The sequence below is a fragment of the Arthrobacter sp. 179 genome (assembly GCF_052379645.1).
Lineage (GTDB): Bacteria > Actinomycetota > Actinomycetes > Actinomycetales > Micrococcaceae > Arthrobacter_H.
Genome location: NZ_JBQSYU010000027.1, coordinates 1 through 42,484, shown reverse-complemented (window position 1 = coordinate 42,484; position 42,484 = coordinate 1). Strand labels below are relative to the sequence as shown.

At 67.3% G+C, this 42,484-nt stretch carries 38 protein-coding genes, 2 tRNA genes and 1 pseudogene; 30 read left to right on the top strand and 11 right to left on the bottom strand.

Annotation, left to right across the window (positions count from 1 at the left end; genetic code table 11):
• Positions 1 to 464 (bottom strand): OsmC family protein (locus tag ACT3UE_RS14045; protein ID WP_444553692.1); only part of this gene is annotated, 464 nt, incomplete at its 3' end.
• 101 nt (positions 465 to 565) lie between these two features.
• Positions 566 to 3,112, bottom strand: a complete 2,547-nt coding sequence (pepN, locus tag ACT3UE_RS14040; protein WP_444566911.1) for an aminopeptidase N — start codon at positions 3,110 to 3,112, stop codon at positions 566 to 568.
• Positions 3,113 to 3,350: 238 nt separating this feature from the next.
• Here pepN and ACT3UE_RS14035 point away from each other — a divergent pair, with 238 nt between their 5' ends.
• From ACT3UE_RS14035 to ACT3UE_RS14025, 3 genes are read left to right on the top strand one after another with little or no spacing between them, the layout of a single operon-like run.
• Positions 3,351 to 4,403 carry a lactonase family protein gene (locus ACT3UE_RS14035; RefSeq protein ID WP_444566910.1) on the top strand — a complete coding sequence of 351 codons (1,053 nt, stop codon included), beginning with the start codon at positions 3,351 to 3,353 and terminating at the stop codon, positions 4,401 to 4,403.
• Positions 4,404 to 4,445: 42 nt separating this feature from the next.
• Positions 4,446 to 4,919 (top strand): ribose-5-phosphate isomerase, encoded by a 474-nt coding sequence (locus ACT3UE_RS14030; protein WP_444566909.1) that lies wholly within the window; start codon positions 4,446 to 4,448, stop codon positions 4,917 to 4,919.
• Positions 4,920 to 4,921: 2 nt separating this feature from the next.
• Positions 4,922 to 5,830 carry an Fpg/Nei family DNA glycosylase gene (locus ACT3UE_RS14025; protein ID WP_444553688.1) on the top strand — a complete coding sequence of 303 codons (909 nt, stop codon included), beginning with the start codon at positions 4,922 to 4,924 and terminating at the stop codon, positions 5,828 to 5,830.
• A 21-nt stretch (positions 5,831 to 5,851) separates the two neighbouring features.
• Here ACT3UE_RS14025 and ACT3UE_RS14020 read toward each other — a convergent pair whose 3' ends face one another.
• Both ACT3UE_RS14020 and ACT3UE_RS14015 read right to left on the bottom strand, forming a co-directional pair.
• Positions 5,852 to 6,511: an alpha/beta hydrolase gene (locus tag ACT3UE_RS14020; protein WP_444553687.1), complete on the bottom strand. Its 660-nt coding sequence runs from the start codon at positions 6,509 to 6,511 to the stop codon at positions 5,852 to 5,854.
• A 73-nt stretch (positions 6,512 to 6,584) separates the two neighbouring features.
• Positions 6,585 to 6,655: transfer RNA gene (locus tag ACT3UE_RS14015), tRNA-Gly, on the bottom strand.
• Between the two features lie 172 nt (positions 6,656 to 6,827).
• On the opposite strand from ACT3UE_RS14015, the gene ACT3UE_RS14010 reads away from it, so the two are divergent.
• From ACT3UE_RS14010 to ACT3UE_RS13980, 7 genes are all read left to right on the top strand, one after another.
• Entirely contained in the window at positions 6,828 to 7,259 is a 432-nt protein-coding gene (locus ACT3UE_RS14010) for a hypothetical protein (RefSeq protein ID WP_444553686.1), read from the top strand.
• Between the two features lie 88 nt (positions 7,260 to 7,347).
• Positions 7,348 to 7,421: transfer RNA gene (locus tag ACT3UE_RS14005), tRNA-Pro, on the top strand.
• Between the two features lie 85 nt (positions 7,422 to 7,506).
• On the top strand, positions 7,507 to 8,868 hold the full coding sequence (gene tig, locus ACT3UE_RS14000) for a trigger factor (protein WP_444553685.1): 1,362 nt from the start codon (positions 7,507 to 7,509) through the stop codon (positions 8,866 to 8,868).
• Positions 8,869 to 9,159: 291 nt separating this feature from the next.
• Positions 9,160 to 9,753 carry an ATP-dependent Clp protease proteolytic subunit gene (locus ACT3UE_RS13995; protein ID WP_444553766.1) on the top strand — a complete coding sequence of 198 codons (594 nt, stop codon included), beginning with the start codon at positions 9,160 to 9,162 and terminating at the stop codon, positions 9,751 to 9,753.
• Positions 9,754 to 9,800: 47 nt separating this feature from the next.
• Entirely contained in the window at positions 9,801 to 10,463 is a 663-nt protein-coding gene (locus ACT3UE_RS13990; RefSeq protein WP_444553684.1) for an ATP-dependent Clp protease proteolytic subunit, read from the top strand.
• 157 nt (positions 10,464 to 10,620) lie between these two features.
• Positions 10,621 to 11,913 carry an ATP-dependent Clp protease ATP-binding subunit ClpX gene (clpX, locus tag ACT3UE_RS13985; RefSeq protein ID WP_444553683.1) on the top strand — a complete coding sequence of 431 codons (1,293 nt, stop codon included), beginning with the start codon at positions 10,621 to 10,623 and terminating at the stop codon, positions 11,911 to 11,913.
• A gap of 79 nt (positions 11,914 to 11,992) precedes the next feature.
• Positions 11,993 to 12,637, top strand: coding sequence for a mycothiol-dependent nitroreductase Rv2466c family protein (locus ACT3UE_RS13980; protein ID WP_444553682.1), 645 nt, complete (start codon positions 11,993 to 11,995; stop codon positions 12,635 to 12,637).
• Here the strand turns inward: ACT3UE_RS13980 and valS are convergent.
• Positions 12,624 to 15,290, bottom strand: a complete 2,667-nt coding sequence (gene valS / locus ACT3UE_RS13975; RefSeq protein ID WP_444553681.1) for a valine--tRNA ligase — start codon at positions 15,288 to 15,290, stop codon at positions 12,624 to 12,626. The two genes, ACT3UE_RS13980 and valS, sit on opposite strands and share 14 nt — an antisense overlap.
• Before the next feature lie 114 nt (positions 15,291 to 15,404).
• Between valS and ACT3UE_RS13970 the strand changes: the two genes are divergently transcribed.
• On the top strand, positions 15,405 to 15,761 hold the full coding sequence (locus ACT3UE_RS13970) for a DUF488 domain-containing protein (RefSeq protein ID WP_444553680.1): 357 nt from the start codon (positions 15,405 to 15,407) through the stop codon (positions 15,759 to 15,761).
• 69 nt (positions 15,762 to 15,830) lie between these two features.
• Here the strand turns inward: ACT3UE_RS13970 and ACT3UE_RS13965 are convergent, their stop codons facing one another.
• A complete protein-coding gene (locus ACT3UE_RS13965) occupies positions 15,831 to 17,444 on the bottom strand; it encodes a carboxylesterase/lipase family protein (protein WP_444566908.1) in 1,614 nt (537 codons plus the stop codon).
• Between the two features lie 148 nt (positions 17,445 to 17,592).
• Between ACT3UE_RS13965 and ACT3UE_RS13960 the strand changes: the two genes are divergently transcribed.
• The 11 genes and pseudogenes from ACT3UE_RS13960 (at position 17,593) to ACT3UE_RS13910 (ending at position 29,537) form a co-directional block, all read left to right on the top strand.
• Positions 17,593 to 18,360: an SDR family oxidoreductase gene (locus ACT3UE_RS13960; protein WP_444553678.1), complete on the top strand. Its 768-nt coding sequence runs from the start codon at positions 17,593 to 17,595 to the stop codon at positions 18,358 to 18,360.
• On the top strand, positions 18,360 to 19,091 hold the full coding sequence (locus ACT3UE_RS13955; RefSeq protein WP_444553765.1) for a sirohydrochlorin chelatase: 732 nt from the start codon (positions 18,360 to 18,362) through the stop codon (positions 19,089 to 19,091). Before ACT3UE_RS13960 ends, ACT3UE_RS13955 begins: the two co-directional genes overlap by 1 nt.
• Before the next feature lie 76 nt (positions 19,092 to 19,167).
• A pseudogene (locus ACT3UE_RS13950) lies at positions 19,168 to 20,887 on the top strand (nitrite/sulfite reductase).
• Positions 20,884 to 21,594, top strand: a complete 711-nt coding sequence (locus ACT3UE_RS13945) for a phosphoadenylyl-sulfate reductase (RefSeq protein ID WP_444553676.1) — start codon at positions 20,884 to 20,886, stop codon at positions 21,592 to 21,594. The pseudogene ACT3UE_RS13950 and the gene ACT3UE_RS13945 overlap by 4 nt, the downstream one beginning before the upstream one ends.
• Before the next feature lie 60 nt (positions 21,595 to 21,654).
• Positions 21,655 to 22,617: a sulfate adenylyltransferase subunit CysD gene (gene cysD / locus ACT3UE_RS13940; RefSeq protein ID WP_444561672.1), complete on the top strand. Its 963-nt coding sequence runs from the start codon at positions 21,655 to 21,657 to the stop codon at positions 22,615 to 22,617.
• Positions 22,617 to 23,957: a sulfate adenylyltransferase subunit 1 gene (locus ACT3UE_RS13935; protein WP_444561673.1), complete on the top strand. Its 1,341-nt coding sequence runs from the start codon at positions 22,617 to 22,619 to the stop codon at positions 23,955 to 23,957. Before cysD ends, ACT3UE_RS13935 begins: the two co-directional genes overlap by 1 nt.
• Positions 23,954 to 25,072 (top strand): ABC transporter substrate-binding protein, encoded by a 1,119-nt coding sequence (locus ACT3UE_RS13930; protein ID WP_444566907.1) that lies wholly within the window; start codon positions 23,954 to 23,956, stop codon positions 25,070 to 25,072. Before ACT3UE_RS13935 ends, ACT3UE_RS13930 begins: the two co-directional genes overlap by 4 nt.
• Entirely contained in the window at positions 25,069 to 25,866 is a 798-nt protein-coding gene (locus ACT3UE_RS13925) for an ABC transporter ATP-binding protein (RefSeq protein ID WP_444561674.1), read from the top strand. Before ACT3UE_RS13930 ends, ACT3UE_RS13925 begins: the two co-directional genes overlap by 4 nt.
• Positions 25,853 to 26,749, top strand: coding sequence for an ABC transporter permease (locus ACT3UE_RS13920; RefSeq protein WP_444566906.1), 897 nt, complete (start codon positions 25,853 to 25,855; stop codon positions 26,747 to 26,749). Before ACT3UE_RS13925 ends, ACT3UE_RS13920 begins: the two co-directional genes overlap by 14 nt.
• Entirely contained in the window at positions 26,746 to 28,002 is a 1,257-nt protein-coding gene (cobA, locus tag ACT3UE_RS13915; protein ID WP_444566905.1) for a uroporphyrinogen-III C-methyltransferase, read from the top strand. The genes ACT3UE_RS13920 and cobA overlap by 4 nt, the downstream gene beginning before the upstream one ends.
• A 17-nt stretch (positions 28,003 to 28,019) precedes the next feature.
• Positions 28,020 to 29,537, top strand: coding sequence for an FAD-dependent oxidoreductase (locus ACT3UE_RS13910; protein WP_444566904.1), 1,518 nt, complete (start codon positions 28,020 to 28,022; stop codon positions 29,535 to 29,537).
• A 10-nt stretch (positions 29,538 to 29,547) separates the two neighbouring features.
• On the opposite strand, the gene ACT3UE_RS13905 is transcribed toward ACT3UE_RS13910, so the two are convergent.
• On the bottom strand, positions 29,548 to 29,901 hold the full coding sequence (locus ACT3UE_RS13905) for a serine/threonine protein phosphatase (protein WP_444566903.1): 354 nt from the start codon (positions 29,899 to 29,901) through the stop codon (positions 29,548 to 29,550).
• Positions 29,902 to 30,009: 108 nt separating this feature from the next.
• Between ACT3UE_RS13905 and ACT3UE_RS13900 the strand changes: the two genes are divergently transcribed.
• Positions 30,010 to 30,693: a hypothetical protein gene (locus ACT3UE_RS13900; protein WP_444553667.1), complete on the top strand. Its 684-nt coding sequence runs from the start codon at positions 30,010 to 30,012 to the stop codon at positions 30,691 to 30,693.
• A gap of 30 nt (positions 30,694 to 30,723) precedes the next feature.
• Here the strand turns inward: ACT3UE_RS13900 and ACT3UE_RS13895 are convergent, their stop codons facing one another.
• A complete protein-coding gene (locus ACT3UE_RS13895) occupies positions 30,724 to 31,551 on the bottom strand; it encodes a hydrolase (RefSeq protein WP_444566902.1) in 828 nt (275 codons plus the stop codon).
• 79 nt (positions 31,552 to 31,630) lie between these two features.
• Between ACT3UE_RS13895 and ACT3UE_RS13890 the strand changes: the two genes are divergently transcribed.
• From ACT3UE_RS13890 to ACT3UE_RS13880, 3 genes are read left to right on the top strand one after another with little or no spacing between them, the layout of a single operon-like run.
• On the top strand, positions 31,631 to 33,256 hold the full coding sequence (locus tag ACT3UE_RS13890; protein ID WP_444561676.1) for an amidohydrolase: 1,626 nt from the start codon (positions 31,631 to 31,633) through the stop codon (positions 33,254 to 33,256).
• Between the two features lie 51 nt (positions 33,257 to 33,307).
• On the top strand, positions 33,308 to 33,820 hold the full coding sequence (locus ACT3UE_RS13885) for a hypothetical protein (RefSeq protein WP_444566901.1): 513 nt from the start codon (positions 33,308 to 33,310) through the stop codon (positions 33,818 to 33,820).
• Between the two features lie 29 nt (positions 33,821 to 33,849).
• Entirely contained in the window at positions 33,850 to 34,752 is a 903-nt protein-coding gene (locus tag ACT3UE_RS13880; RefSeq protein ID WP_444566900.1) for an aminoglycoside phosphotransferase family protein, read from the top strand.
• A 13-nt stretch (positions 34,753 to 34,765) separates the two neighbouring features.
• Here the strand turns inward: ACT3UE_RS13880 and ACT3UE_RS13875 are convergent, their stop codons facing one another.
• From ACT3UE_RS13875 to ACT3UE_RS13865, 3 genes are all read right to left on the bottom strand, one after another.
• Positions 34,766 to 35,506, bottom strand: a complete 741-nt coding sequence (locus ACT3UE_RS13875; RefSeq protein WP_444566899.1) for an SDR family NAD(P)-dependent oxidoreductase — start codon at positions 35,504 to 35,506, stop codon at positions 34,766 to 34,768.
• Between the two features lie 171 nt (positions 35,507 to 35,677).
• The gene (locus ACT3UE_RS13870; RefSeq protein ID WP_444566898.1) at positions 35,678 to 36,223 is read right to left on the bottom strand and encodes a hypothetical protein; all 546 of its coding nucleotides are present in this window, start codon (positions 36,221 to 36,223) and stop codon (positions 35,678 to 35,680) included.
• Complete coding sequence (locus ACT3UE_RS13865; protein ID WP_444553661.1) at positions 36,220 to 36,567, bottom strand: PadR family transcriptional regulator; 348 nt, start codon at positions 36,565 to 36,567, stop codon at positions 36,220 to 36,222. The genes ACT3UE_RS13870 and ACT3UE_RS13865 overlap by 4 nt, the downstream gene beginning before the upstream one ends.
• Positions 36,568 to 36,924: 357 nt before the next feature.
• On the opposite strand from ACT3UE_RS13865, the gene ileS reads away from it, so the two are divergent.
• Genes ileS through ndk form a run of 4 tightly spaced genes read left to right on the top strand, consistent with a single transcriptional unit; the run spans position 36,925 to position 42,455 of the window.
• Entirely contained in the window at positions 36,925 to 40,182 is a 3,258-nt protein-coding gene (ileS, locus tag ACT3UE_RS13860) for an isoleucine--tRNA ligase (RefSeq protein WP_444566897.1), read from the top strand.
• Complete coding sequence (locus ACT3UE_RS13855; protein ID WP_444566896.1) at positions 40,183 to 41,544, top strand: bifunctional folylpolyglutamate synthase/dihydrofolate synthase; 1,362 nt, start codon at positions 40,183 to 40,185, stop codon at positions 41,542 to 41,544.
• A gap of 7 nt (positions 41,545 to 41,551) precedes the next feature.
• Entirely contained in the window at positions 41,552 to 41,998 is a 447-nt protein-coding gene (locus tag ACT3UE_RS13850) for a DUF4233 domain-containing protein (protein WP_444566895.1), read from the top strand.
• Positions 41,999 to 42,038: 40 nt separating this feature from the next.
• Positions 42,039 to 42,455, top strand: a complete 417-nt coding sequence (gene ndk / locus ACT3UE_RS13845) for a nucleoside-diphosphate kinase (protein WP_444553657.1) — start codon at positions 42,039 to 42,041, stop codon at positions 42,453 to 42,455.
• Positions 42,456 to 42,484: the final 29 nt, after the last annotated feature.

The window sequence follows — 42,484 nt, the reverse complement described above, 5'->3', positions numbered from 1 at the left end:
GGTGCTTCGGGCCGGTTGAGGACCGGGAAGTTCACCGACCGGGCGATGAAGCACAACCGGTGGGCCTTCTCATGCAGCGTGTCGGCCAGGTCCCGCTGGGACTCATCGGCCAGAACGATGCGCGGCCGGAGCAGGACCTGGGTGAATTCGCCGCTGCCGTCACGGTTCAGGCGCAGCGTCCCGGTGGCGGCGTCCGTGTATCCGGTCACCGCCACCGAATGTTTCACCGCCACATGGAAGTAGGACAACATATGGCATTGGGCCAGGGCGCCGAGCAGCAGTTGTTCGGGGTTCCACCGATCGGGGTCACCGTGGAAGGTGGGATCGGCGGTGCCGGGAAGATCCGGCAGACCGTCCACCCGCAGGAGATGTTCCCTGCCGTAATCGCGATGGCCGGTGGTCCCGGTCCCGCGATTTCCCGTCCACTGGACATCGACCTGGTACTGATGCAGATACGGATCCATGGCACCACTGTAGGCCCGAATTCCCGGGCGATTAACGTCCCGGGTCCCGGCTCCGTGGGGAGCCGGGACCCGGGGGATCAGTGCATCAACCAGTCAGGGCCCTAGCCATCCACGGCCTGGGCGGCCAGGGCCCGGACCATCGCATCGCGGCTTTCCACCAGCATCCGGCGCAGTGCAGGGCTGCCGGTGCCCAGCTGCTCCAGGAAGGCATCGGTGGCTTCCAGCGTGGCCTCGCTGGTCTGGGCCATCGGGAACAACCCGACGATGATCTGTTGGGCGATCTCCCAGCTCTTGGACTCCCAGACCCCCTGGATGGTCTGGAAGTACTTCTCCACGAACGGTTCCAGCAGGGCGGGATCATGGGCCCGCTTGAAACCGGTGATCGCCGAGCGCTGATGGGTGTTGGACAGCTCTCCGCCATCGATGATGGCCTCCCAGGTGGCCAGCTTCGAGGCGGCCGTCGGGATGGCGGCCCGGGCCACTTCGGCGGCCAACCGCCCGTTGGCCGTGTCGTCGGCGGCGAGTTCTGCCGCGATGTCCGCGGCGGCGGCCCGCCCACCGGCGACCAGCGCGGTCAGCAGGTGCCAGCGCAGATCGGCGTCGACCTGCAGTCCGTCGAGCTTCTGTTCGCCGGTGAACAAGGCCGCGACCGTGTCCAGCTGGTCGGCGGTGTGCGACCGGGAGGCGAAGGCCTTCACGAACTGCAGCTGCTTATCCGAACCGGATTCGGCCTCGCGGGCCAGCACCCACAGCCGGTCGGCAGCCTGGTCGCCGATCCGCTCGCGGTCCTCCTCGCGTACGTAGTAGTCCAGGACCGTGTTCAGCTGGCCCAGGATGACCAGGACCACCGAGGAATCGGACTCGTGGCCGATGTTGCGCAGCACCAGCTCGACGAATTCACGCGCCGGGGTCTCGGCGTCGCGGGCGGCGTCCCAGGCCGAACCCCAGACCAGGGTCCTGGGCAGGGAATCCTCGAAGTCCTTCAGGTGCTTCATCGCGACCTGCAGCGAGGCGGGGTCCAGACGGATCTTGGCATAGGCCAGATCGTCGTCGTTGACCAGCACCAGGTCCGGGCGCTTCCTGCCCACGAGGGCCTCGACGTCGGTGCGTTCCCCGGCCACATCGAGTTCCTGGCGGTGGGTGCGCACCAGCTGGCCGGCGTCGTTCAGGTCGTAGAATCCCACCGCGGCCCGGTGGGGGCGGATGGTGGGGTGGGACTCGGTGGCCGATTGCACGACGGCGAAGGACGTGATGGTGCCGTCGTCGTCGGTGGCGATCTCGGCTTCAAGCTTGTTGACCCCTGCCGTTTCGAGCCATAGGCGGGTCCATTCGGAGAGGTCGCGGCCGCTGGAGGCCTCGAGTTCGCGCATCAGGTCGGCCAGCTCGGTGTTGGAGTAGGCGTGCTTGGCGAAGTATTCGCGCACCCCCGCCATGAACTCCTGCTGGCCGACCCAGGCCACCAGCTGGCGCAGTACGGAGGCGCCCTTGGCGTAGGTGATCCCGTCGAAGTTGACCTGCACGTCCTGCAGGTCGTTGATGTCGGCCTTGATCGGGTGGGTGGAGGGCAACTGGTCCTGTCGGTAGGCCCAGGACTTCTCCATCGAGGAGAAGGTGGTCCAGGCCTGGCTGAACTCGGTGTTCTCCGCAGCGGCCAGGGCCGACATGAATTCCGCGAAGGACTCGTTGAGCCACAAGTCGTTCCACCAGCGCATGGTCACCAGGTCCCCGAACCACATATGGGCCAGTTCGTGCAGGATGGTGATCGCCCGGCGTTCGACCATGGCATCGGTGGGACGGGACCTGAAGACGTAGGACTCCAGGAACGTGACGGCCCCGGCGTTTTCCATGGCCCCGGCGTTGAACTCCGGGACGAAGAGCTGATCGTACTTCTCGAACGGGTACGGGGTGCCGAACTGCTCCTCGTAGAACTCGAAGCCCTGGCGGGTCAGGGTGAAGATGTTCTCCGCATCCAGGTGTTCCATGATCGACTTGCGGGCGAAGACGCCCAACGGGATGGTCCGCCCGTCGGAACTGGTCAATTCGCTGCGCACCGCCTCATAGGGCCCGGCGATCAGCGCGGTGATGTAGGACGAGATCCGTGCGGTGCGGGAGAAGGCCCAGGTGGCTTTCCCGTCCCCGGCGGGCGAGGGCGTGGGGGTGGGGGAGTTGGAGATGAGGTCCCAGTAGTCGGGGGCGGTGACGGTGAAGGAGAACGCCGCCTTCAGGTCGGGCTGCTCGAAGACGGCGAACATGCGCCGGGCGTCGGGTACCTCGAACTGCGAGTACAGGTAGACCTCGTCGTCGACCGGGTCCACGAAACGGTGCAGGCCCTCACCGGTGTTCATGTACAGGGCATCGGCGACGATGCGCAGCTCATTGCGTGCGGCCAGACCGGGCAACTGGATGCGGACGCCGTCGCTGACCGTCCCCGGATCCAGCTCCACCCCGTTGAGCGTGACCGAGTGGACGATGTCGGTGACCGCATCGATGAACGTGTCGGCCCCGGCGGTCGCCTCGAAGTTCACGGTCGTGGTGGACCCGAACACCTTCTCGCCCCGGGTGAGATCCAGTTCGATGTCGTAGCTCTCGACGGTGACCAATCCGGCGCGTTCGCGCGCTTCGTCGCGGGTGAGATTCAATCCTGGCACGGTGATGCCTCCCTGTTTGTCTTTCGCGGTTGATGGCGGTCCAGAGAGCGCGGATATCTGAAGCGATTCCTGAACATTACGGTTATTGTCTCACTTAATGGGCGGGATGGCGCTACCTGGGGCCATCCGACCCGGCCAGGGGCGCCGGGGCCCATGTCCGCGCCGGGGACAGGCCGGATAGGATCGGTGGACGGGATCCGTCCCGCATCCCCCCGCGTCGATGACCAGGAGAAGCACCGTGAACCAGACCCATGTCTACGTTGGCTGCGCCAAGGCCGGAACCGTCGAGACCTTCGCCTTCGATCCCGGGGCAGGAACCTTCGGCCCCGCCGGTGGGCCGGTGCCCGTGGACGGGGTGCGGTCACTGGCCTCCAATCGGGAACTCGGGCTGCTCTACGCCGGGGCCTCCAGCAAGCCCCCCAGGCTCACCGCGCTGCGCATCGATTCCTCCACCGGCCGGCTCGGCGAGACCGCGAGCGTGCAGTTGGCGGACAACACGGCCTACATCAGCCTCGATGCCGACGGACGGACGGTCCGCAGTGCCTCCTACCACCAGGACGCGGTGAACTCCGTGGCGCTGGACGACCAGGGGCTTCCGGTCGGTGACGCGGTCCAGGCACCCAGCCCGGGGGAGAAGGCCCATAGCGTGCGGGCATCCCCCGACGGCCGCTACGTCTACGCGGCCTCCCTGGGCAGCGACCGGGTCGTCTGGTATGCGGTGGCGCCGGGGGAACTGACACTGGTCGGTTCCGTCGAGGCCCCCACCGGCTCCGGCCCACGCCACCTGCTCTTCAACGCGGATGCCTCGCGGGTCTATGTCATCCACGAGATGTCCGGGGAGGTCGCCGTCCATGAGCGGGACGCTGTCTCCGGGGCCCTGACCGAGATCCAACGCATCGACTCCGTCCCGGCCTCCCTGGGCCTGATCCCGGGCTTCGCCCGCCACCCCGGTGGCCCGGTGCCCGGCCCCGACGCCATCTGGTGCGCCGATATCCGCATCGGGGGACGGGGCAGGTTCCTGTTCACCACCGAGCGGTCGACCTCGACGATCTCCACCTTCTCCATCGACCCGGACACCGGCATGTTGGACTACCTGCGCACCACCGACACCGAGCAGCAGCCCCGCGGGGCCGGCGTGGATGCCGGCGGGGACCACCTGCTGGTCTGCGGGGAACTCTCGGGCCACCTCAGTGCCTATGGGATTTCCGCCCAGGACGGCACGCTCACCGCGACCGACCGGGTGGCCACGGGAGCAGGCCCGCTGTGGATCGAGGTCGTCGCCCCCTTGTAAGGTGGGAAATGTTCCCCTGCCACGGATGACCCGAAGGACACCATGCGCGTTCATATTGCCACCGACCATGCCGGACTCGATCTCAGTGCCCACCTCGTGGCGCATCTGCGCAGTGCCGGCCACGACGTCGTGGACCACGGCCCGACCTCCTACGACGCCGAGGACGACTACCCGGGATTCTGCATCAACGCCGCCGAAGCGGTCGCCGCCGAACGGGCCCGCGGGCTGGATTCGTTGGGGATCGTGCTGGGCGGTTCGGGCAACGGCGAACAGATCGCCGCCAACAAGGTCAAGGGCATCCGGGCCGCATTGGCCTGGAACCTGGACACCGCCCGGTTGGCCCGCCAGCACAACGACGCCAATATCGTCGCCGTCGGCGGCCGCCAGCACAGCCTGGAGGAGGCCACCGGACTGATCGATGCGTTCCTGGCCGAACCATTCAGCGAGGACGAACGCCATATCCGGCGGATCCAGCAGATCGGTGCCTACGAAACCACCGGCCAGCTGGAGCACTAGGGGTGCCCGAGGGGCACTCCGTCCACCGGCTGGCCCGCCAGCTGGACGACGTCTTCGCCGGACAGGTGCTACAGGTCTCCAGCCCGCAGGGACGGTTCGCCGCCGGGGCTGCACTGTTGGACGGCCATGAACTCCTGGAGGCCACGGCCCACGGCAAGCAGCTCTTCGCCCGGTTCTCCGGCGAACGGATCCTGCGGGTGCACCTGGGCCTCTACGGGGCCTTCGGCTTCGGAGGGGACCAGACGTTCCGGGGTGCCTCAAGCATCGGGGCACCCCGGAGGATCGGCGAAAAGGAAGCGTACGACGACGAGGCTCCCGCCGCCTACGACGGCCCTCCCGCCCCGGTGGGCCAGGTCAGGATGCGCCTGGTCTCCGCCCACGGCTGGGCCGACCTGCGGGGGCCCTCGGTCTGCGAGGTCCTGACCATCCCGGAGGCCGAAGCGGTTCGGTGGCGCCTGGGACCTGACCCGTTGGGGGCTGATACCGCTGCGGGGGAAGAGGAATTCGTTGGCCGGATCGGGGCCACGGGCACCGTCATCGCCGCGGCCTTGATGAACCAGTCGCTGATCGCCGGGGTCGGGAACATCTACCGGGCCGAAGCACTGTTCAGGGCCGGACTGGATCCATGGATGCGCGGCCGCGATGTCCCGGTTCCGGCCCTGCGTGCGCTGTGGGCCGATATCTGCGCGATGATGGCCGATGGGGTCAGGGATGGCCGCATCATCACCACCCGGGTCCGGGACCGCAGCGATCCCGAGGCCCCGGTCTGGCCCGATCATGCCTATTACACCTACCAGCGCCAGGGTCGGCCATGCCTGATCTGCGGCACCCCGATCGGGCTGGCCGAACTGGCGGCACGCAAGCTCTACTGGTGCCCCGGCTGCCAAGCCCCGACCCGTCGGGTGCCCTGATCCGGCCGGAGGATCGCGGCTTCAGCCGGCCGTGAGCTGTTCAAAGGAGGCGATCAGTGCCTCGAATCCCGGATCGTCCTGGGCCCGGTGCCCGCTGCCGGGCAGGATCCGGTGCCCGGCCCCCTGCCGGGCCAGGACCTCGGCGACGGCCTCGTAATGCTCGTTCCACCCACCGCTGAGCACCAGGGTGGGTAGCGCCTCGATCAGGTCCGGGCTGATGTCGTGTCCCCACGGTGGTGGAAGGGTGCTGAACCGACGGGCGTGGGGCTCGTCCTGCGGCCAATCCGCTGCCAGTGCGGGCCCGCCGAACAGCCGGGGCTTCACTAGCGCCCAATAGCCGAAGAGATCGCCCTCGGCGGCCTTTTTCCGGGCCCGGGTCATGACCGCGATGTGCTCTTCCACGGATGCGGTGCCACGGATGAGGTCGAAGAGCGCCGGTTCGACCAGGACCAGCCGCGCCGGACGCAGTGTCCCGGCGGCGATGGCCAGCAAGGTCGGAGCGGCCCCCAACGAATGGGCGATGACCGTGCCGGGCTCCGTTGTCCTCAGCTGTCCCAGAAGGGTGGCCCGCTGCTCCACGGGTGAGTCCGGGGCGAAGGAGACGTACAGTCCCTCGTCATCGGTGGACTTCGGCCAGGCGGCCCTGCCGGTGCGGTTGGCCCCGGGAACGTAGATGCGCATGGCCGGACACTAGCACCCCGTTCCGCGCCCCTTAACGACGAAGGGCCGCCCTGGGGCGGCCCGACGCATGCGGAGGGGATGACGGGAATCGAACCCGCGTCATCAGTTTGGAAGACTGAGGCTTTACCATTAAGCTACATCCCCGCAAAGACGGGCCTTGCGGCCCGTTGCTTGGACCACATTAGCAGTGGGTCCGGAGCACGGCAAAATTGACGCCGGTCCCCGGGCGGCGCATGCTCGAAAGGTCGGGATCCGACGTCGTGACGAGGCCCCGGACGGCGGGGCATGGGGGTGGAAATTGGGCGGACCCAGGAAAGTGCCGGATCTTCGGATCCTGCGGGGACTCAGCGAGCTGGGAGTGACCATCGAGCAGATCGCCGAGCGCTACGGGGTCACTGCGGCCGGCGTCCAGCGGGCCCTGGACCGGGGCCAGGCCCCCGCGGGACGGCCTTCCTACCGCGACATCCTGCCCTGGACCGTGGAGTCCGAGCATCATCGCAGCGCCGTGATGGCCCATATCCGGGTCCTGCTGCGCCAGCGGGCAGGCCGGGACGTTCCCGATGAGCAGGTCCACGCCCTGCACGCCTGGCTGGATTGGTTGCAGCGTCGGGGACTGGTGCTGAACTACCATCCGGAGGCCCCACCGAATCGTGCATCCGCGGTGGGCGGGTTCTACTACATGGACCGTTTGCCCAGTGACGAATGGATCATTCGGCAACCGGTCTCGCAGATCGCCGACGACCAGTAGGGACGGGCCCGCGCCATGGTGGGCCCCGGAGCTTGTCAGCAATTAGTTGTTCCGCGTCGATTCTGCGTAAACTAGCCTCTGCACCAATCGGGGTGTAGCTCAGCTTGGTAGAGCGCGCGCTTTGGGAGCGTGAGGTCGCAGGTTCAACTCCTGTCACCCCGACTCTGAACCTTCAGCCCCGTCAGCTCCACATCGGGGACGAGTGTGCAGTGTCTTTATAGCCCAGATCATTCAGGAGAGCTACGTAGTGAAGAGCGCCGTCGAAAACCTCACGCCCACCCGGGTCAAGCTCAATGTCGAGGTTCCCCTCACCGAATTGCAGCCGAACATCGACGCGGCCTACAAGTCCATCGCGGAGCAGATCAATGTTCCCGGCTTCCGCAAGGGCAAGGTCCCGAACCGCCTGATCGACCAGCGTGTCGGCCGCGGCTATGTGCTGGAGACGGCCATCAATGAAGGGCTCAACGAGTTCTACCAGGAAGCGGTCCGCGAGACGGAGATCGTCCCGCTGTCCCGCCCCGAGGTCGAGATCACCGAGGTCCCGGAGCCGACGGCCACCGAGGGCAACCTGGTCTTCGATGTCCAGGTGGACATCCGCCCGAAGATCGAGCTGCCGGAGTACACCGGCCTGGAGGTCCAGGTCGACGCCGTCGAGGCCACCGACGCCGACGTCGAGACCGCCATGGACGAACTGCGCGGCCGCTTCGGCACGCTAAAGAACGTCGAGCGCCCCGCCGCCGACCAGGACTTCATCACCTTGGACCTCACCGCCACGGTGGAGGACACGGAGGTCGACGCCGCCACCGATCTGTCCTACCAGGTGGGTTCCGGCACCATGCTTGAAGGCCTCGACGAGGCCGTCACCGGCCTGTCCGCCGACGAGGATGCCACGTTCGAGACCAAGCTCGCCGGCGGCGAGCATGCCGGGGAGACCGCCCAGGTCAAGGTCATCGTCAAGGCCGTCAAGGAGCGCGAACTCCCGACCGCCGATGACGAGTTCGCCCAGCTGGCCTCCGAGTTCGACACCATCGGCGAACTCCGCGAGGACCTGACCCAGAAGGCCGCCGAGTCCAAGCTCGTCGACCAGGGGGTCCAGGCCCGCGACAAGGTCATGGACAAGCTGACCGAGCTGGTCAGCGTGCCGGTTCCCGAGTCGGTCATCGACGAGCAGGTCGAGCAGCACTTCGCCCAGGGCAACGAGAACCCCGGCGAAGAGCACGACACCGCCGAGCACCGCGCCGAGGTCAAGACCAACACCGAGCGGGCGTTCCAGAACGAGGTCATCCTCGACGAGATCGCCGAAAAGGAAGAGGTCGGTGTCGAGCAGTCCGAGCTCATCGACTACATCGTCCAGAGCTCCAGCCAGTACGGCATGGACCCGAACCAGTTCGCCCAGATGCTCGACAGTGCCGGCCAGGTGCCGATGATGATCGGTGAGGTCCGCCGCCGCAAGGCACTGGCCAAGGTCCTGGAACTGGCCAAGGTCACCGATACCGACGGCAAGGACGTTGACCTGACCGACTTCGTCCGCCCGGCCGGCGAAGAGGACGAGTCCTCGGCGTCCTCCGGATCCTCGGCCTCCTCCGCTTCGGCGGAATCGGCCGAGTAGCCACACGAAACCACGGCAACCCTTCCCGGTTGCACCGGCGGGACCGTCTCATGCAGGCGGCCCCGCCGTCGTTTTTTAAGCCGAAGGCACCTGCAGTTAAGCCACGGGCGATGGGCCCCCGCCGGGGGTATGCGCCATCAGCGAACAGCGAATGATCGCGGGCGCGGCGCGTGTTGTGACTGCAGTAGTGTCAAGGAAAGCAAGCGCTACCGTACGTGGCCGGAAGAGCCACGTCGCATGGCACCCATGGAGAGGTATTCGAAAATGACGACGGAATCCCACACCCCGAAGATGGCCTCGGTCGATGCAGCCAGTCGCGAGGACTACATCTACAACCGACTCCTGAAGGAGCGCATCATCTGGCTCGGCACGGAGGTGAGCGACGAGTCGGCCAATGCCATCTCCTCCCAGTTGCTGCTGCTCTCCGCGGAGGACCCGGATAAGGACATCTTTCTGTACATCAACTCACCGGGTGGTTCCATCACCGCCGGCATGGCGATCTTCGACACGATGAACTACATCCCGAACGACGTCGTGACCGTGGCCACCGGGCTGGCCGCCTCGATGGGGCAGTTCCTGCTCTCCTCGGGCACCAAGGGCAAGCGTTACGCGACCCCGAACGCACGGATCCTGATGCACCAGCCCTCCGGCGGCATCGGCGGCACGGCCTCCGATATCCGGATCCAGGCCGAACTGATCCTGCACATGAAGAAGGTCATGTCCGAGCTCACCGCCGAACAGACCGGACAGACGCTGGAAACGATCCTCAAGGACAACGACCGCGATAAGTGGTTCACGGCCCCCGAGGCCCTGGAGTACGGCTTCTTCGACCACATCGCCGTGAACTCCGTGACGGTCTCCGGCGGCGGCGGAGTCAAGAACTAGCCACCCAGCCGACGAGCATCCCCACAGACCCCCCCCAGGAGAAGAACATGAATTACACCGGCAACGAAGGCACCGCTGGCGAAATGCCGTCCGCCCGCTACATCCTCCCTTCATTCGAAGAGCGCACCCCCTACGGCTTCAAGCGCCAGGACCCCTACGCCAAGCTGTTCGAAGACCGCATCGTCTTCCTCGGCACCCAGGTCGATGACGCATCGGCCGACGACGTGATGGCCCAGCTGCTGGTCCTGGAGTCCATGGACCCCGAGCGTGACATCACCTTGTACATCAACTCACCGGGCGGGTCCTTCACCGCCATGACGGCGATCTACGACACGATGATGTTCATCCGTCCCGAGATCCAGACCGTCTGCCTCGGCCAGGCGGCCAGCGCCGCTGCGGTCCTGCTGGCCGCCGGTGCCCCCGGCAAGCGCCTGGCACTGCCCAACGCGCGCGTGCTGATCCACCAGCCGGCCATGGGCGGCGGGGAACGCGGCACGGCCACCGATCTGCAGATCCAGGCCGAAGAGGTCATGCGCATGCGGACCTGGTTGGAGACCACGCTGTCCGAGCAGAGCCACAAGAGCCCCGAGCAGGTCGGCAACGACATCGAACGCGATCTGTTCATGACCGCCTACGAGGCCAAGGAATACGGTTTGATCGACGAGGTGCTCAGCCCCCGCAAGATCAAGCAGCAGGCCATCAACAAGTAGTCGATGATGGCTGCCGTGACCGGGCGTCCCGTAGGTTTTTCGCACCACGGGCCGTCCGGTCACCTATTCTGTCGGGCAACTCACCTAGAGTTGTAGCTAGACATCATCATGCGGCGTCCGCCGTGTGGTTTCTGTAACACGTTAGGGGAAGAACACCATGGCTCGTATGGGTGAAAGCTCCGACCTGCTGAAGTGTTCGTTCTGCGGCAAAAGCCAGAAGCAGGTCCGCAAGCTCATCGCCGGTCCAGGCGTCTACATCTGTACCGAGTGCATCGAGCTGTGCAACGAGTTGATGGAGGAGGAGCTGGCCGAGATCGAGGCCGGTCCCGACTTCGAACTGCCGCGTCCCCGCGAGATCTTCGACTCCCTGCAGGAATATGTCATCGGCCAGGAGGGCGCCAAGCGTTCGCTGTCGGTCGCGGTGTACAACCACTATAAGCGCATCCAATCGGGGACCGGCTCCACGGCAGCGGCCCAGCTGGGCGACGTGGATGCCCTGGATGACGTCGAGGTCTCCAAGTCCAACATCCTGCTCATCGGGCCCACCGGTTGCGGCAAGACCTACCTCGCCCAGACGATGGCGCGCCGGCTGAATGTGCCCTTCGCCGCCGCCGACGCCACCGCCCTGACCGAAGCCGGCTACGTCGGTGAGGATGTCGAGAACATCCTGCTCAAGCTCCTGCAGGCCGCGGACTTCGATGTGAAGAAGGCCGAGCAGGGCATCATCTACATCGACGAGATCGACAAGATCTCGCGTAAATCGGAGAACCCCTCCATCACCCGTGACGTGTCCGGGGAGGGGGTGCAGCAGGCACTGTTGAAGATCCTCGAAGGAACCGTGGCCTCGGTCCCGCCCCAGGGTGGGCGCAAGCATCCACACCAGGAGTTCATCCAGATCGACACGTCGAACGTGCTGTTCATCGTGGCCGGGGCCTTCGGCGGTCTCGAGGAGATCATCGGCTCCCGGGCCGGGCAGAAGGGGATCGGATTCGGGGCGCCGCTGACCGCACTGAACTCCGAGGATGCCAAGTATTCCGATGTCCGCCCCGAGGACCTGCTCAAATTCGGTCTGATCCCCGAGTTCATCGGGCGCCTGCCGGTCATCGCCACCGTGGAGAACCTGGACCGCGAGGCCCTGATCAAGATCCTGACCGAGCCGAAGAACGCCCTGGTGAAGCAGTACCAGAAGATGTTCCGCCTCGATGGTGTGGAACTGACCTTCGAACTCGATGCCCTCGAAGCCATCGCCGATCTGGCGTTGGAGCGCGGCACCGGGGCCCGTGGGCTGCGGGCCATCCTCGAGGAGACCCTGGGATCGATCATGTTCGATCTGCCCGGCCGCGAGGACATCGCCGAGGTCGTCATCAACGCCGAAGTGGTGGCCCGGGTGAGTGAACCGACGCTCATTTCTGCCGAAGTAGTGAATAAACGACGGAATAAGTCCGCCTGATCCGGTCGTTGTACCGAATGCGGGGCAGGCTCGTCATGGGTCGGCACCGAGTTCATGCACCGATTTCAGGAGGAACACCTTGTCCGAGACCACGGCCGTAGATTTCTGGTTCGACCCGCTTTGCCCCTTCGCCTGGGCCACCTCGCGATGGATCCTCGAAGTGGAGAAGGTCCGTGACATCGAAGTCCAATGGCATGTCATGAGCCTGGCCGTCCTGAACGAGGACAAAGATGTCGAACGCGAATTCCCTAAGGGACTGAGCAGCGCGTGGGCCCCGGTACGGGTCGTCATCGCCGCCGCGGAAGCCCACGGACAGGAAGTCGTCGGCGAGCTCTACACGGCCATGGGTGAACTCATCCACTATGCCGGAATCCAGGACTTCGCCGAGGTCATCACCCGCGCGCTGGAGCGTGTCGGGCTGCCCGCCGAGCTGGCCCAGGCCGGCGCCAACGACGAGCATGATGCGGCCCTGCGGGCCAGCCACGAGCAGGGTATCTCCCTGGTGGGCCAGGAGGTCGGTACCCCGGTCGTCGCGCTGAACGGCACCGCCTTCTTCGGACCGGTCATCACCGAGATCCCCTCGGGGGAGGAAGCCGGACGCCTCTTCGACGCCTCCGTGACCCTGGCCTCGTTCCCGTACTTCTTCGAACTGAAGCGCACCCGCACCGGGGCACCGCAGTTCACCAAGGAACGTCAGCAGTTCTCCCAGGTCAATGCGTCCTAAGCGCCTCCGGGCCCGGTAGGGTCCCGACAGTGGTGGCCGGCTCCTCGGCGGGGGCCAACACCACATCGGAGACCACGAGTTCCTCGCCGCCTTCCTGCAGGTCCAACTCCACTGCGTTGCCCGCGGCGAGCAGATCGCCCAGTCCGGCCCTGACCTGGTCCAGGATCACTGCGGGGCCGCGGACGACCCCTGAAAGCACCTGGGTGCGCTGTTTGACCTTGGCCTCGGATTTGGACTTGCGGATCCCGCCCAAGGCGTCACCGACCGTGGGCAGCACGGCGGTGTCCGCGCCTTCCACCGCGCCGGTCAGGTGGGTGTTCGTCGGCCAGGCCGACTGGTGGACCGAGCCGGTCCGCCACCAGCTCCAGACCTCTTCGGTAGCGAAGGGCAGGAACGGTGCGAACAGGCGCAACACGGCATCCAAGGTGGTGGCCAGGGCCGCCAGCACCGAGGCCTGTTCGGCCTCGCCGCGGGCCCCGTAGGCCCGGTCCTTGATCAGTTCGACGTAGTCGTCGGTGAACGACCAGAAGAACGTCTCCACGATGTCCAGGGCCCGGGCGTAGTCGTAGATCCCGAAGGCGCGTTCGGCCTCCTCGATGACCTCCGAGAGGCGGGCCAGCAGCGACCGGTCCAGACCATTGATGATCAGGTGGGCATCACCGTCCAAGACGTTGGCCTGGGTGGCCCCGAGGTTCAACACGAACTTGGAGGCGTTGAGGATCTTGATCGACAGCCTGCGGCCGATCTTCATCTGTGCGACCTCGTAGGCGGTATCGGCGCCCAGTTTCGCCGATGCAGCCCAATAGCGCACGGCGTCGGCCCCGAAGTCGTTCAGGACATCGGTGGGGACCACGACGTTGCCCTTGGACTTGGACATCTTCTTGCGGTCCGGGTCCAGGATCCACCCGGAGATCGCCGCATGCTTCCACGGGGCGCAATCGTGCAGGGCATCGCCGCGCACCGCGGTGGAGAAGAGCCAGGTACGGATGATGTCGTGGGCCTGGGGACGCAGGTCGAAGGGGAAGACCTTGGCGAAGAATTCATCGTCGCGGCTCCACCGGCCCACGATCTGCGGGGTCAGCGAAGAGGTCGCCCAGGTGTCGAGGACATCCGCATCCCCGGTGAAGCCGCCGGGGACGTCCCGCTGGTCCGCCGTATAGCCCGGAGCCGTTTCGGCCACCGGGTCCACCGGCAACTGGGCATCGTCGGGGACGAGCGGATGCTCGTAGTCCGGGTTGCCCTGGGCATCCAACGGGTACCAGACGGGGATCGGCACACCGAAGAAGCGCTGCCGGGAGACCAGCCAGTCGCCGTTGAGCCCATTGACCCAGTTCGTGTAGCGCGAGCGCATGAATTCCGGGTGGAACTCGATCTCCTGGCCGCGGGCGATCATGCGTTCGCGACGCTCCGCATCCCGTCCGCCATTGCGGATGTACCACTGGCGCGAGCTGACGACCTCGAGGGGCTTATCGCCCTTTTCGAAGAAGTTCACCGGATGGGTGATCTTGCGGGGTTCGCCGTCGAGCAGATCTGCATCGACCAGCATCGACGCCACGGCTTCCTTCGCGGAGAACACGGTCTTGCCGGCCAGCAGGGAGAAGGCCTCGCGCCCGGCCTCGGAGGTGATCCACTCGGGGGCCTGGCCCTGGATGCGGCCATCCCGGCCGATGATGGCGCGGGTGGGCAACTGCAGTTCGCGCCACCAGGTGACGTCGGTCAGGTCGCCGAAGGTGCAGACCATGGCAATGCCCGAGCCCTTGTCGGCCTTGGCCAAATGGTGCGGATGCACCTCGACTTCGACGCCGAAGAGCGGGGAGGTGACCTTCTTGCCGAACAGTGGCTGGTAGCGCTCGTCATCGGGGTTGGCCACTAGCGCGGCACAGGCGGCCAGCAATTCGGGACGGGTCGTCTCGATGTGGATCTCGGTGCCGTCCTCGGCGAAGAACGGGAACCGGTAGTAGGCTCCGTCGACTTCGCGGTCCTCGAGTTCGGCCTGGGCCACGGCGGTGCGGAAGGTGACGTCCCATAGCGTCGGTGCCTCGGCCATGTAGGCGTCGCCATCGGTCAGGTTGCGCAGGAAGGCCCGCTGGGACACGGCACGGGAGGTGTCGTCGATGGTGCGGTAGGTCAGGTTCCAGTCCACCGACAGGCCGAGGGTGCTGAAGAGGTGCTCGAAGACCTTCTCGTCCTGGACGGCCAGCTCCTCGCACAGCTCGATGAACGTCCGTCGGGAGACGACGTCCCAATCACGCTGGTTCTTCGCCGGCTTTTCCGGGGGACGGTAGGCCGGGTCGTAGGCGGTCTTGGGATCGCAGCGCACCCCGTAGAAGTTCTGCACGCGGCGTTCGGTCGGCAAGCCGTTGTCGTCCCACCCCATGGGGTAGAAGACGTTCTTGCCTCGCATGCGCTGGTACCGGGCCAACACGTCGGTCTGCGTGTAGGAGAACATGTGTCCCACGTGCAGGGAGCCCGACGCCGTGGGCGGGGGAGTGTCGATGGAGTAGACCTGATCGCGGGTGGTCTCGGGGTTGAAGGCGTAGGTTCCCTCGTCACGCCAGCGCTGTCCGAGCCTGGCTTCCAGGCCCTCCAGTGCCGGTTTGTCGGGGACGCTTACGGTCGCGGGCGTGTCTGTGCCCAAGTTCTGTTCAGCCATGGGACCAGTATTCCATGTCGGCAGGTCAGCCCCGATTCCATCCCCTGCCTCCTGGTCATCCACACGCTCCGGAGGCGACGAGCAGCACGGAAGGATTCGGCCTACCATCGAGTCATGGGCAAGATCAGAATGCAGCGGGCCTACTCGGCCCCGGACGGCGGCTACAGGATCCTGATTGATCGGCTGTGGCCCCGAGGCATCGCCAAGGAGGACGCCGAGCTCGACGAATGGGCCAAGGAAGTCGCCCCCTCGGCGGAACTGCGGGCCTGGTTCAACCACCGCGAGCACCGGTTCGAGGAATTCCGTGAGCAGTACATCGCCGAACTCGAGGACGGTCCGGCCACCGAGGAGGCCGAACGCCTGCTGGAGCTGGTCAAGGACAAGGACGACGTCGTCCTCGTCTATGCCACCAAGGACGAGGAACATAATAATGCCGTGGTCCTGTTGGAGTTCCTGGACGAAAACCTCTGAGCAGCCGCAGCCCCCAGGGGGTACTCACGCCCCGGGTGGCGGCTCATCCTCCGGGGCCCGGGCCGGGCTCTACGGCTGGTCGGGTCGGGGCATGAACGCGCTCCAGGCCATTCGGCGCCGGCGGCGCGGATCATTCTCCACGTGGTCGGTGCTTTCGATGATCAGGGTCGACCTCGTCGCCTCGTCGTAGGGCGGCCACGTCGCAGAGGTGGTGCCCGATTCGGCGAACCTGAGCCACCGCCCGCGCATCCGCTGCCCGGCGCGGGCATAGGCCTCCCGGCCTCCCAGTGAGGTGATCATCCGCGCCAAGGGCACGTCGGTGCGGTCGAAGAGGGCGAACATCTCCACCCCGTGGGTGGCGTCCAGACCGACGATCTTCAGCAGCCGCGGGGCGAAGTCGAAGCGGTAGACGTGGACCGGTGCGAAGCGCGAGTGCAGGTCGGCCACCCGGGTGGAGGGATACCAGAACCCGTAATCCCCACCGAAGTCCGCCGCCGTCCTGGATTCGGGAAGTCCGGGATAGGCGGCGTGCATCTGGGACCAGGTCTCCCGGGGGGAGCGGGAAAAGACCCCCGCGATGCGCGAGGGGGAACCGGGCAGGATATCCCAGCGGCCACGAAAGACCGATCCCTCTCGATCGTTGGTCCCGATGATCAGCGGCACCCGGGCCGCCCGGCCACTGCCGATCGCGTCGATCGGGTGTTCGGGGACGTAGCGTCCGTCGATGACCGGGGCGAAACAAAAACCTCCCGGATAGGCCTCCGGGGTGTGCACCTGCAGGATCCTGGCGGCGGCGAGCAGATCGGGGACCGAACCGTTGAGCAGCAGATCCCGCACCGGGTCCGTAGCAGGCCCCGGCCGGGAGCTGGCAGGGTGTTGTTCCCCGAGGATCGACAGGAATTCTTCCGCCCACCGTGCGGTGAGCCCCGGAGGGTAGACGGCGTCGGCCGGAGCGCTTTGGGCGATGGCGCGGGCGAACAACCCCCGGGCCTGCGGTGTGGCCATGAGGGTGGTCACCGCATTCCCTCCCGCCGATTCCCCGAACACCGTCACCCGGTCCGGGTCGCCCCCGAACGCCCTGATGTTCTGCTGGACCCATTCCAGGGCGGCCACCTGGTCGCGCAGACCCAGGTTGGACTCGATGGGACGCTCGGCGGTGGAGTACCTGCTGAAATCCAGATATCCCAAGGGGCCCAGACGGTAGTTGAAATTGACGTAGACGGCCCGCCCCGTCCCGACGAAGCCTTCCCCCTGCCCCGAGAAGTCGCGCGAAGAGCCCTGGAAGTATCCTCCGCCGTGGATGAAGACCATGACGGGCAGGGAATCCGCATCCGCCAGGGCCGGCACCGGGGCCTGGACGTTCAGGCTCAAGCAGTCCTCGCTGGACCAGTCCGGGGCCCCGGCCCGGCTGTGATGGGCCCTGGTGGGTTGCGGAGCCGTCGGCCCGAACCGGGAGCCGTCCCTGACCCCGGTCCAGCCGGACGGCGGGGCCGGGGCCCGGAACCTCAGTGGCCCCACCGGCGGCGCCGCATACGGGATGCCGCGCCAGGAAAGCACGTTGCCTTCCCGCACGCCGCGGACCACTCCGCCGAACACCTGGACATCCGGCAGGCCGGTTGCTCCCGGGGCCGGGGAACGTCGGGCCCCGTCATGCCGGGGAATCAGATGCCGGTGGTGCCTCACGGTCGCCCGCTTTCGTCGGGGTGGCAACGCCCTCCGGCGTCGGCAGTCCTCCAACTGGAGGTTTGTCCCTCCAGAGTTGCACCGTTGAAGCGGGAGGTCCACAGCTGCCGGGGCAGGGTTCCGGCCCGGGCCTCGCTAGGCTGGAGGCATGACCTCAATGACCCAGCAGTCCATGAAAAGAGCAGTTGTCACCGGTGCCAGCAGCGGGATCGGCGAGGCCACGGCCCGTCGGCTCGCGGCCGAGGGCTGGACGGTCTATGCGGTGGCCCGCCGGGCGGAACGGCTCGAGGCCCTGGCCCGGGACACGGGGATCACCCCGGTCGTCGCCGATGTCACCGACGCGGACGACGTCGCGGCCCTGCTGGCCGTGGTCGCCGGATCCGGAGGGATCGACACCCTGATCAACATCGCCGGCGGCGCCCGGGGGGTCGACCGGATCGGTACGGCTAAGAGCGCCGACTGGGACTGGATGTACCGGGTCAACGTGGTGGGCACCATGAACATGATCCGGGCGTTCCTGCCCATGCTCCGGGCCGACGGCGAGGGGACGATCCTGAACCTGACCTCCACGGCGGCTCTGGGCGGCTACGAGGGTGGGGGCGGATACAACGCCGCGAAGTTCGCCCAACAGGGGCTGACCCAGGCGCTGCGGCTCGAGGAGGCCGAAAACAACATCCGGGTGATCGAGGTCGTGCCCGGTCTGGTGCACACCGAGGAATTCGCGCTCAACCGGCTGGGAGGGGACCAGCAGGCGGCCGACCAGGTCTATGCCGGGGTGGAGAAACCGCTGACCGGAGAGGATGTCGCCGACGTCGTGCTGTATTCGGTGGCCCTGCCGCATCACATCAACCTCGACCAGATCGTTGTCCGTCCCGTGGCCCAGGCCGCCAACCACAAGATGATCCGCACCACGTGATGCGCCGCCCACTGCACGTGATCGCCTGCGCCCACGGCACCGATGATCCCCGCGGGCGCCAGCTCATCGACCAGCTCCGGGCCCAGGTCGCAGGACTGGTGGACGACCAGCACGCCGAGGATGGCTGGTCGGTGCAGGTCCATGAGGCCTACGTCGACGTCCAGGACCCGGACCTGCCCAGGGTCCTGGGACAGCTCCCCGACGGGGAGGCGGCGGTGGTGCTGCCGCTGCTGCTCTCGCTGGGAATCCACACCGGCGTCGACGTGGCCGAGGCCGTCGCCTCCAGGACGAACACCATCGCAGCGGAGCCCATCGGGGCCGATCCCCGGCTGGCCGGGGTGATGGCCCGCCGCCTGGCCGAGGCCGGATGGGGCCCCGACGACGCCGTGGTGCTCGCCTCGGCAGGGACCCGCGTGCCTTCGGGCCAACAGCAGGCCCGGGACAGCGCCGGGACCCTGGCAGCGGCCCTGGGGGCCCCGGTCCAGGCCGCGTTCTGCTCGGCGGCCGACCCCCGGGTGGAGGATGCGGTGGAGCAGGCGGGACGGCAAACCCCCGGAGTCCGGGTCGGCGTCGTGTCCTATCTGTTGGCGCCGGGATTCTTCCAGGAACGCCTCGGCGGCGCCGGGGCAAATTATGTGACCGCACCATTGCTCCCGGACGTCACGATCGCCGAATGTGTCGCCGCAAGACTTCACAGTGCCCTGTCGGAGGCTGATTTCGAGGCCGGCTGAGGTCACGAAAAGCAACGTGTCGGCTGATGACCGGCGGGCGCGACAGCGGTGAAAACCCCGCCCTAGGCTCGCAGCCATGACTCAGGCAACCGATACCCAGCCAACCCCCGGGCCCTCCAGGTCCCGCCCACCGACCAGGCCCCAGGGCCAATGGAAAGTCGACGGGACCACCCCGCTGAACCCCAACGAGGAATGGAAGCAGCACGACGACGGGCTCAACGTCCGCGAACGGATCGAGACCATCTACGCCCGGGAGGGTTTCGACTCGATCGACCCCGAGGACCTGCACGGCCGATTCCGCTGGTGGGGTCTCTACACCCAACGCAAACCCGGGATCGACGGCGGGAAGACCGCCACCCTTGAACCGCACGAACTCGAGGACCGCTACTTCATGATGCGGGTACGCATCGACGGCGGCGCCCTGAGCACCGAACAACTGCGCGTCATCGGTTCCATCTCCACCGAATTCGCCCGCGACACCGCCGATGTCACCGACCGGCAGAACATCCAACTGCACTGGGTCGATGTTCGTGACGTCCCCGAAATCTGGAGGCGACTGGAATCCGTCGGCCTGCACACCACCGAAGCCTGCGGCGACGTCCCCCGTGTCATCCTCGGCTCCCCGGTGGCCGGGATCGCCGCCGACGAGATCCTGGACCCCACCCCGGCCATCGAGGAGATCGCCGAACGCTACATCGGCAACCCGCTGTATTCGAACCTGCCACGGAAGTTCAAGACCGCGATCACCGGACACCCTTCCCTGGACGTCGTCCACGAGATCAACGACATCTCCCTGGTCGGGGTCCGCCACCCCGGACTCGGGGCCGGCTACGACCTGTGGGTCGGCGGCGGACTGTCCACCAACGGACGGCTGGCCGAACGACTCGGGGCCTTCGTCGCCCCCGACCAGGCCGCCGCCGTCTGGGAAGGCGTCGTGGGGATCTTCCGTGACTACGGATACCGCCGGCTCCGGAACAAGGCGAGGCTGAAATACCTCATGGCCGATTGGGGCCCTGCGAAGTTCCGCGAGGTGCTCGAACGCGAGTACCTCGGCCATGCGCTGCCCGACGGTCCGGCCCCCGAACCCACCAACGTGCCCGGGGACCACAGCGGGGTGCACCGGCAGAAGGACGGACTCTTCTACCTCGGGGCCACCACCAGCATGGGCCGGCTCTCCGGAACCCGGCTGACCGGGCTGGCCGGACTGCTGGAACGCCACGGATCCGCCCGTCTGCGCACCACCCCCCCACCAGAAGATCGTCGTCCTGGACATCCAGGAGGACGACGTCGAAGCGGTGATCACCGGGCTGCGGGAGCTCGGACTCGAAACCCGGCCCTCCGTGGTGCGCCGGTCCGCGATCGCCTGCACCGGCATCGAATTCTGCAAGCTGGCCATCGTGGACACCAAGGACACGGCGGCGGCCGCCGTGGACAGCCTGGAGGAACGACTGGCGGATCTTGAAGGGAAGATGCCGCGCAAACTCAGCCTCCACGTCAACGGCTGCCCCAACTCCTGCGCCCGCGTCCAGACCGCCGACATCGGGCTCAAGGGCCAGCTCCTGCCCGACGGGGAGGGCGGCCAGAAGGCTGGTTTCCAGGTCCACCTGGGCGGCGGCCTGGCGGATGAGACCCGGGAGGAAGCCGGTCTGGGCCGCACCGTTCGCGGGCTCAAGGTCGCCGCCGACGACCTGCCCGGGTATGTCGAACGGCTCGTGCGCACCTATGCCGACGAATCCGCCACGGGGGAGACCTTCGCGGCCTGGGCCCATCGGGCCGACGACGGGAGCCTGCGATGAGCGGGCCGTCCACGGGCACCGCAGCGTTGCGCGAGCTGGCCAGCAGCGGAGCGGCCGAACTCGGCTTCGACGCCGCCAGCGAGGACGTCCTGGCCTGGGTGGCCCGGCACTTCTCCACCGCCGAAGCCGCCGTCGCCTGTTCCATGGCCGACGCCGTGCTGCCGCATCTGGTCTCCGGAACGCTTCCCGGGATCGACGTCCTGTTCCTGGACACCGGCTACCACTTCGCCCAGACGCTGGACACCCGGGACGAGGTCGCCCGCTCACTCGAGGTGAACGTCGTGGACGTCAGGCCCGAACAGGGCGTCGCCGACCAGGACGCCACCGAAGGACGGGACCTCTTCGCCACCGATCCGGGCCGATGCTGCGCCCTGCGCAAGGTGGACCCGTTGAACCGTGCCCTGGCCGGCTACCGGCTCTGGTTCACCGGGGTGCGGCGCGATGAGGCCCCCACCCGCACGAACACCCCGTTGGTCGACTTCGATGAAGCCCACTCGTTGGTGAAGGTGAACCCCCTGGCCGGATGGAGCGCCAAGGAACTGAACGACTACTCCACCCGAAACCGGCTCCCACGCAATGTGCTGTTGGACCAGGGGTACCCCTCGATCGGATGCCGGCCCTGCACCGGCAAGGTCGCCCCCGGCGAGGACCCGCGGGCGGGCCGCTGGTCGGGACAAACCAAAACCGAATGCGGCATCCATGTCTGACCCCGGCCCCCACCCGGCCAGCCCCCACGAACCCTTCGACTCCCCAGGGAGGAACACCCCATGACCATCACCCAGGACGTGGCCCATCCGCGGGACGCCGGCGCCTCGGTCCCCGCGGACGGCCCGGCAGGCCCCCGACAGGTCCTCGACGCCCTCGAGGCCGAATCCATCCACATCATCCGCGAGGTCGTCGCCGAATTCGACCGCCCGGCCATGCTCTTCTCCGGCGGCAAGGACTCCGTGGTCATGCTCCACCTCGCGGCGAAGGCCTTCTGGCCCGGCCGGGTGCCCTTCCCGCTGCTGCACGTGGACACCGGCCACAACTTCGCGGAGGTCCTGGCGTTCCGGGACCGCACCGTCATCCAGCGGGGACTGAGGCTGGAGGTCGCCAGCGTGCAGGAGTACATCGACTCCGGTGAGCTGGTCGAACGCGCCGACGGCACCCGCAATCCGCTGCAGACCACCCCGCTGCTGGACGCCATTGCCGGGCACCGGTTCGACGCCGTCTTCGGCGGCGGACGCCGTGACGAGGACAAGGCCCGCGCCAAGGAACGCATCCTGTCCCTGCGGGACGAGTTCGGCCAGTGGGACCCCCGCAACCAGCGGCCCGAACTGTGGAACCTGTACAACGGCCGGCACCGCCCCGGACACCATGTGCGGGCCTTCCCGATCAGCAACTGGACCGAACTGGACATCTGGCGCTACATCGAACGTGAAGGCATCGAACTGCCGGGCATCTACTACGCCCACGAACGCGAGGTGTACCACCGCGAGGGCATGTGGCGGGCCGTCGGCGAATTCTCCCCGGCCCGCCAGGGCGAGGACATCGTCCGCCGCACGGTCAGGTACCGGACGGTGGGGGACATGTCCTGCACCGGGGCGGTGCTCTCCGACGCCGCCACCGTCGCCGCGGTGGTGGCCGAAGTGGCCGCCTCCACGCTCACCGAACGCGGGGCCACCCGCGCCGACGACAGGATCTCCGAAGCGGCCATGGAAGACCGCAAGAAGGACGGGTATTTCTAATGAGCACCACCCTGATCGAAGAAGGCCCCGGCGAGTCCGCAGCGACCGGGACCCTGTTCCGTTTCGCCACCGCCGGCTCCGTCGACGACGGCAAATCAACCCTGGTGGGCCGGCTGCTCCATGACGCGAAGGCCATCCTGGCCGACCAGCTCGAGGCGGTGGCCCGCACCTCCACCGAACGCGGTTTCGGCGGCGCCGACGGCGGACTGGACCTGGCCCTGCTGACCGACGGGCTCCGTGCCGAACGCGAGCAGGGGATCACCATCGATGTCGCCTACCGCTACTTCGCCACCGACCGGCGCAGCTTCATCCTTGCCGACTGCCCCGGACACGTGCAGTACACCCGCAACACGGTCACCGGGGCCTCCACCGCGGACGCCGTCGTCGTCCTCATCGACGCCCGCAAGGGGGTGCTGGAACAAACCCGACGGCATCTGAGCGTGCTGGCGCTGCTGCGCACGGCGCACGTGATCGTGGCGGTGAACAAGATCGACCTGGTCGACTACTCCCGGGAGGTCTTCGAGGACATCGAACGCGAGGTTCTGGCCGTCTCCGAACGGCTGGGGATCACCGGGGCACGGGCCGTTCCGGTGTCTGCCCTGCTCGGCGACAACATCGCGGTGCCCTCCGAACTCACCGACTGGTACACCGGTCCGACCCTGCTCGGACTGCTGGAAACCCTCCCCACCCAGGACGAAGTCACCGAGCTCGGCCTGCCCTTCAGGTTCCCCGTGCAAACCGTGCTGCGACCGCAGGGAGCCTTGGCCCCCGGGCTCGCCGCGGAGGACTACCGCGACTACCGGGCCTATGCCGGACAAGTGAGTTCCGGCAGCATCGGCCTCGGGGACAGCGTGAGCGTCCTGTCCTCCGGCCAACCACCGCGCAACACCACGATCGAAGGCATCGACACCGCCGACGGCCCCCGTCAGGCGGCGGCCGCCCCGGCATCGGTGGCGCTGCGACTGGGTGACGACGTGGACATCAGCCGCGGGGACACCATCGTCTCCGGCCCCGTGGCCACGCCCCGCCGGGAGTTCGCGGCCCGGCTGTGCTGGCTCGGCCAGGAACCGCTTGCCCCCGGGGCCAAGGTGCTGATCAAGCACGGCACCGCCACCGTCCGCGGCCTGGTCACCAGCGTCGAGGGGCTCCTGGATCTGGAAACCTCCGCCCTCGTTCCCGCCGACACGCTCGAACTCAACGACATCGGCAGCGTGGGCCTCAGTGTCGCCGCCGAACTGCCGGTGGAGGACTACGCGGCCAATCGTCGGGCCGGGTCCCTGCTGGTCATCGATCCGCAGACCGGCAACACCGTGGCCGCCGGACTGGTGATCTCCTCGTGAACGCCGGTGGCCCCGGGCCTCGCCGTGCCCGACGGCGGATGATCGGCTCCACCGTGGCCCTGGCCCTGCTGGTCGGCGCCGCCCTGGCCACACTCTGGGTTCCCGCCCCCTTCGGTCCGGCGGCCGCCGCCGAGCCGGCCGGGGGAGGCCCGGGCGGGGAGGGAAACCCCGCCTCGCAGCTGCGGCTGGGATATTTCGGCAACGTCACCCACGCCCCGGCCTTGGTGGGCATCCAGCGCGGATTCCTGGCCCGGGAACTGGCGGCGGACGGGACCGGGCTTCGCACCCAGGTCTTCAACGCCGGCCCGGCGGCGGTGGAGGCCCTGAACGCCGGGGCCATCGACGCCGCCTACCTGGGACCCACCCCGGCCATCGGCTCCTACACCTCCAGTGCCGGACGGTCACTGAAGGTCGTGGCCGGGGCCACCTCCGGGGGCGCCCAACTGGTGGTGCGCCAGGACATCACCTCACCGGCCCGGCTGCGGGGAACGGTCCTGGCCAGCCCGCAACTCGGGGGCACACAGGACGTCGCCCTACGCAGCTGGTTGGCTGACCAGGGATATGTGGTGGCCGCCGACGGGTCGGGGGACGTGGACATCAACCCCACCGACAACAGCCGGGCCCTCGCCCTGTTCAAGGCCGGCCGGATCGACGGGGCGTGGCTGCCCGAACCATGGGCCTCGCGTCTGGTGCTCGAAGCCGGGGCCCGGGTCCTGGTCGACGAACGTGATCTGCGGGACGGGTCCCCGACCGCACGCCCTGGCCACTTCCCCAGCACGGTCCTGGTGGTCGACGCCGACTTCGCCGCCAAGCACCCGGACACGGTCACCGCACTCGTGGCAGGAAACGCCGAGGCCGTTTCCTGGCTGCAGGAGGCGGACGCGGCCGAACGGGCCGAAACGATCAACGCAGGGATCGAAGACGCCGCGGGGGCCCGGCTGCCCGATGAGGTGCTGGCCCGGGCCCTGGACACCACCGACTTCACCACCGACCCGTTCCCGGGCGCCTTCGACCGGCTCCTGGAGCAGGGGGTCGCCGCCGGAGTGACCCGGGACGGATCCTTGGACGGCCTCTTCGACCCGGACACCACCCCACCGAAAGGAACGAGACGATGACCACCAGCGTCCTGGATGAAGACCCCGGCACCGGCACCGAACCGTCGGCCCCGGCCGGCCCACCGGCGTCCGTGGTGCTCGACGGGCTCGGCACGTCCTACGCCGCGGGGCCAACGGTCCTGGACGGGATCAGCACCACGATCGCCCGCGGCGAGTTCGTCTGCCTGCTGGGCGCCTCGGGCTGCGGGAAGTCCACGCTGCTGCAGATCCTGGCCGGTCTCCAGCTCCCCACCGCAGGAACGGTCCAGGTCCCCTCCGACGGGGCGGCCTTCATGTTCCAGGACGCCTCCCTGCTGCCCTGGCTCAGTGCCCGGGCCAATGTGGAACTGGCGCTGCGGCTGCGCGGGGTTCCCCGGGCCGAACGCCGGGCACTGGCGGACGCCCTGTTGGAACTGGTCCACCTGGCAGGGGTGGGCGAACGGCGCCCCCACCAGCTCTCCGGCGGGATGCGCCAACGCACCGCGCTGGCCAGGGCCCTGGCCCAGGACCGCGAACTGCTGCTGATGGATGAGCCCTTCGGCGCGTTGGATGCCATCACCCGTGACCTGCTGCATGAGGAACTCGATCGCGTGTGGACCTCCACAGGCCGGACCATCGTCTTCGTGACCCATAACGTCCGAGAGGCCGTCCGGCTGGGCCAACGCGTCATCCTGCTCTCCTGCCGGCCAGGCCGGATCGCCCGGCAATGGCAGGTGGGACCAGAGGTACGCAGGAACCCGGCGGCGACCGCCGCACTGACCGAAGAAATCACCCGGCAGCTACGACAGGAGATCAGCGGCCATGCCCACCCCTGACACCGTGGAACGTCCCGCCACAGGGCCTGATCCCACGGAACCCGCCGGCCCGGAGTCAGGTCCGGACCGGCTGCCGATGCCAGCACCAGCCACCCGACGCGACCTCGGGACCGTTCTGCTTCCGGCGGCGGCCCTGCTCGTGCTCATCTGCCTCTGGCAGATCCTGTCCTGGAGCGGCCTCAAACGCCCCGACCTGTTCCCCGGACCGGGAGCCGTCGCTGCGGGCATGGGCGATGCCCTCCTGGATGGCACCCTCCAAAATGCGGTGGCCACCTCGCTGGGCCGGGGCGTGACGGGTTTTGCCATCAGCGTGGCCATCGCCACCCCACTGGCCCTGCTGCTCGCCCAGTCGGCCACGTTGCGTGCCGCCCTGGGGCCCCTGGTCTCCGGGCTCCAGGTCCTGCCGTCGGTCGCCTGGGTGCCGGCAGCCATCATCTGGTTCGGGCTCACCGACGCGACCGTGTACTTCGTGGTCCTCATGGGCGCGACGCCCTCGATCGTGAACGGGCTGCTCTCGGGAATCGACCAGATCCCCCCGCACTACGGATCGGTGGGCACCGTACTCGGCGCCACCCGGCGCCAACAGACCCTGCTGATCACCCTGCCCGCGGCGCTGCCTGCCTATCTGGGTGGGCTGAAACAAGGCTGGGCCTTCTCCTGGCGTTCGCTCATGGCCGCCGAGATCATCGCCGTGGGCGGGAGCATCGGCTTCGGCCTGGGCTCGATGCTCCAACAAGGCCGTGATCTGTCCAGCATGGCGCTGGTGATGGCCGCGATCCTGGTCATCCTCAGCGTGGGCATCATCGTCGAACTGCTCGTCTTCTCACCCATCCAACGCCGTCTGCTCCAACGCCGCGGCCTATTGACCTCAGGAGCGAAATGAACGACCTGTATCCCACTTCTCTGCGCCTGCTCGGACACCGCGTCCTGCTCGTCGGTGCCGGCCCCGTGAGCGAACGACGCCTCAAGGCGCTGCTCGATGCCGGGGCCCGGGTCACCGTGGTCGCCCCCGACGCGGTGGAGGGGATCCGCCGGCTTCATGCCGCCGGGCTCCTCGACTGGCACCCCCGGCCCTACCGCGCCACCGACCTGAAGGACACCTGGTTCGTCCACACCGCCACGGGAGACCCTGCGGTGGACTCCGCGGTGGCTTCCGATGCCGAGAAGGCACGCCTCTGGTGCGTCAACGCCTCGAACCATCGCACCTCGACGGTCTTCACGCCTGCGGTGGCCCGGATCGACGAGGTCGTGGTGGCCGTGAACACCGATGGTGATCCGCGGCGGGCCGGACGAATCCGCACTGCGATCCGGGTGGCCGCCCAGACAGGACTCCTGCCATGGCGACGCTTCCGCCCCCGCGCTCCACAGGAACAGGGCACGACGCCGGCCGGTCGGGTGGCGCTGGTCGGCGGCGGACCGGGGGAGAGCGGGCTGATCACCGTGCGCGGACGCCAGCTGCTGGCCGAGGCGGACGTCGTGGTCGCCGATCGGCTGGGTCCACGCGCCCTGCTCGAGGAACTGGGCCCGGACGTCCGGGTCATCGAGGTCGGCAAGGCCCCCGGCGCCCATACCGCCACCCAGGACCAGATCAACGACCTGCTGGTGGGCCAGGCCCGGGCCGGGAACCTCGTGGTCCGGCTCAAGGGCGGGGACCCCTTCGTCTTCGGGCGCGGGGGAGAGGAGGCAGAGCACTGCCGGGGCCACGGGCTCGCAGTGGAGGTCGTTCCCGGGGTGACCAGTGCCCTGTCGGTCCCGGCAGCCGCCGGGATCCCGGTGACCCATCGGGGGGTCGCCGCAGGATTCACCGTGGCCACCGGACACGATGAACTGGCTGATCTGCCGGCCCGCAGCGACCACACGCTCGTGCTGCTGATGGGGGTCCGCCGGCTCGCCGAGTCCGTAGCCACCCTGGGCCGGCGCGGGCTGGGGCCCGACACCCCGGTGGCCATCATCGAAAGCGGCTGGACCGTCGACCAACGCGTGACCATCGGCACCCTGGCCACGATCACCGACCAGGCCGCCGCACGCCGCGTGGCCAACCCGGCGGTCATCGTCATCGGAGACGTCGTGAACCTGAGTACCTACACCCCCGACACAGTTGCCGTTCCTGCCCCCGCGGCCAGCCTGGCCGTCTGAACCACCCAAGGAGAACCATGACCACTGAAGACCATCCCCGTCCCACACCGTCCCCGCCCCACCCGTTGGATGCCAGCCAGTTACGGGTCGCGATCATCGGCGCCGGCCCGGCCGGCGTCTACGCCGCCGATCTGCTGACCAAAAGCGGCCCGGTGAGCTCCGGGGCCTTGACCGTATCCATCGACCTCTTCGACCGGTACCCGGCACCCTATGGGCTGATCCGCTACGGGGTGGCCCCTGACCATCCGCGGATCAAGGGCATCGTGAAGGCACTGCATAAGGTCCTGGACCGGGGGGACATCCGTTTCTTCGGGAACGTGGAGTACGGCACCGATCTGAGCCTGACGGACCTGGAAACCCACTACGACGCGGTCATCTTCGCCACCGGGGCGATCAAGGACGCCGACCTGAACGTCCCGGGCATGGACCTCGAGGGCGCCTACGGGGCCGCGGACTTCGTGTCCTGGTACGACGGGCATCCCGATGTGCCGCGGACCTGGCCCCTGGACGCGCAGCAGATCGCGGTCATCGGCAACGGCAACGTCGCCCTGGACGTCGCCCGGATGCTCTCCAAGCATCCCGAGGACCTGCTGGTCACCGAGATCCCGGACAACGTCCATGCGGGCCTGGCCGCCTCACCGGTGACCGACGTGCATATCTTCGGCCGGCGGGGCCCCGCCCAGGTGAAGTTCACCCCGTTGGAGTTGCGCGAACTCTCACATTCGAGGGATGTGGACATCGTCCTCTACCCGGAGGATTTCGAGTTCGACGATGCCTCCGATGAGGCGATCAAGACGAACAACCAGGCCAAGACGATGGTCAATACACTCACCAACTGGTTGGTCGAGCAGGAGGACCGGGAGGAGGCCGAGGACGCCGGGACTCGGACCCCGGCCTCGCGGCGGTTGCATCTGCACTTCCTGCACGCCCCGGTGGAGATCACCGGGTCCAACGGGTCCGTGGAAGCCATCCGGTTCGAACGCCAGGAACTGGACGGGACCGGCAACGTGCGCGGGACCGGGGAGCTGGTGGACTACGGGGTCCAGGCCGTCTACCGGGCCATCGGCTACTTCGGCTCGGCCCTGCCCGAACTGGCCTACGACGGGAGCCACGGGGTCATCCCCAATGCCGGCGGACGGGTCCTGGACGAGGCCGGAGACCACGTGGTGGGGCTATATGCCACCGGGTGGATCAAGCGCGGTCCGGTGGGCCTGATCGGCCATACCAAGGGCGATGCCCTGGAGACCATCACGCTCCTGCTCGAGGACCTGGCCAACCTTCCGGCCGCCGTCGTCCCCGACCCCGCGGCGGTGCCCCGACTGCTGGCCGCCCGAGGGGTGGAGTTCACCGGCTGGGAAGGATGGGTCGCCCTTGATCGCCATGAACGGGCCGTGGGGGAGGCCGCCGGACCAGTGGCCACCGCCGCGGGGCCGGTGGCCCGTGAACGCATCAAGGTCGTCGACCGGGAGGCCATGGTGGAGGCCTCCACCATCGACGGCGAGCGCCGCCGCGCGGAGGTGGGTGCCTTGGCCTGAAGCCGTTCAGCTAGGAGGCGGCGGGATGGAGCCGGGGCGTGGGATTGGCCAGGATGAACTCGAAGCCGATGTCTGCCGGATACCCGAAGTCGGCATTGGCCACCACGACCCGCTCCATCGACACTTCCCGGATGCTGACCTTGACCCGTTCAGGATGGTCGTCGACATCGAGCCACCAGTCCTCCGCCAGATACTGCAGCCCCGGCTCCTCGAGGCGGGCTTCGGCCGCGGTCAGTTCCATGGCCGCGTCGAGTTCGTTCCACAACAGGTCGATGGGCACGAACCCTTCCTCCGTCATCTTCAGGTAGCCCAATTTCTCGTTGTCGCCATCCCGGGTATGCGGAAACACCACGTCTTCACTCATGCAGCCACCCTATCGGGGCGTTGGGCGGGAGAAGGGGGCCGTGGTGGAAAGCCTGCCCTGCGGCGCGGCCCCACGGCAGGCATCGCGGGGGAGAAGTAGCCTCGAGGGATGACCGCCGAAAACCCGAAGCCGCCCCTCGACGAGTCACGGCCGGCAGAGATCGCCCACCGGTACGCAGGAAGCGTCGCCCCCGCCGCCGCCGGTGGATTCGTCTTTCTGATCCTGCGGATCTTCGCGGTGTCCGGCTACGACTGGAACACGGCCTTCGCGGTCAGTACGACGCTGGGGTTGAGTGACGGCCTGGCCCTGCTGTTCGGTTCGCTGATGGCCGGACACCTGTTGGTCACCTACCTGATGATCGTGATCCTGCCACTGCTGTTGGCCACCTACGTGTGGTCCCCGTTGGGCCGACGCCCGGTGGTGCTGTTGGCCACCACGCTGGCCCTGGTGACCCTGGCCGCGCTGACGGTGTCCTTCAAGATCTGGTGGCTTCCCGTCGCGGTGGCTGCGGTCTTCGGACTCTTCGCCCTGATCCGGATACTTTCCCCGCAGAACCCGGTGCGCCGCGCGTTCGCCAAGGCCATGGCCAGCGTGGGCTGGGTGTCGGGGATCTCCCTGCTGCTGGTCGCCGCATTCGTCCAGACCCCCTGGGTTCCGCAGGAACATATTGAAACCACCGACGGGCCGCTGACCGCCTACGTCCTCAGCGTCGATTCCGGTTACCTGAACCTGCTGACCCAGGACCATGAATTCGTCATCATCAACAGCGGGGACGTCATCTCACGTAAATAGTGCGCCCTCCGCGGCCGGGGCCGGTGCCTGCTACCGCTCCGGTTCGTCCGGGACGTGGCCCTGGATCCACTCCATATACCTGGACAGTGAGGCTTCCACCAACGGTTTGGCCCCCTGCTCGATGACGGCGAAGGCGCTGTAGAGCCGGTCATAGTCATAGACCGCGGTGGCCTCAAGGATCCGGCGGATGGAAGGGGCCGGCAACGGAATGTTGTTGGGATAGCTGCGCATGGCGCTCACCGAGGCCCGGTCGGCACCGATCTGGATCGTGTCCCCGCTGAGCATGGCTCCCTTCCCACCCGCCCCGGCGTCCCAGTGCACCACCGCACTGCCCGCAAAATGGCCGCCGCACTGGATCATCGTCAATCCCGGCAACACCTCATGCACTCCGGCCCAGAGCTCGATGACCGGATCGGGGCGGCGGATCCAGGCCCGGTCGGCAGAGGCCACCCACACCGGGGCCCGGTCGAAGGCATGGCTCCATTGGATGCAGGCCCCGGTCAGATGGGGATGGCTGGCGGAGATCGCCGCCACCCCTCCCAGCGCCTCGACGGCAGCCAGGGTCTCCTCGTCGAGATATCCCGGAGGCTCCCATAAGAGGTTCCCTGCCGGGGTGCACACCAGCAGCCCCCGCTGGCCGATCGCAAACCGGGGGACCACCGACAACCCGTGCAACCCCGGTTCGAGGGGCTCGATCCGCATCCGGTGGCCGTCGGCCGAGAGTTCTCGCTGATGGGTCCACCGCTGCCCGGTGGCCGGAACATATTGCCTCTCGTCCAGGCAGATGGCGCAGGACGACGGCGGGGCCCCGGTATCGGGGTGCCCGATACCGCAGGTCGCACAGATCCAGATGGTCATGGACCCATTCTTCGGTGCTCAACCGGTGACACGTCAAGGGCTCGCCGGGCCGAAGCCGGGCGGGTCTATCATCGGGGACATGTCTGAAGCCACTGATTCGCAGGCCACCCACCAGCACGCCGACCTGTTCTTCTCCGGCGGGACGATCCTGACCATGGACGCGCAGAGGCCGCGGGCCGAAGCGGTGGCAGTGGGGCATGGGCGCATCCTGGCCGTGGGCTCCATCGAGGAACTCTCTTCGCTGATCGGGGCAGGGACCGAACAGGTCGATCTCGAGGGCAGGGCGTTGCTGCCGGGGTTGATCGACCCGCATATGCATTCCTCCATGGTCCAGTTGGCCGACTGGGCCGATGTGAGCCCTATGACCTGTCCCACCGCGGACGACGTTTTTATCGCACTGCGCGAGGCCATCCCGGCGTCGACCGGTTGGGTGTTGGCCCAGCAATTCGACCCGAGCATCACCGCCGGCCACCCGATGCTGGACCGCCATGAACTGGACCGACTCGTTCCGCATGCTCCGGCGCTGGTGTTGGAAAGCAACGGGCATATCGCCTACGCCAACTCCGCGGCCCTCGCCCGGGCCGGTATCGACCGCAACACCGCGGATCCACCGGCGGGCCGCTATACCCGCGACGCCCAGGGTGAGCCGACCGGCCGGCTGGAGGAATCCTCTGCCCTGGCCGCGTTCGGGGCAGGGCTTCCCTTTGCCACCGGCGAGGCACTGGCCGGGCGGATCCGCGATCTGCTTTGGCAGGCTGCCAGCCAAGGGGTCACCCTGCTGCACGACTGCGGTATCGGCTCCATCGACGGAACGTCGGATCTGGACGTGCTGCGTACGGTGCTCGACGACGACTCCCCGGTCAGATACCGGGGGATGTTGGTCTCGAGCTGCTATGACGACTGGATGGCGAAGGGGATCCGCCCGGGGGACGGGGACGATCTGTTCCGGGTCGACGGCATCAAGGCGTGGTCGGATGGGTCCAACCAGGCGGGTACCGGATTCCAACGCAAACCCTATCTGGGCCAGACCAGCCGCGGAGCCCTGAACCATTCGCCGGCGGAACTGGCGGCTGTGGTGTCCCGGGCCCATCGGGACGGTTGGCAGATCGGTGTCCATGCCAATGGTGATGCAGCCATCGACACGACCCTGGAGGCCTTCGAGCAGGCGTTGGCCTCCGACCCGCGCCCCGACCACCGGCACCGGATCGAACACTGCAGTCTCACCCGTCCCGAACACATCGCCCGCATGGCAGCTGCCGGGATTTCGCCGTCGTTCCTGATCGGCCACGTCAGATGGTGGGGCCGGGCGTTCCGTGAACGGTTGCTGGGCCCCGAACGCGCCGACTTCTACGACCCCTGCGCCTCGGCGCTGGCTGGTGGCCTGCGCATCTCGCTGCACAGCGACTGGAACGTCACCCCGTTGGAACCGCTGCGCTACGTCCAGGATGCGGTCACCCGCATCATGGCCGAAGGCGGGGAAGTGTTGAACCCCGGCGAGCGCATCAGCGTCGAAGCGGCCTTGCGGGCCGTGACCATCGACGCCGCCTGGCAGTGCCGGGCCGATGATGTCACCGGTTCGATCGAGGTCGGAAAATATGCGGACCTGGTGGTGCTGGATCAGGATCCGACGGCGGTGGATCCCACCCGCATCCAGGACATCGCCGTGGTCCAGACCCGTCTGGCCGGGGCGGTGCGTTTCGGCTAGTGGGTCCCGCTACCTCTGGTTCGGGGGCGGTCTGTTCGGGATACTGTCATCATGATGAAGAAACCCGGGAGCAGCGGGACCTGGACCCGGCGCCCCGGCTCCTCGTTCGAGTCCTCCGTATATGGGCTCATCGTGGTCTCCGCGATGCTCATTGTCATGGGCAGGTACGGCGACACCTCGGCGGAGAATTTCTTCAAGGTGCTCGGCACGGTGGTCGTCTTTTGGGCGGCCCACCTCTTCGCCGTCTGCGTGGCGCACCTGAACCAGAGCGAACCGGGCCAGGCCAGCTTTCGAGGCGAACTCAGCCATGCCTGGCGCCACTCGGCGGGGTTGCTCCTGGCCGCCGTCATTCCCCTGGGCGTCCTGCTGCTGGGGGTCCTGGGGGTCATCAGCGACGAGGTGGCGCTGTGGACGGCATTGTGGGTCAACGTCGTTCTACTCGGGGTGGTGGGATATCTTTCGTCCCTGCGCTGGGCCCCGACGGTCCGGGTGCGTCTGGTGGTCTCCGGCGGCACGGCACTGTTGGGGCTGCTGATCGTGGGCTTGAAGGTCTTCCTCCATTGAAACCGACCAGCTCAGGTCAAGGAGGATCCGTGCGCCACGACCAGATTCCGATCTACGTTCCCACTGCCCAGGCCTTGATCCGCCAACAATTTCCACACCTGAGGAGCGAACCCATCAGGTTTCTTCCCAGCACGGGAACCGTCAATGCCATCTTCCGCGTCGGCGACCTGCTGGCCGCCCGCTTCCCGCTCCACGAATCCGACCCGGCCGAACTGGCCGAATCCCTGAGTACCGAAGCCGATGCCATGGGCGAACTCGCGGGGCGCAGCCCCGTGCCGACACCTACCTGCGTCGGTCTGGGCCGGCCCGACAAGTCCTACCCCCTGCCGTTCACGCTCCAGACCTGGATACCCGGACACGTCGCCACCCCCACGATGGTCTCGGACTCCCCGAAGTTCGCCGCCGACCTCGTCCGGTTCATCCAGGCCCTCCGGGCGACCGACCTGGACGGCCGGAGCTTCAATGGACGTGGACGTGGGGGAGCCCTGCCTGATCACGACGAATGGATGGAGCACTGCTTCACCCGGAGTGCCGGCCTGCTTGACGTTCCCCGGCTGCGCTGGATGTGGGCCGGTTTCCGCGGACTTCCGGCCGGAGGCAACGACACGATGAGCCATGGCGACCTGACCCCGGCCAACCTCCTCGTGGACGGGGGGCGCCTGGCCGGAGTCCTGGACGGCGGAGGGTTCGCCCCCGCCGATCCGTCCCTCGATCTGGTTGCCGCCTGGCACCTGCTGGGACGGCCGGCACGGACGACCTTCAAGGAGGGCCTGGGAAGCAGCGACGTCGAATGGCAGCGCGGGGCAGCCTGGGCCTTCCAGCAGGCAATGGGGCTGGTCTGGTACTACCAGCGGTCCAACCCGGCGATGGCTGGGTTGGGCCGCAGCACGGTGGAACGCCTCCTGGACGATCCCGAGGTTGGGGCACGCTGAAGGCCCGCACGGATCAGGTGGCCATGATTCCGCCGTCGGCAATGAATTCGACGCCCGTCGAGTAGCTGGCCCGGTCGGAGGCGACGAAGGCCACCAGATTGGAGACCTCCTCGGAGTCGCCGATGCGCTTCATCGGGATCTTCTCCATGAAGTCCTCGATGACCTTCTTGATGTTCTCCGGTTCGATGCCGGGGGTCTTGATGGCCCCGGGATGGACCGTGTTCACGCGGATCCCGAATTCGGCATACTCCTGGGCGACGGCCTTGGTCAGCCCGGTCACGGCGAACTTGGAGGCGCTGTAGACGGCATTGCCGGCGGTGGGACGCAGGCCTTCGTCGGAGGAGATGTTCACGATCGAACCTCCCCCTGCCTTCTGCATCGAGGGGAGGATCTTCTGCATGCCATGGAACTGGCTGAAGAAATTCACCTCGAACATCTTCTGGACGTCCGCTTCGGTGAAGTCCACGAATTTCTTCATCACGTCGATCCCGGCATTATTGACCAGGATGTCCACCGGCCCGAACGTCGATTCCGTCCGGGCAATCACCTGGTCCCAGGCAGCTGCCTGGGTCACATCGAGTTCGACGAAGGCGGCGACGTCGCCGAGCTCGTCGGCCAGCGCCTGGCCCTTTTCGACCAGGATGTCGGTAATGACGACCCGCGCACCTTCCTCGACGAATTTGCGCACATGCGAGGCACCCATGCCTTGTGCGCCTCCGGTGATCAACGCGACCTTGTGATCCAGCAAACCCATCTCGTGCTCCTTCGATAGAGGGGGAGGACTGATTGGGACCCGGCCGGGAAGGCCAGTGCCTTCCCTGGGGTCCTGGCCTCATTCCACTCCTGTCCCCCCGGCGACGCAAACCGGTACGGGTGCGTGGGGACGGGCGCAGGGTGGAATGAGCTGGTGGTCAGGGGTTTTGTGTCATCCCCTTCTGTTGCGTCGGCGGGTCAGGCGCCAGAGGCGGGCCCCGAGGGCGAAGGCGAGCAGGGTGATGACCAGTGGTACGACGAGCCATGCGAGTCCGCTGCTCCAGCCGATCCCCACGCCGGCTTCGGTGTCGAAGGCGGTGACCGGGACCAGGAAGAGGAACGCGGAATGGGCTTGCTGGGCTCCGGCATCATCGACTGCAGCGAGCATGCCCCAGACGTAGGAGAGGAAGAGGGCCCAGTAGACCAGGAGGGCGGCGCCTGCGGTGATGATGCCGATGGACCAGAGGGGTCGTTTCATCCCTTCGTCACCGTAGCGGGCCGCCAGGCCGGAGGCGGGGCCGAGGTCGCGCAACGCCGCGCCGGTGCTGCGTGGCTCGACCAGCAGGTCATCGCGGAGGGACCGGATCACGTTCTTGCGGCCGGCTCCGGGCAGGCCGCCTTCCAAATGCCAGTCCAGCCGCATCAGATAGAGATCGATGCGTAGCCGGTCCATCATGGAGCGACGCGCAGTGGTGTCGGTGTCGTGGAGATCGTTCATCGCAGCTCTCCTGTCGAGGTGAGCGCGTCCTGGACCGCTCGTTGGAGGTGTTTCCATTGCTGGTGGGAATCGTTGCGTTGGTGTTCTCCCGCAGCGGTCAGCCCGAAGTACTTCCGTGGAGGCCCCTGGCTGGAGGCGGCGGTGTATGCGGCCAGGAGCCCATCGCGTTCCATCCTGCTCAACGCGGGATAGACCAGTCCGGTACCTGCCTGCAGGCCCAAGGCGCTCAGACGCTCGACGAGTTCATAGCCGTAGGACTCCCGCTCGGAGAGCAAGGTGAGGATCAATAAGGGCAGAGCCCCGCGCAGGAGCTGCCCGTCTCGTTGCGCATCTGTTCTACTCATACTAGTAGTGAATCATGAATAGTGGCCTGAGGGAACGTCCGAACCAGGATGCTTCTCCTGGTGCACGGGGCGAGCGCCACCGCCGTGGTATCCGCTAGACTGGTCCCACCAGCAACGACCCGGCCATCACCGGTGAGCTTCCGGAAGAACGGTCCGCCCCGTGCGGACCCAGTAGAACCGGGCGGTTGGGCGCGTGACAGCCCAGTGCGAGCGGTTCGCGCAGTCCTCTCTCCGGAGGGCCCGCGGACAAGCGGGGTGGTACCGCGAGAACCGGCAACCGAATGCCGGGAATCGTCCCCGCATCGAGAACACCAGGCGTTGTGACCCGACGCCGAACCGATGCCAGGACTGCCGCTGATGAGTTTGTACCCCAAGGCCTCCACCGATCCGCAGAACGTCACGCCCGCCTCGCCGCGGTTCCCCGAGATCGAGGAACGCGTACTGAAGTACTGGGACGAGGACCACACCTTCCAGGCCTCCATCGACGCCCGACCCGCCGGCACCGACGGGTCCAATGAATTCGTCTTCTATGACGGTCCCCCCTTTGCCAACGGACTTCCGCACTACGGCCACCTGCTCACCGGCTATGTGAAGGACCTCGTTGCGCGCTACCAGACCCAGCGTGGCAAACGCGTGGAGCGCCGCTTCGGCTGGGATACCCACGGACTGCCCGCCGAACTGGAGGCGATGAAGCAGCTGGGCATGACCGATAAGCAGCAGATCGAGGCCATGGGCATCGACAAGTTCAACGACGCCTGCCGTTCCTCGGTCATGAAGTATGCCGGCGAATGGCAGGAATACGTCACCCGCCAGGCCCGCTGGGTGGACTTCGACAACGACTACAAGACGCTGAACGTCGACTACATGGAATCGGTCCTCTGGGCCTTCAAGCAGCTGCACACCCAGGGCCTGACCTATAACGGCTACCGGGTGCTGCCGTATTGCTGGAAGGACGAAACCCCGCTGTCCAACCACGAGCTGCGCATGGACGAGGACGTCTACAAGGACCGCCAGGACCAGACCGTCACGGTCACCTTCGGCATCTTGGCCGGAGAGAGCGAGATCTCCCGGCAGCTGGCGGGAACCCAGGCAATCGCCTGGACCACCACCCCCTGGACCCTGCCCACCAACCAGGCCCTCGCCGTGGGACCCGAGGTCTACTACGTCGTGGTGCCCGCAGGACCTGCCGGAACCAGTGCGGCGGGGGAGTCCTTCATGCTGGCCTCGGATCTGCTCGGGGCCTACGCCAAGGACCTGGGGTACGAGGACGCGGCGTCCGCCGCCGAAGCAGTCACCGCCACCTACCGCGGCTCCGAATTGGAGGGGCTGGAATACGAGCGGCTCTGGGATTACTTCGCCGACGAAGAGACCTACGGCACCGCGAAGTCCTGGCGGATCCTGGTCGCCGACTACGTCACCACCACCGACGGCACCGGCATCGTCCACCAGGCTCCCGCCTACGGCGAGGAGGACCAGAAGATCTGCGAGGCCAACGGGATCCCCGTGGTCCTCTCGGTCGATGAGGGCGCCAAGTTCCTGCCGCTCTTCGCCGGAGGCCCGTTGGCCGATATCGCCGGCGTCCAGGTCTTCGACGCGAATAAGGCCATCATCGCTGACCTGAAGTCCTCGGCCCGGCTGGTCCGCCAGGCCAGCTACGTGCACTCCTACCCGCATTGCTGGCGCTGCCGCACCCCGCTGATCTACCGGGCCATCTCCTCCTGGTACGTCGAGGTGACCCAGTTCAAGGAGCGGATGAGCGAACTGAACCAGCAGATCAACTGGATCCCCTCCAACGTGAAGGACGGACAGTTCGGCAAGTGGCTGGAAAACGCCCGTGACTGGTCCATCTCCCGCAACCGCTACTGGGGCAGCCCGATCCCCGTCTGGGTCTCGGACAACCCCGATTACCCGCGCACCGACGTCTACGGTTCGCTGGCCGAAATGGAAGAGGCCTTCGGCCGGCTGCCGGTGAACCACGAGGGCGAGGTCGATCTGCACCGTCCGTTCATCGACGAACTGACCCGGCCCAACCCGGACGACCCCACCGGCGGATCCACCATGCGCCGGGTCGAGGACGTGCTGGACGTCTGGTTCGACTCCGGATCCATGCCCTACGGGCAGGTGCACTACCCGTTCGAGAACAAGGACTGGTTCTCCACCCACAGCCCGGCGGATTTCATCGTCGAATACATCGGACAGACGCGCGGCTGGTTCTACATGCTCCACGTGTTGTCCACGGCGTTGTTCGACCGCCCGGCCTTCCGCAACGTGATCAGCCACGGGATCGTGCTGGGCTCGGACGGACAGAAGATGTCCAAGTCGCTGCATAACTTCCCCGACGTCAACGAGGTCCTGGACCGTGACGGCTCCGATGCGATGCGCTGGTTCCTGATGTCCAGCCCGATCCTGCGCGGCGGGAACCTGGTGGTCACCGAACAAGGGATCCGCGACGGGGTCCGCCAGGTCATCCTGCCGTTGTGGAACGTCTACAGCTTCTTCACCCTCTACACCAACTCCGCGAACTCCGGGGCCGGCTACGAGGCGAAGCTGCGGTATGACGGGTACACCGACACGCTGGACCAGTACCTGCTGGCCAACACGGGTCAGCTGGTGGCGGAGATCGGCGCCCATATGGACGCCTACGACGTCTCCGGGGCCTGCGACGGGCTGCGGCACTACCTGGACATGCTCACCAACTGGTACGTCAGGCGCAGCCGCGACCGCTTCTTCGCCGAGGACACCGATGCCTTCGACGCCCTGTACACGGCGCTGGAAACCCTCTGCCGGGTCGCCGCACCGCTGCTGCCGCTGATCACCGAAGAGATCTGGCGTGGTCTGACCGGCGGGCGTTCGGTCCACCTGACCGACTGGCCCGAAACCGGCACCTTCGCCGCGGATCCGGAGCTGGTGGCCCGCATGGACAGGATCCGGCAGGTCTGCTCGACGGGCTCCAGCCTGCGCAAGGCCGCCAAGCTACGGGTGCGGTTGCCGCTGCAGGAGCTCACCGTCGTCGTTCCCGCCTCCTCCGAATTGGAATCCGGAACCGAGGTCATCGCCGATGAACTGAACCTGCGCCACGTCCGGCTGGTCGACGCCGCCGACGCCTCCCCGGAGGAATTCGGGATCGAGCAAAAGCTGGTCGTCAACGCCCGGGCCGCGGGACCCCGGCTGGGCAAGAACGTCCAGGTCGCCATCAAGGGCTCCAAAACGGGCCACTGGTCACTGACCGACGGGGTCGTCACCTCGGGCGGACTGGAGCTGCAAGACGGCGAATACACCCTGGAGACGGTGGTCGCCGACGGGGACGACAACGGGTCCACCGCCGTCTCGATGCTCCCCGGGGGAGGCTTCGTGGTCCTGAACACCGAGGTCACCGCCGAACTCGAGGCCGAAGGCACCGCCCGGGACATGGTCCGGTCGATCCAGCAGGCCCGCAAGGACGCCGATCTGCACGTCAGTGATCGGATCCTCACCACCATCAATGCCCCGCAGGACATCATCGACGCCCTGCACGCCAACGCCGAGCTGGTCAAGCACGAAACCCTGACCCTCGATCTGGAACTGATCCCCGGCGATGTCGACACCACCATCTCGGTAGAACGGACGGTTGCCTGAATGAGCCCCGACCACGACGAGTTCTCGGTCCAAAGCGTCTACGCCGAACTATTGGGCCGCGCGCCCGAGAACAAGATGGAGCCGCGCATGGCCCCGATGTTCCGGGCCATGGAGGTCCTCGGCGAGCCCAACAGGGCGATGCCGATCATCCATGTGACCGGAACCAACGGCAAGACCTCCACCGCACGGATCATCGAACAACTGGTCCTGGCCCACGACCTGCGGGTCGGCCGGTACACCAGCCCGCATCTGTCCAGCGTGACCGAACGCATCAGCATCGACGGGGAACCGGTCTCCGACGAGGACTTCGTGCGCAACTGGGATGAGATCCGGCCGTTCCTGGGAATCGTCGACGCCGAACTGGAGGAGGCCGGTCAGAACCCGCTGACCTACTTCGAGGCCCTGACGATCCTGTGCTTCGCGGTCTTCGCCGACGCCCCCGTGGACGTCGCCGTCATCGAGGTCGGCCTGGGCGGGATCACCGATGCCACCAACGTGGCCGACGGGCAGGTCTCGGTCATCACCCCGATCTCCCTGGACCACACCGACCTGCTCGGGGACACCGTACACGAGATCGCCCTGGAAAAGGCGGGCATCATCAAGGTCGGAGGATTCCTGATCTCCTCGGCCCAGGAGCCCGAAGCGGCCCAGGTCCTCCTGGAGGCCGCCCGCGACACCGGGGTCCCCTTCCGCTTCGAAGGCGTGGAGTTCGGCGTGGAGTCCCGCCAGCTGGCCGTCGGCGGGCAGTCGCTGACGATCCAGGGCATTGCCGGACGCTATGAGGATCTGGCGCTGCCGTTGCACGGGGCCCACCAGGGGCAGAACGCCGCCGTCGCCGTGGCTGCGATGGAGGCCTTCCTCGGGGGCGGGGAGAAGGCACTGGAAGAGGATCTGGTCCAGCTGGCCTTCGGGAACGTCTCCAGCCCGGGACGGCTGGAACTCGTGCGTTCGGCCCCGACCGTCCTGGTCGACGCCGGACACAACCCCGCGGGCCTGGCCGTCTCGGCGCAGGCGGTGAAGGAGGCCTTCGACTTCAGCACCCTGGTGCTGGTGGTGGGGATCCTGGCCGAAAAGGATGCCCCGGCGATGCTCGACGAGCTGTATCTGCAATACGGGGAACTCGTCCAGGACATCTGCCTGACCCAGTCCACCTCCCCCCGGTCCATCCCGGCCGAAGAACTGGGGGAGCTGGCCCTGAAGGCCGGGTTCAGCGATGCCGGCATCCACGTCACCGATCGTCTCGACGACGCCCTGGAATGGGCGATCGGGCGCTCCGAATCCAGCGAGGAACTCACCGGTGGCGTCCTGATCACCGGATCGATTACCGTCGTTGGCGAAGCACGCACCCTGTTAGGAAAGTAAGCACCCCATGGCACGCATGACCAAAGCCCAGCGCGAGTGGCGCCCCGGGATGAAGAAGAAGCGCCGCTCCACCCGGGTGCTCTTCGCCTCCACGGTCCTGGTGCTCGAAGCCGGTGTCGCGTTGTTCGCCACCTTGGCGGTCTTCGGGCTCTACCGGGACACGATCGACCCGCTGCTGATCTTCTTGACCGGCGGATGGATCATGGCCGTGTGCATCATCGCCTGCGTCTTCCTGACCAAACCCCTGGGCTACTGGATCGGCTGGATCGTCCAGATCCTGCTGATCCTGCTCGGATTCGTGGACACCTCGATGTTCGTCATCGGGGTCCTGTTCGCCTTGTGCTGGTGGTACGCCGTCACCAAGGGCCGGACCATCGATCTGGAGAACGCCGAACGGGACCGGCGCCAGGCCGAATGGGAAGCCGCGAACCCCGAGCCCGAAACCGACCACTAGACTGGTCACCGACCCCACGCAGCATAGAAGGAGCACCACCGTGTCCACAGAACGCACCCTTGTCCTGGTCAAGCCCGATGGCGTGAAGCGCCAGCTCACCGGCACCATCCTGTCCCGCGTCGAGGCCAAGGGCTACCGCCTGGTCGAACTCAAGCAGGTCCAGGCCACCCGCGGGATCCTCGAGGCGCACTACGAGGAGCACGTCGGCAAGCCGTTCTACGAGCCGCTCGTGGAATTCATGCTCTCCGGTCCGGTCGTGGCCGCCATCTTCGAAGGCGAACGCGTCATCGAAGGCTTCCGCTCCCTGGCAGGGGCCACCGAGCCGACGGCTGCCGCCCCCGGCACCATCCGCGGTGACCTCGGCCGCGACTGGGGCGTGAAGGTCCAGCAGAACCTGGTGCACGGTTCCGACTCCGTCGAGTCGGCCGAACGCGAGATCGGGATCTGGTTCTCCTAGCACCTTCCACCCTCCCACGACGTCGGCCG

Coding starts and splice junctions, on each gene's coding strand:
- ACT3UE_RS13900 (WP_444553667.1), top strand. CDS start 30,010: ATGACCGCCGAAAACCCGAAGCCGCCCCTCGACGAGTCACGGCCGGCA.
- ileS (WP_444566897.1), top strand. CDS start 36,925: ATGAGTTTGTACCCCAAGGCCTCCACCGATCCGCAGAACGTCACGCCC.
- valS (WP_444553681.1), bottom strand. CDS start 15,290: ATGGCTGAACAGAACTTGGGCACAGACACGCCCGCGACCGTAAGCGTC.
- ACT3UE_RS13885 (WP_444566901.1), top strand. CDS start 33,308: ATGATGAAGAAACCCGGGAGCAGCGGGACCTGGACCCGGCGCCCCGGC.
- ACT3UE_RS13895 (WP_444566902.1), bottom strand. CDS start 31,551: ATGACCATCTGGATCTGTGCGACCTGCGGTATCGGGCACCCCGATACC.
- ACT3UE_RS13955 (WP_444553765.1), top strand. CDS start 18,360: ATGCGCCGCCCACTGCACGTGATCGCCTGCGCCCACGGCACCGATGAT.
- ACT3UE_RS13865 (WP_444553661.1), bottom strand. CDS start 36,567: ATGAGTAGAACAGATGCGCAACGAGACGGGCAGCTCCTGCGCGGGGCT.
- ACT3UE_RS13850 (WP_444566895.1), top strand. CDS start 41,552: ATGGCACGCATGACCAAAGCCCAGCGCGAGTGGCGCCCCGGGATGAAG.
- ACT3UE_RS13960 (WP_444553678.1), top strand. CDS start 17,593: ATGACCTCAATGACCCAGCAGTCCATGAAAAGAGCAGTTGTCACCGGT.
- ACT3UE_RS13870 (WP_444566898.1), bottom strand. CDS start 36,223: ATGAACGATCTCCACGACACCGACACCACTGCGCGTCGCTCCATGATG.
- ACT3UE_RS13855 (WP_444566896.1), top strand. CDS start 40,183: ATGAGCCCCGACCACGACGAGTTCTCGGTCCAAAGCGTCTACGCCGAA.
- ACT3UE_RS13995 (WP_444553766.1), top strand. CDS start 9,160: ATGGCCTCGGTCGATGCAGCCAGTCGCGAGGACTACATCTACAACCGA.
- clpX (WP_444553683.1), top strand. CDS start 10,621: ATGGCTCGTATGGGTGAAAGCTCCGACCTGCTGAAGTGTTCGTTCTGC.
- ACT3UE_RS13990 (WP_444553684.1), top strand. CDS start 9,801: ATGAATTACACCGGCAACGAAGGCACCGCTGGCGAAATGCCGTCCGCC.
- ACT3UE_RS13910 (WP_444566904.1), top strand. CDS start 28,020: ATGACCACTGAAGACCATCCCCGTCCCACACCGTCCCCGCCCCACCCG.
- ACT3UE_RS13970 (WP_444553680.1), top strand. CDS start 15,405: ATGGGCAAGATCAGAATGCAGCGGGCCTACTCGGCCCCGGACGGCGGC.
- ACT3UE_RS13925 (WP_444561674.1), top strand. CDS start 25,069: ATGACCACCAGCGTCCTGGATGAAGACCCCGGCACCGGCACCGAACCG.
- ACT3UE_RS14030 (WP_444566909.1), top strand. CDS start 4,446: ATGCGCGTTCATATTGCCACCGACCATGCCGGACTCGATCTCAGTGCC.
- ACT3UE_RS13875 (WP_444566899.1), bottom strand. CDS start 35,506: ATGGGTTTGCTGGATCACAAGGTCGCGTTGATCACCGGAGGCGCACAA.
- ACT3UE_RS13905 (WP_444566903.1), bottom strand. CDS start 29,901: ATGAGTGAAGACGTGGTGTTTCCGCATACCCGGGATGGCGACAACGAG.
- cysD (WP_444561672.1), top strand. CDS start 21,655: ATGACCATCACCCAGGACGTGGCCCATCCGCGGGACGCCGGCGCCTCG.
- ACT3UE_RS14020 (WP_444553687.1), bottom strand. CDS start 6,511: ATGCGCATCTACGTTCCCGGGGCCAACCGCACCGGCAGGGCCGCCTGG.
- ACT3UE_RS13945 (WP_444553676.1), top strand. CDS start 20,884: ATGAGCGGGCCGTCCACGGGCACCGCAGCGTTGCGCGAGCTGGCCAGC.
- ACT3UE_RS13890 (WP_444561676.1), top strand. CDS start 31,631: ATGTCTGAAGCCACTGATTCGCAGGCCACCCACCAGCACGCCGACCTG.
- ACT3UE_RS13935 (WP_444561673.1), top strand. CDS start 22,617: ATGAGCACCACCCTGATCGAAGAAGGCCCCGGCGAGTCCGCAGCGACC.
- ACT3UE_RS13920 (WP_444566906.1), top strand. CDS start 25,853: ATGCCCACCCCTGACACCGTGGAACGTCCCGCCACAGGGCCTGATCCC.
- cobA (WP_444566905.1), top strand. CDS start 26,746: ATGAACGACCTGTATCCCACTTCTCTGCGCCTGCTCGGACACCGCGTC.